The following is a 57,671-nucleotide window of genomic DNA, read 5'->3' on the forward strand; positions in this document are numbered from 1 at the left end:
AAATTAGGACTCCTATGAATGGTATTTCGGGATTAGTTGAAGCGTTGCTCGAAACAACATTAAGTCATTCTCAAAGAGATGATTTAGAGAAAGTATCCTATTCAACTAAAATTTTGATGTATGTGATTAATGACATTTTAGATTTTTCAAAAATTGAAGCTGGTAAACTCGATGTAGAGCAAGTTAATTTTAATATCAATGATATTTTTGATAATATTTTGTCTAATATATCTATTTTAACACGAAATAAACATCTTGAATTTGAGTTTTTTATATCAAAAGGTGTTCCATATTCATTTATTGGCGATCCTATCCGGATCAGCCAAGTTTTAATTAATTTATGTACTAATGCAGTTAAATTTACTTCTGAAGGTAAAATTGAACTGAGTGTAAAAGTAAATAAACTAAAAAATTCACAAAAAACGGAGTTAATTTGTACTGTATCTGATACCGGAATTGGTATGAATTCAGAACAACAGAAGAAAGTATTTGACTCTTTTACTCAAGCTGATGGATCTACAAGTCGAAAATTTGGTGGTACGGGTTTAGGGTTATCAATTGTACAACAGCTTGTTAAACTCATGGGTGGACAAGTTAATGTCTCTTCATCACCTGATAAAGGCAGTAAATTTACAGCGAGTTTTATGTTGGATTCTCAAACACCAAATCATTCAATTTATGACACTCTAGAGCAAAACACTGATAAGTTTTTTTATGTAATTGATACTAAAGTGCCTCTCATTCCTCGTGATTACTTAAAAGCTTTATCAAAATCTGTGACTATAATAAAAGATATCTATGAAGTAGGGCTAATAAATGAAATAGAACAAGGTAGTACGATTCTGATTGATTCTGTTTCATCTGTTATATCGCCATTTTTTACCACAAATAAGGAGATAATAAATAAAAAGAATATCAAAATTGGTTATATTATCGGTAATTTAGATAGTTTTAAAAGTTGTGATACTTTTGTTTATCTTGTAGCACCATTCACACCATTAAAACTTTATAAATTTATTAGGCAGCTAACGCAATCAAATAGCACAAATGAACCTACAAATAAAACTAAAGAAAACCCTAAACAACAATTTAAAGGACATGTCTTACTTGTAGAAGATAACCCGATAAATCGGGTTGTAGCAGGTAAAATACTCACATCTTTTGGTTTAACATTTGATGTTGCTATTGATGGTAAAATAGCAGTTCAAAAAATCATTTCCAGAAAGTCATATGATTTGATTTTCATGGATGTTCAGATGCCAATAATGGATGGTTACACTGCAACACAAAAGATAAGAGAAAATGGATTTATAGATTTACCAATATGTGGATTATCGGCTAATGCAATGAAAGAAGATTCTTCGCTCGCTTTTAAAGCAGGCATGGATCAATACATAACCAAACCAATTAAAATCGAAGAAATGGATACCATTTTAAAAAAATATTTATCGCCAAAATAGACTTAATAAACGAAAAGATTTTAATTTAATGTCCTTGTCCTCTAAATAACAATAACCATAAATACTTCTTTATGTCGTATTTACCATAATTATTCTAATAATTTAGCTAAAATATCAATAAACCCAAGACTATTTGATAGAAAAAGAAGATAATCACCTCAATTATGATCACCCTTATAATTGCTCTATTATTTTATGCCTCCTAAGCTGAAATAAGGTTCAATTTATTGCATGAAAAAGTGGACACCATTCAATGGAAATTAAAGTTAATTTTCTCGACAACCTTAGACTAGAAGCTAAGTTTGACGATTTTACGGTTATTGCCGATCAACCTATACGTTATAAAGGTGATGGTTCAGCTCCTAGCCCATTCGATTATTTTTTAGCATCTTCAGCTTTATGCGCAGCTTATTTTATGAAAGTGTATTGTGCAGCCCGTGATATTCCAACAGATGGCATCAGACTTTCTCAAAATAATATCGTTGATCCTGAAGATAGATATAACCAAATTTTCCAAATACAAGTAGAACTACCAGAAAGTATTTCAGATAAAGACCGCCAAGGGATTTTACGTTCTATTGATCGTTGTACCGTTAAAAAAGTTGTTCAAACAGGTCCTGAGTTTAAAATTGAAACAGTTGAAAGCTTAGATGAAGATGCGCAAGCTATGCTGATGGCAAAGCCTGATGAAGCATCAAATACATTTATCTTAGGTAAAGACTTACCACTTGAGCAAACAATTTCCGATATGACAAGTATCTTAGCAGATCTTGGCATGAAGATAGAAATTTCGTCTTGGCGTAATATTGTACCAAATGTATGGTCGCTACATATTCGTGATGCAGCCTCTCCAATGTGTTTCACTAATGGCAAAGGTGCAACAAAAGAAAGTGCTCTGTGTTCTGCATTAGGCGAATTTATTGAACGCTTAAACTGTAATTTCTTTTACAATGACCAATTTTTAGGTGAAGAAATTGCTAATAGTGATTTTGTTCATTACCCAAATGAAAAATGGTTCAAATTAGAAGAAGATGATTCACTCCCAACTGATATCCTAGATGAATATTGTCGTGAAATATACGATCCTGAGGGGGAACTATGTGGTTCCAATCTGATTGATACTAATTCAGGTAATAGCGAACGCGGTATTTGTTCAATTCCGTATGTGCGTCAATCTGATGGCGAAACAGTATACTTCCCTTCTAATCTCATCGAAAACTTATTTTTAAGTAATGGTATGAGTGCAGGTAATAACTTTGCTGAAGCAAAAGTTCAGTGTTTATCTGAAATTTTTGAACGCGCAGTTAAAAGACAGATCATTGAGCAAGAAATTGTACTTCCAGATGTACCTAAAGATGTAATCGCTAAATTCCCTAGTATTGTTGCAGGTATTGAAGGGTTAGAAGCACAAGGATTTCCTGTAGTTGTCAAAGATGCCTCTCTTGGTGGTCAATTCCCAGTTATGTGTGTCACTTTAATGAACCCTAAAACAGGCGGTGTTTTCGCCTCTTTTGGTGCGCACCCAAGTTTTGAAGTTGCACTTGAGCGTAGCCTTACTGAATTATTACAAGGTCGTAGCTTTGAAGGTTTAAATGATGTACCAAAGCCAACTTTTAATAGTTTAGCAGTTTCAGAGCCTGAAAACTTTGTAGAACATTTCATTGACTCTACTGGTACTATCTCTTGGAAATTCTTTAGTGCGAAACATGATTATGAGTTTATCGAATGGGATTTCTCTGGCACTAACGAAGAAGAAACTGCAAGTTTATTTGGTATTTTAAAAGACTTAGGTAAAGAATGTTATATCGCTGAATTCTCTGATTTAGGCACTGCATGTCGTATCTTAGTTCCTGATTATTCGGAAGTTTACCCAGTTGAAGATCTGATCTGGGATAATACCAATAAATCATTAAATTACCGAGAAGATATCTTAAATCTGCATTCATTAAGTGACGATGCGTTAGCAAACTTAGCTGAGCGATTAGAAGACAGCCAATTAGATAACTACACAGATATTATTACTTTAATTGGTATTGAATTTGATGAAAATACCGTTTGGGGTCAGTTAACTATTCTTGAACTTAAAATCTTAATTTATCTAGCACTAGGTGAGTTAGAAGACGCTATAGAATTAGTCGAGACTTTCTTACAGTTTAACGATAATACTGTTGAGCGTGGTTTATTCTATCAAGCAATCAATGCTGTGCTTGAAGTCACATTAGATGAAGAGCTTGAGCTTGAAGATTATATACCTAACTTCAATCGCATGTTTGGTGAAGAAAATATGACTCACGTTGTCGGTTCAATTACAGGCGATGTGAGATTCTTTGGTTTAACTAAAACAAGTATGAAACTAGAAGGCTTGGACAAACACTTAAGGTTAATCGAAAGCTACAAAAAGCTTCATACAGCACGTGCGCTAAAAGCTGAAAAATAACTTTTAGATAATTTACAAAAACCAACTTCTCATTTTAGAAGTTGGTTTTTACGATATTTAAGCTCATAAATTTATTATATTAATCAGAATAACAACCTACTACCTACAACTGCGTCTTCCTCTATTACAGTTATCGATACTTCTTACTGATAAGCCTACTATGCTACTATTACACAAATTAGAACTTTAATAATTTAAAACAAAGGTTTCATAATGAAAAAGAGTATCATATTTTTAGCAATCGCAAGCTTAAGCACTCCCGTAATAGCTGAAGACTCATGGTTTGATAGCTTAAAAAACTTTATAGGTTTAGGTGATTCAAGCCAAGCTGTCGCTAAATCAACAAGCGAAAACTTACCTAATGCAAATGAAATTGTATCGGTATTAACTGACGCTCTTTCAATTAATTCAGATCAAGCATCTGGTGGTTTAGGTGCGCTTTTTAATTTAGTTAAAAATAATATATCTCAAGAACAATTTTCTCAACTAACCCAATCACTTCCAGGAGTTAATCAACTAATTAATGATATGCCTGATATTAGCGAATTAAAAACAAGTGAAGGCCTTTCTGGTCTACTTGATAAAGCATCACAATACAGTGAATCGCTCAAAGGGGTTAATGATTTAAAAAAACAGTTTGAGTCGCTTGGTTTAAAGCCTGAAATGATCACAGATTTTATTTCAACAGCGCAATCCTATTTAGATAATGAACAAGGACAAGAAGCAAAAGAAATTCTATCTCAAGGATTAAGTAAATTAATAAGTTAGACAACTTTATAAAGGCCTTACAAGTTTGAAAGGCCTTTGTATCTCTTTGAATATAAAACTTAGAAATTTTAATAAAATATATTTACTCTAATCTCATATCTAATTGTATAGGATAGTCAAACTGATAATCACCATATTTCACCTTCAAATACATAAAGTCTATATGATTAAAAATCACGCTACTTGTTTTTAATCGAAAATTAATTTGTTTGCTGGATCTCGTTATTTCAGCTATATCAAATGTATTTGAAGTCAGTGATTGATCAAGAGAAATCGTATCCACTAAACCATGAGGATCAATAAAAGTAACAGTAAATGATTTTTCAATATCATTAAAAATAATAGGGATATCACCAGCGTTAAAGGTAAATGAACTTCTTCAGTTAGATTTAGATAATATTGTTACATTTGCAATTTTCATAACTTCACTATTATCTATTAACGTAGCCCGATAAATAATCTCCATGTTTTGCTGACTATTAACTTCAGGTGCTGTTATTTCAAAGTGGTTTTTACTTTCATTGCGATCTGAACCTACTACGCCTGATACTTCCCATGACCAAGATTTTATTTGATCAAAGTTATCAGTAATAACACTTAGAGTAACATCTTGTCCCTTGACTAAAATTAATTTTGAAACAATAGCATCAGATATAGTGCAGCTGATTCTATTGACATGATCAGTAAACTCTTCAAAGTAGCCTTTATCGACCATTGAGAATCAATTTTACCTTAGCACCAAAAATAAAATATCCATGTAGTGATGTCTGAATTCTATTTCTGTGTTAGATTTTTGTTTAACTCATCAGTACGGTTGTTACAACCCTAGCCCATATGAATAATTCGTAGCTATAATAATCAATCACTAATATGTTATTTACAATATCGACCTATTTTTGGTTATTATTGTGTTTGAAACATTTTTTAATTCACGTGTTATTGTATGTACATTTTCACAGCCAATTCTTACCAGCTGAACCACTGCTAATTTAGCCCTTACGCCTGTAGCACAATAGATATATAGGTTGTTTTGGATCTTACTAAAAGGCACTTGCTTTCATATCTAGAACACCTTGAGGAATATTGATTCCGCCATCAGTTAAGCCTTGAACATATTCCTCTGGCTTTCTTATATCAATCAAAGCACCGTTTCATTTCTGCATTTTAGTATAGCTATTTGAGACTCTCAACAAGATATTGATGTTCTAATACTGAGCATTAAATTTAATATTGGTTTAAGCATATATCCTTTCCTTTAGTATCTATACTAGATATTACATTAAGTAAATATAAGTTAGTAAATGCTAATAAAATTTTTTATTTTAATACTCGAACAAAGACCCTGATGGTTCTAAACTTAACTTGCAGATAAAGCGGGGAGGAAACTATGTTCAATTCCATAAATATAACTAAATATACATGTTTTATATTTTATATTTCATTATCTTTACTGCAAATTAATGTAAATGTTTATGCTAGTGAAGACATCTCTGTGGGTTACTTCAAAAATGGAAAATATATTGTTAGTGAAGGCACTAAAACCGCAAATGGATATATTTTCAATAAAAATGATACTAAAAAAGTAAAATTGGCGACCTTAGACTGGCCACCCTACATAGGTCGAAATTTATGTAATAAAGGCTGGGTTTTTAAATTTACCGCTGCATTATTGATCAGCAAGGGTTATCAAGTTGAAATTAACTTTCTCCCTTGGGCACGCGCAGTTAGATCTGTTGAACTAGGTACCAGTGATATTTTATTCCCTGAATATTATATTGAAGATTCTGCTCCTTCTGATTATGTTAAAGGTAAGCGTCGTCGAGAGGTATTAATGCTCTCAAATGAATTTCCTGGCGGTATGATTGGTTTTTTAAAAAGAAAAGGGGAAGAAGACACATTTAAAGGTAATTTAAATAACCTAAAAGGAGCAGCCATTGGTGTGGTTCGAGGTTATCAAAATACCCCTGAATTTGATGCTATGATGGATAATAATGAATTTAATATCGTTCAAGCTGTTGATGATTTACAGCTCGTTAAACTACTTGTCGCAAAAAGAGTGAATTTAATTATAGGTGATCCTAAAGTGTTACGTTTTACAATCAATTATTCAAACCTACCCGCAGCAGAAAAAGCAAAATTATTAAATAGTATTGAGCAAGTTCAGCCTGAGTTAAAATATAACGCCTTGTACTATGCACTAAGTACAAAAAGTGTGAATGCTAATACTATTTTAAAAGATATTAATACAGCCCTTTATGAATTTAAAAATAGTGGTGAGACGAAAAGAATCATAGATATTGGTAATAGTGAGTGTTTTTAACAATTTAATTTGCGTTATTACGGAATATCTTTTCTAAAGCGGCTATCGCTAATATTTGTTCCTTGCCAACGAATAACAACTTATGCAAATTTAAAATTTGTGTTTCAAAGACTTTGTCATTCAATATTTTGTTAAAATTAGTGATAGCTTTTTCTCCTTGATCAGACTTTGAACATGAGATATAACCAAATGCAAAGTTATCAGTATTATTGATTCTATGAAAATTAAAATCTGTCAATGTTATTGTCTTCCTATTCTCATAACTAAATACCGATTCATATTCTATAATCGCATCAATCTTTTTTTGTAGAAACATCTTCCTCAATCTCTGTGCGCTGTCCTCCCCTGAAATTACAATTAATTTTGATTTAAGGTTTGATATTTGCTTATCTAGTTTGTTTCCATATGAACGACTTTCAATAATGCCAATTTTTAAGCCATGTAAATTCACCATTTCATACAGCGAAATATCACCCTTGATAAATTGATTCTTATAAGTAATTAGACGATTTGACGGATATGCAGTTAAAGGCAGATCTGTAAATATTGAATATTCTAAACGTGGTTTCCGTTTCATTTTATTATATAAACATATATGCGACCGAGACTTTAATAATCTCCATTGTGCGATTCGATCTGCTTCTATCCTAGTGAAATTGATTTTACTAAATTTATGAGTCTCTATTTCATTTAATATAATTGATGCTATATCTATCTTGGTATTGTTATAGAATGCTTCTAAATCTGATACAAGTTTTATTGGCTCTTTTGCATCAACAGAGATAGCTATAAGGAATAACCAAAAAATATGTCTCATGAGTAAAGCACCTTAGCTTGAAAATAATTAAACCAATAGCGAGTTTATAAATTATTAATATATCATTTTGTTTTATTTTAATTGTTATAATGCATAGTAAAAAAGTAACTCTCTCTCACACATAGTAATAAAATGTAATTAAATACCTATTTTTATTACTCTCTCCTCTAACGATTAAATATAATTTAACCTTTGGTTCATTTGATTCGAATCCCCTTCTTTGGTTATTAAAGGTATACTTAATTTAATAAAGGAGCGGTATGTTTAAATCTATTAAAAATGTCACCATACACAAAACCGATATAATTTTTGTAATTATCGGGTTATTTTGCTTAGTCCCTATTATTTCATCACCTGTAGCATTATTAATTGGTTTCTCATTATCTACTTTGGGTTATACACCAAAAAATATTAATTTAAATACGCTCACAAAAACTTTACTAGCTTATTCAATTGTTGGCTTAGGGTTTGGTATAAATTTAAATGAAGCAATTTCAGCGACCAAAGATGGATTCGGTATTATAGTAGTATCAATCTTTAGCACATTAATACTAGGTTACTACCTGACTAAAATACTAAAAATTGATCATAAAACAGGGTATTTAATTTCTACTGGCACTGCAATTTGTGGTGGTAGTGCGATAGCAGCTGTTGCTCCCGCCATCAATGCTAAAAATGATCAAACTTCATTAGCATTGGTTACAATATTTATTCTTAACTCTGTCGCTTTATTTGTTTTTCCATTTATTGGCCATTTACTAGAAATGGAACAGTATACTTTTGGTGTTTGGAGTGCGATAGCCATACATGATACTTCTTCTGTAGTTGGAGCTGCTTCTGCATATGGAGATGAGGCATTATTGACCGCTACAACTTTAAAGCTTGCACGCGCATTATGGATTATTCTTATTGCCTTCATTAGTGCATTGTTGTTTAAAGGCGATAATAAAATTAAAATCCCATTTTTCATTTTATTTTATTGCTTAGCGATCCTGATTGCTTACTTACTGCCTGAATTTCAATATGTATTTGACAGTATATTCAATATCTCTAAACGTGTTTTAGTCGTATGTCTGTTTTTAATAGGTGCAAGTATCAGCATTCAAAAAATAAAAGAGTCAGGTATAAAGCCGCTACTTTTAGGCATAATACTTTGGGGAGTGATAAGTATCAGCTCGCTAAGTTATATATTATGTTTTATGTAAATATTTAATGTTAGAGACTTACTTTTTCTTCTTTAGCTCTAAAATAATATGCCACTAGTAAAATGAATGCAATGAGATCTAGTGCAGCAGAGACGAGCCCTTGTGTAAAAAGTGATATGAAAATGCATATAAATACACTCATTATTATTAAAGTATTTATCAAATCCAAAGCCTTTTTTTAAATATATATAAGGTATTATCAAAGTAACGCCTATGACTTGGGAAATAATAGAATCATATAACTCATAACAAATTAAAACTGCACACCAACCACGCTATTTTTTAAGTATTAACTTATCTAAAGATAAACGGGTAGATCGTGATTTTGGATGCTTACTCCTACCTAGCCTACCCATAAACACAACATTTTTAGGATCCTGAACGAGTTCACTAAATAGTTTATTAGTTTTCATCGCATTTTCTATCACATCATGATCTCGAGTAAACTCAATTTTATTATCTAAGTATCTTGAAAATACTAAAGGCGTATAACTTGGTTGAAAACCAAGTTTTAATGACTCAGACGTTAACCAGAATCTCTGAATCGCCCTACCAGCGTTAATATAATCGCGTGTGTTAGTAACTGACTTATTACATAAAATAGTAAAATGTGAGCAGCATCTTAAGCCTGGGATAAAATCTAATTGTAATCTAGGCAAATAAGTCCCAGCCAAAAATCGGTTAAAAAACTGTACTCTACTCCACCTTTTAAATAACCATTGCATTAAACGTGCAGTTAACCAATCCACTCCTAGGGCTTGCTCTGGAATTTTTGTTTCACTAAATTGTTGATGCCAATCAATCAGTTTTTTGTGCACTTCAAATGCTTCTTTCATCGTCAAACGTGTTTTTGCGTTAATAAAGCTAAGCCATGCGAAGCGGTTTTTTAGTTTGAGTGTTTCATGCCATTTAACACTGAAACCATCTGGTAAACTTTTTTGTAATTGTGCTTTTTCTGTATATGTTAAAACTTTGGTGCCCATAGCTCTGCGCTGCACAGTTCTTGTTTTAATAAATGAGAATAAAGGACTTTGGTCTATCGCTAAATCTTTGATCAGTTTAACTTTGAACTTTAATAACATTTCATCTGATAGGTCTGCAGTTATATTTACTTTATGGCCAAAACCACTTGCCGCTATTTCAATTGTTTCTAACAAAATTCCATGCGCGATATGGCTAGAATGCCCGTCTAAATCATACACAACATTATCACGAGTATCATGTGCATAAATGATAAAACTCTTGTCATCTATTATCTCAAAACGCCAGCATTGACTATTATCTCCACTTGGTGCCCAGCGAGCTATGTTCAACACTTGTTCTGTTAATGTCATCGAACTCAAATTAGCTCCTAACTAGAATTTAATATAACCAGTTTTATCTTTATTTGGTTTTATAATAATAAAATTAATCAAATTCACTTTATTTCCCTATTTGAATTATATACTTTTATTTAATACTGTTAATTATAAAAGGAACTAATAAATGCAATACCTAATGGAAATAGGGTTACCCATAGCCATAATTTTAATCATGATTGGTTTAGGGTTGAGTTTAGCACCTAATGATTTCAAGCGTGTATTTAAACAACCTAAAAGTTTTATACTTGGTGTCATTTGCCAAATGTTGTTTCTACCTTTAATTGCGATTTTAATAATCTCACTTACTGGTTTAACTGGAGAGTTAGCGATTGGCTTGTTTATACTTTCTCTATGCCCTGGTGGTGCAACTTCAAACTTATTTAGTTATTTAGCTAAAGCTGATGTCGGTTTATCTGTCTCATTAACTGCAGTAGTTGGATTTATTACGCCTTTTACAATCCCTTTTCTAACCGCTTGGGCAATCAATTACTATGGTGAAAATCAAGAAGCTATCAAATTTCCAGTTCTAATGACTTGGGTTAAATTAATGGTCATTACTGTAATTCCGATCCTAATAGGGATGTTTATCAGGTCTAAAAAACAATCATTAGCAATAAAAGCTCAACCATTTATTAATTGGTTTTCTATCTCAGTACTTGTGCTAGTTATCATAGCTATTTGCAGTAAAATGGGCAGCAAAATAATGGAGTTCACAATTTTAGCAGGCCCCGCTGTAATTTTGCTGAATATTACCACTATGATTTTTGCCTTTTATATCGGTAAAGTTTTCCTTGATAATCATGCCCAATCTAGAACGCTCACTTTAGAGGTTGGCTTACAAAATGGTACCTTAGCCCTATTGATCACAAGCACAATTCTGCAAAGTAATACGATGTCTATTCCTCCCAGTATCTATGGGTTATTTATGTTTTTAACTGCGGGGATCTTCTCTATCACTATGCTAAAAAAAGATAAACTTATAATTAAAACAAAGCAATAAAATGCAAAGTATGAGTTTATCCCAAGTAAAAAGTAATATTGATGAATCAAAGAGCAGTCATTTTCAATTTATTATAGCGATTTGTAGTTTAATTAATATGGTGATGGACTTTACTGAAGCTTCAGTCAGTACTTGAGGCACCTACAAAAGTCTGAATAGGTGATTTACTCATTTCAGCCATAGCTTTTATGGCGTATGGAGCACTATTTATTACTCCTTTTGCTGATAAAGTAGGTAAAAAATTCATACTTCTTACTTTAACCATTGAGAGTTTTGCTATGATAAGTTATGCCTTTAGCCAAAATGTCTCTCAACTAGGTCTTTTATGTTTTAGCACAGGTTTAGGCATAAATGGGATGATTGCAACACTTAATACATTAGTTTGTGAATACTAAAACAGATACAAAAAATCTTTGCATCAGTATATTACAGTTAAGTTATCCGGTTGGAGCTGTAATTGGAGACCTAATAAGTGTCTATCTAATAAAGTTTATGGTTGGAAAATTGCTTTTATATTTAGAGGCTGTATTTCCTAATTATGATCATTTTGCTTATTTATTATTACCATAACCTCTGTTTTTTTATTTGTTAAACAACCAAAAAGTGTTTTACCCTCAATATAAATCTATTCCTGAATAACATATATTTTTCAGGTGATTGCCTTAAACACTTACTACTGGAATGCATCTACTACAGTTATAATAATTATTAATCAATCTTAATTAAATCTAAATTAGTGGCTTAGAAGTTCAGAGTTTTTGCTTTGAGAGATAAAGTTTTTTAACTCTTGATTGAATTTTTGGTTCTTTTCTATTGTTGCATTAATGAATTGAAATTTATCGATTATGTCTCGATTTTCAAACTCTTTATTAAATTTACTTTTAAACTCAAAATTTTCTATTGCATGTTCATCACTGGATACTGAGTGTACTTCTGATTGAATATTTGACCATAATAAATAAGAAAATAATACACCATTACATGCTACTGAAAATAAAATTGCAGTAGTTGTATTTAACATTAAATTATAGCGGCTTTTCATACTTTTTATCCATTCATTATTTTTACCTTTTTAGTGTAAAAATAAAATATGGATTAAATATGGATTAAATATGGATTAGATTGGATGAGGACCCTCTAAATCAAATAATATTTTTGTGAAATTATATTTAAATATGGCTACGAGCGAAATTTTAATAAAAAATATGTAAGTTTTATCAAATGAGTCAATTAATATTACTAAAAAAACAAACGGTCATATATCGAAATGTTTGTCAGTTTATTTTCTTAAAAGTAATAGTTTAAATTTATGGTTAAAGTTTTAATCGTCGAAGATGAAAGCATGATAGCATGATAGCATGATAGCAGCGCAAGTTGCTAGATAGATTACGCGAGAAGGTTATCAACTAATAATATTGAATTCGGGTGAAAAGGTAATTGAAACTGTAAAAGCTCAGCTACCAGATATTATTATCTTAGATGTGATGCTGCCGGTAAAAGATGGCGTTTCTTGTTGTAAAGATATACGTGAGTTTTCAGATACGCCAATTATTATGCTAACCACCAGTAAGACTGAAAATGACCGTGTTATTGGCTTACAAGCTGGTGTCGATGATTATGTATGTAAACCATTTAGCGCTTAAGAATTAATGCTCAGAATTAAAGTTATATTAAAAAGGTCAGGTATTACAAACACTGTTGAGAACTCAGGTTTTGCATTAGATAAAAATGGATTTTTACTTAAATACCAAAATAATGAGGTAAAGCTAACTAATTTAGAATTTTCCTTATTAAAGCTGTTAATGCATATGCCTAGACGTATTTATTCTACAAATACCTGAATTAGCATACAATAATAATCGAGATATCTCAGATCGGGCAATCGCCAGTCATATTAAAAACATACGTAAAAAAATCCGAAAAATCAATATAGAGCAAAATGTCATTGAGACAATTTATGGTGCAGGTTTTAGGTTTATCGCTTTAAATTAAGCGATATCAATATAATTTGATATCGCTTTTGACCCCTTTAAACTGTTTTATTACTTGCTTGAATGATTAAAAGTACTATCTCTTTATCACTATTATTCAATAAACCATGCTCACCAAAGGGCCTATTTAATATCATATCTCCTTCAACTACTGATTGCTGTTTACCATCAATAGTCATCACTCCTTGTCCTTTTAATATGATATACATTTCTTCTTCATCACCATGCATATGTGATCCCATTGAGGAGTTTGCAGGCATAGTAACTCTTAATGCAAAGTCCCACACACCTTTTAGCTCTTCACGACGAAATACTTTTTGAATTTCTATTTCACCTTGACCATCATGACTATTTTGATCCGTTACTTTATCGCATGTAATATAGTTTTTAATCATAAATAATCCTTTATTTTGCTACTTATTATTCACTTCAAGCTCTTGAGAAAAATCAGCAGTATTTTTAGTTAGATTTATAAATTGACTTGCAAATAATGAAGCAACAGCAATCAATGCTCCGGCATAAAATACCAACGAATTATCAATGAGCCAAATCACACCAAAACTTGCCGGAATAACAACTGCAGCAATATGATTGATACTAAAACTTACAGCAGAATTTGATGCTATATCCTTGGGATCTGCTATTTTTTGAAAGTAAGTTTTTAATGCTATCGCCATAGCAAAAAACAAATGGTCAATAATATACAATACAGCTGCAATATCGGCAGAATCCACAACAGCGTAACCAACAAAAACCATGACTAAACCTGAGTACTCTAAAGTAAGCGCTTTTTTCTCACCGACTCTGCCAATCCAAGCCCCAATTTTAGGTGCCAAAAAGAAATTTATAACATGGTTTATCATATACAGTAGTGTGATTTGCTGCACACTATAGCCAAATTTTTCAACCATAAGAAACCCAGCGAATACCACAAAAATCTGTCTACGTGCCCCCGACAAAAACGTTAACAAGTAATATAAACTATAGCGTTTTCGTAAAACTATTTTTTTGTGCTGTGCGTGTTTCACCTCGAATTTTGGCATAGCCATAAACAACCAAATTGTCAGTAACAACCCTGTTAAACCAAAAAATAAATATAAGAATTGATAACTAGTAGAAAATAAACTGAACCCTAACCAAATAAGGGCATAACACACTAAAGATGCCGCTGATTTAATTGACATTAACTTACCCAATTTCTCAGCAGTTTCATTTTTATTAAACCATTGTAAACTTAATGATGTATTTATAGTTTCATAATAGTGAAAACCTATAGACATTAAAACTGTGGTTGCATATAGGCCGTAAATACTTGGAAATAATCCCGTTATTGCAACGCCTATTGATAAAATACACAAAGAAATAAGTGCGAATATTTGCTCTGTTAAAACTAATAATACAAATACGGCAGTAAAAGCTAAAAAGCCAGGGATTTCTCTAAGAGATTGTAATATACCAATTTCAGCTCCTGTAAATGCAGCCTGCTCTATAGCGAAATTATTTAACATTGCTAGCCAGGCAGCGAAAGTTGCTGACATAACAATGCTTGCAACTACAAGGAAAATAAATGGTGTTTGCCATCCTTTATTTTTCATATTACTCCCTAATGATTTAATACTTTCCTGATCCATACTGCTCCTGTTAAACCATCACTGATTTCTAGTTTGTGTACCGAGTTACAACAGTATATTATTTCCATTCCATGGCTCAAAGATGAAATTATGACAGTTAACTTATCAAAACAGACAAATTTGAAATGGACAAAACAGAGCCCAAGTAGACTCTATCCAGAATTACCTAGACCGATTGTTTCAACGGCTCATGAATTTGAAGCAATGACACATATTGTTAAGCATTCGCATCCATGGTCACAATTGTGCTACGCATGTAAAGGCGTAACTCAAACTCAAACCCAAGAAGGTACGTTCGTATTGCCCCCAGAGCAAGCCTTGTGGATCCCAGCTAACGTCGAACATCAACAACACCTAAAAACTAAGGTTAGTAATCGCAGCTTATACATAGATTCAAAATGGTGTAACCCACTTGGTAATAAGGTTCGTTCTCTCACTGTTGACCCGCTATTGAAATCTTTAATTTTAGAAATAGCCAACTGGCGTGAGCATTATGAAAGAACCGCTCAAACTGATCGTTTAGTACAAGTTTTAATTGATAGATTATCAATAGCACCTAGTAACCAGTTGTTTATGCCAACCATTAATGACAACCGGTTGTTGCCAATAATAGAATCCTTAAACTTTGATCTTGCAAACAAACTAACAATTGAACAATGGGCATCAAAAGTTGGCGCTTCAAGCAGAACTTTAAATAGACTGTTTAATAAAAATTACGGCATGGGTTTTAGTAAATGGAAGCAAAAGATTAAAATTATGAAGTCTTTGGAAATGTTAAATGAAGAAATCCCTTTAAGTGATATTGCCTATGAACTTGGGTATGAATCCTCTTCAGCATTTTTAACTGCTTTTAAAAAACAACTAGGATGTTCACCCAAAAAATACTTATCAATTAATAATGATTAATAGGTCATTTATTTAGGTTTTTTTTGAGATCTGTTATTTACGCTAAAATAGATTATAAAAAAAATTATTGCGTAGCCAGATGCATAAATGATTGCTAAAAATAAGCTATCTTGCCCATCACCAAAAAACAAATTAGCAATATTCATTATGAAAGACCCATTAGGTAAATGGACTGGACCTAGAAATATGCCAAAGAAAAAACCTATTAAAATCGTTTTCAAATATCGATGATTTACTAAGCACGTAATGAGTATACAACTGACTATAAATAATAATAAACCTAATACAGCCAATCCAATTATAAATGGCCAATATAAAGCAGATGGATCAGATGCAAATACAGATGAAGGTAAAGCTAAGCTGATAATCAGTATAAACTTTTTTACAATACAATTTACATTGTACTGTACTTCCTTGCTCTGCATTGTTCTGATCCTTAAATACTTTACCTAACTAAACTAATCTTACCAGAACAATCAGACTCTTGTACTTAATAACATATATTCTTTTGCATACTCCCATAACATTTGCGCTTGTTTTATATTCTCACCATTACGATATAAATCTAATGCATGTACTGCATAATCCTGTGCAGTACTGTTATTATCTAAGTCCAAAAAGTTCATCTGTGAAGCATATTCTTGAATCTTCATTTCTATACCTGTTGCGATTTTAAAATCACCAAAATTTCACTTGATTTCTTAAAGCAAAATTTAAGCCATTAATAGAAATTTTAAAGAATTTATTATCTGAAGATTTGGGTTATTAAAAAAGAAAAACACTTTAAATATCTCTATCCAGATCTATTTAAAGTGTTTTGTAAACTCTAAAATGTCGTTAGTTCTTAAAGTCTAAATTAGTAAGAAGCTTTAAGACTAATACCTGAATAAGTACTATAACCCTTTACTCTAATATACACTGTACCAGCTTGTGTAATATTTAAACTACAACTTTCTGAATTACCATTTTTATAAGGGCGGCAGTCATAATCTGTATCTGTCGGTTGTGCTCCTTGCTTCACATACAAATCACCATCACCGGTACCGCCAGACATTTGCACTGCTAACCTCGAATTTGCTGGAACGGCTATTTCGTAAAAACTTTCAGCTCCAGCGCTGCCAGATAAACCAGTTTTTGGTATTCCATTTTCTAAACAACTACTGCCTGTACAACCACCACCTGGCGTTTCATAGCTCGCTGTAATTGTTGTACTGTATGAAGAATATCCATGAACCATAGCATACATTTTACCTGCAGATGGATTATTAATGACACAGCTTTCATTATTACCATTTTTATAAGGTCTACATGAATAAGCTGTTAAAGTTGCTTTTTGGCCTTGATTTACATATAAATCTGCATCACCTGACCCACCAGCAATATTTAACGTTACGCTTGCAGCACCTGATGGTACATCAATAAAGAAATCAGTGGTGGAACCTGTACCACCTGAAGCTGATTTCGATTGATTATTTGATAATTCAGTTTCATCTACAGGGCAGTTATTGCCACATCCTGTATCATCTGCCAATGCAAAAACCATCTTATTAGGCGAGCCCGTTTTGGCATCAGAAACGACATTACTGGTTGATCTTGAATTCAATAAACTTTCAACTTGTGAACTTGATAAGCCTGTATTTTCATCTAAATACAATGCAGCAACACCCGCTACATGAGGCGCAGCCATCGAAGTACCACTGATCGTATTTGTAGCAGAGTTAGAGTTATACCATGCTGAAGTTATATTTGAACCAGGTGCGTATATATCTAAGCAATTACCATAGTTAGAAAAGCTGGAGCGTGAATCACCATTGGCAGTTGAGCCTACCGTTATTGCGCTTGCTGCCCGTGCAGGTGAGTAATTACATGCATTACTGTTATCATTACCTGCCGCCACAACAAATGTAATACCCGCTGAAACTGCCGCATTTACAGCATCATCAGTCGCTTGAGATGCACCACCACCTAAACTCATATTTGCAACAGAAGGACCTGATGCATTATTTTTAACCCAATTAATACCTTGGATCACGCCCGAATTACTACCTGAACCGTTACAGCCTAATACTCTTACACCCACAACATTAACATTTTTAGCAACACCGTGCTTCGAACCTGCAATCGTGCCAGCTACATGTGTTCCATGACCATTACAATCTGTTGCGTTATTATCATTATCAATGAAGTCGTAACCGCTCGTAGCACGACCACCAAATTCATTATGCGAGTTAAGTACACCAGTATCAACAACATATGCTGTTACACCAGTGCCATCATAATCATAATGATAATTACCATCTAAAGAACCTGAGCGTTGATCTACGCGATCTAGACCCCAAGTAGGACTAGCTTGATCGCCAGAAGCTTGAATTGGTGTTGCATACATCATTTGATCTTGTTCAATATATGCGATATTTGGATCTGAAAGCATTTGCTTTACTTGTTCTTGATTTGCATCAATTAATACACCATTTAATGCACTACCGAAATTAGTTTGAACATTGACGTCATATTTATTATTTAGTGATACACCTTGCTCTGTAGCAAACTGTGCAATTGATTGATCACTGTCTAAATTTAAAACGCTGGGAGTATTAAAAACAACAATATATTTGTCTTTTATTGCTCTTGATTCATCGACTTGTAATAATGTTGCCTTATATTCATTAGCCTGAACAGATGAATATGAAAGTGCAGCTGTCACTGCCAACGTTACTAAATGTTTTGTTTGCATTTTATTCTCCGTAGATTATATTTTTGCCAAGAGGCAATTTAAAAATAGACTACAGTTACCTTTTTCAGGTACTTAAATGTAAACAGATGTAAACAGTTAATCCAACCAATGAATAAATACTGGATTTAAACCCATTAAGGTATTGTTTTATTTTAATTTATTAAATAATGATTTTTTTCTAATAAATAAAATTAGGTAAGCTAATTGTTGCGATAGCACCATCAGAATCTGTTCGGTTTTTTAAGTCCAGCTCACCCTGTTGATTACGAATAAACTCTCGGCTAATAATTAACCCGATACCAGATCCTTGTTCTTTTGTAGAATAAAATGGAACAAATAGATTATCTAAATTGGCAATTCCTGTGCCTGAATCAATAATATCAATCTGTGTAAACTCATTATCTTGGTGCCATTGCATTAAAACTTGCTCATTTTTTTTACTTGCTTCAAATGCATTTTTAATCAAGTTAATAAGTGCTTGCTCTAATTGACCAGGGTCAGATAAAAATGCTTGATTTGATAAGTTAAGTTTAATTTCAAGTTTAGGGAAAATGGCTCGCATACGTTCAGTGATTTCTTTTGGTAATACTTGAGTTATTTGTGCGGGAGCAAGTTTACTAAACGCGGAATAATTCTCTACAAACTCTAATAACTGTAATGAACGCTTTTCAATTACTTGTAAAATGTTTTTTTCTAGCTTCTCTTGCTCTGGATTTAATGGCCCCGATAATTTCATTTCTTGCAATGATTGCGTCATAGAGTAGATAGGCGTTAATGAATTTCTCACTTCATGATTAAGTACCCTAATCAAACGTTGCCAAACTTGTTTTTCATTTGCTCTAAGTTGTTGCTCTATTGAAAATAAAACCAATAGTTGATAATTACGCCCACTTCGTTTTAAAACATGGTGTGTCACTTCAAAACGTTGCCCTAAAGTAGTGTCACTATTTTGTTGCCATTTATTATCTTCAAAAGATAAACCTAAAGTGGATGCGTGTTTACCTAACCATTTATTAGATGAGGTTTTTAGTAGAGATTCTATTGTATGATTTGCTGAATATATTTGTTGATGATGATCGAGTACTATAATCGGTAAACTGAGATCTTTAATGAATTCAGATAAAAATGATTCGTTGTGCATGTATTCAAATCGTTTATCGATGAGTTTATTGCTTAATTTTTCAAAATCATTTCTAAGATTTGTTACCCTACCCGCTTTATACTCTGCTAAATGCCAGCTATTAAACTCTTCGTTGCCAATGGCATCAAGTTGTAGGCCTATGCGCTCTATCGTGTCAGTAACGCTTTTAAAGCATCGTCTTGCAACAAAAATACTTGGGATCATAAAAGCCATTATTAAAGTACTGGCACTGAGGAAATCCATCTCAGTCATGTGAATAATATAGGTACAAGGTAAAAGCGGTAGCATTGTTAAAAAACAAAGTTTGTAAACTAGCTTATTTTCTAGAGATGATTTATCAGTCACTAGCATTCCAAGTTCTTTGGGTCGATAGCGAACTTTTCTAATCGTCGATAAATAGCGGATTTACTCATCCCTAAAAACTCACCGGCTTCAATTACATTACCTTGATAATGTTTAATTGCTGTGACCAAGGTTCTTTTCTCACTTTCTTCTAAAGTCATTAGTGGAAAACTTTGTGTACTTGGATCATTTTGATGATTTAAGCTTAATGACTGAACATCTAGCTGATCATTGTCGCTCATTATCACTGCGCGCTCTATGCTATGGCTAAGCTCTCTGACATTTCCGATCCAAGGGTGTTTTAAAATAGCAATTTGTGCATCTTTTGATAAAGACATTTCCCCTCTTTGATATTTATTTGAATGTTTTTCCAACAAATATTCACTAAGACACGTGATATCTTCTATACGTTCTCTTAATGGTGGGATGTGCAATTCAATTGTATTAAGCCTAAATAATAAATCTCTTCGAAATTGCTCCGATGTAATCAATTTCTCAAGGTCAGCATTAGTTGCAGAAATGATTCTCGCATTCGTAGATTCTGTTTGGCTTGAGCCTACTACTTCGTATTCACCCGTTTCAAGTACTCGAAGTATTTTACTTTGTAAACTTGCACCTAATGTACCTATCTCATCTAAAAATAAAGTGCCATCACTTGCAATATCAAATCGCCCTAAACGATTTTCTTTAGCATCCGTAAATGCGCCTTTTTTATGGCCAAATAGTTCACTTTCAAATAACGACTCTGGTATTGCACCCATATTCACACTTACAAATCTGTTTTCAGTACGTGCAGAATGTTGATGAATATAATTTGCCAATAAGCTTTTACCCGTGCCATTTTCGCCGGTAATTAATATATTGGCATCCGTTAAAGCAGCTCTTTTGGCCTTTTTCAATAACTCAAGCATCACAGGTGATTGTGCATAATAATCTTGGGTAACTGATGAGCGGCTTAATGCGGTATACCGCGCATTTTCTTTATTGAGTTGTACACGTTCTATTTGCTGCTTAACGATTGCGACTAAACGTGTGTTTTTCCATGGTTTTTCAATAAAATCAACGGCATTGAGTTGCATTGCCTGCACAGCAATATCAATACTTGCCCAGGCAGTCATCACAACCACTGGCACTGTAATATTTTTATTCTTCAGTTGTTTTAAAAAACTTAAACCTTCTTGCCCAGAGGTTGTATCAATGCTGTAGTTCATATCAAGTAAAATAAGATCTACTTGGTGTGAGTCTAATATCTCCATGGCTTGTATTGGGCTATCTGCTTCAATTGAAGTTAAACCATGATTACTTAAAGCAATTGCAGCTGACATACGTACATCCAGTTGGTCGTCAACTATCAATATTTTATTCATAAAATTGTGTGCTTCCATAAGGTAGAAAAATCAGAAAACAAACAAGCGACATTAGCATAAAGCGAATGTCACTTAAGTCGTTAAATTAAAATTTACTCGTTTCTAAGTGCTTTCATTGGTTTTTCTTTTATTATTTTTTGCATCGGCCTAATACTGGCAAAAATAGCAATGCTTGTACTTATCACAATTGCGGGAAGTGCAAAGCTAATATCAAAAATTAACCAAGTAGCTAAGCTTTCACTAAATTGCACGTATATAACCATAATTATTAAGTTAGCTAAAACAACACCTAATAATAAAGGTACTATCGCATCTTTAACTAATAATTTATAGAGCTTGGCTTTTTTAGCACCTAATGCCATCCGTATACCAAATTCATAGCGACGAAGCCCTAAGTTATAACTCAGCACGCCATAGATACCTACACTTGCAAGTAACAATGTAAAGCCGGCCAATATATAACTTAAATATAAAGTGATGATATCCATATAAATGATGCGATCATATTCTTCAGATAGCGATCTAAATTCCCAAATATTAAATCTTTCATCTTCATTTCGAAGAACAGTAAGTATTTTTTCTTGCGTTAAGCTAAAGCCAGAGTTTGTTTCAATCACCAAGTTGTAGCCAAAAGGTTGTGCTGGCCACCATATATGCATGCCTTTATCTCGGTCAAAGAAATTTGGATGATTAAAGTCTTCAGTGATACCGACCACTTCATTTTTTGGGTCGTGACCATCATATACTTTGCCTAAAACATCACCATTTGGATCTAATAGAAAAGCGAGACTTTGTGTTACCAGTACTTCATGCTTTTCACCTCTAATAGCTTCATCACTAAATGAGCGCCCTTTTATAATTTTTAAACCTGTATGTTCAAAATAATCAGAGCCAACCCAACCTTGTGGTATAAAGTCCGTTTGATTGCCATCCATATCTGTTAAATTAGAACGTGTCACTCTTGCTGATACCGTGCTTCTGCCACTAGACACTTTTTTGATTTCAGGTAACTTTTCAAAAACTGCTTTTACTTTGTTAATTTTGTCAAAACGTTCAGAGATTGAAAGCGCCTCATTTTCGCCTCTTATGAATGCAGAAACCGAATACATATTTTCAATTTTACTGCCCATAGGTCGCTCAAGTGTCTTATGTGTTTTAGTTAAAGCCAAACATGCAAAGATGATCAGCACACTTGCAAAAGTCATTTGAATTGTAATCAGAATTTTTACCGTTAAAGCTGAAACTTGATTAACACTACCCTTACCACTTGACTGTAATTGATTTTTTAAAGCGTTGTAATTGACTAACCGTGAAGTGACTAAAGCAAATAAATAAGCTAATAGCATACTTAGTACGATCGCAACGATTACTAAATTGATATCTATATTTAGTGACTGTACCAGAGGTAGATTACCTGTCGCTAAATGTTTAAATAATTTAATACCCCAAGCTGATAGAAATAAAGCCACCAGCACAGCGCCTGCCATTAAAATTAAAGTTTGCGTTAAGATAGCACTAAATAATAAACCACGTTTTGCACCTAAAACTGCCTGTAATGCGAGTGTCTTATGTTGCGCTAATGCGCGAGAGAAAAACAAGTTACATACATTTACGACAGCAATTAGTAATAAGCCTAATGTTCCTGCAAACAAAAACAAACTTAGATGCCCCTTATCACCTAATTCAACTATTCTATAAGGTGTCACTAATGGCCTAAAATCAATCGAGGTTTCGTAACCTTCTAACCACTCAGCACGAATATCCTCAATACGATCGTCTAAATCTTGTAAAATACTTGCTTGTGTAGCCCCATGTTTAGCTGTCCCCACTAATTTAAGTGATTTATAGGTATTATCCCATGGGTTTTCCCACTCACCATTATTATAAAAACGGCGATCTGAACCAAAATGCATCCACATATCTGTTTTACCGCTGTAAAACATGTAAGGAGGTTCAAATGATTTTTTTACAACACCGATAATGTTATAAACATTATCACCATTATCGAGGGTTTTACCAATCACATTGAGATCACCATCAAAATATTTATGCCAAAACTCCTCAGAGATAACCACACTATCAGATGGTTGGTCCATCACTAGGTCATTGGCAAAACTCTGTCCTAATAACATAGGTACATTAAATATGTCAAAGTAATCAGGCATCGCATAGGTAGCAACCGCTTTAGGTTCACCTGGCAAGTTAATTAATACAATATTGTTAGGGTTAACCGGTGTTAATTTATCAAAGCTATTTTGTGTTTTATACCAATGGATAATAGATTTATAACTTTGGTAACCACTATGCGTTCCTGATGGTGTATCAACCTCTTGCTCAACAACATAAAGGTTACTTTCATCAAGTACATTTAAAGGTTTTAAGAAATACGTATTAACTAATGAGAAAATAACAAATAATGTAGCCAATGTCAGTGACATAGTCACTATTACTGAGGCAACAAAACCGGGTGCATTTTTAAGTGAATTAAACGCTAAATTAAATTGCGTTTTTGTTTTAATGAATGCACTCATAATTACACCACTGCTTCTTGAGTTTGATTAACAAAAGTTGCCGTTGCATTTGATGTTTTCTCTTGCGCTTGAGAAAACTGCATTATTTTACCATCGAGTAATTGTACTTGTTTAGTCGCATGTCCTGCATAACGTACATCATGAGTCACCATGCAAATTGTTGTCCCTTGTTTATTTAAATTATTGAGTAAATCCATTACAGCATCTCCATTTTTAGAGTCTAGATTACCAGTCGGTTCATCAACTAAAAGTATGCTCGGCTGACCAGCTAATGCTCTAGCTATTGCAACTCTTTGCTGCTGACCACCAGATAACTGGTTAGGTTTATGACTTTTACGGTGTTCCATTTCTACTTGTGTTAATGCATTCATAACACGTTCTTCTATTTCTGACTGTGTTAAAGCGTCTTCCCTATAAGTTAACGGTAGTGCTACGTTATCAAAAATGCTGAGTTCATCAATTAAATTAAAGGACTGAAAAACAAAACCGATATGTATATTTCTTAACTCAGCTTGCTGGTCCATATCAAGCTGCGAGGTATCAACATTTTCAATTAAATATTCACCTTTACTAGGAGAATCTAATAAGCCTAAAAGGGATAATAAAGTTGACTTACCACAGCCTGAAGGACCGCTAATAGATAAATAATCACCAGGCATAATATCTAAATCAATATCCGATAATGCCTTTATTTCGATATTAGATGAGTGATACGTTTTAGATATATTTTTTAACGAGATAATTGGTTTTTTGTGTGTTTTAGCTGTTGTTTTTATTTGATTAGTTGTGCTGTTCATTATCATTCCTTTTTATAGCGTTATTACTAAGTTTTTCTGCGTAGCAGAGTATTGAGACATATCTGATACAATCAGTTTGTCACCAAGCACAGCACCACTTATCACTTCAATTTGATTATCCGAAAGTGTACCAAATTTTATTGTGGTTAACTGTGCGCTTTGAGCATCACGGCTCATTCGATAGATATCTTTTTCTTTAAAGTTGTAAACATTATTAGGTTGTTCAACATAGAGGGCATTATTTATTTCTTTAACATGTACTTTGCCCTCCACTGTTAGTTCTGGTCTTGCATTTGCAGGGAGTGGCCCAGTTAAATCAAGCTCAACCATCACCCGCCCGTCAGTGATCACAGGGTCAATTCTTAAAACTTTTGCTGTGATAGTCTTATCTGAAGTCATAACTGATGCAGCCATACCAATAGCAATTTGGTCTGCTTGATTTTGTTGTACAAGTAATTGTGCTTTGAGTTTTTGATCTGAACCAACCATCGCTAACTGTGTACCTGGCATGACACTTTGACCTATTTCTACAGGTAATGTTTGTAAAATACCGTCAATACCCGCAGTCACTTTTAAACGGTCAAAGCGTGTTTTTATCATATTAAAGTTATGTTGATATTGCGTGATAAGATCTTGGCTTATTTTCATTCGCTCTACTTGCATGGCTTTTAAATGTTGCTGTCTGGTTTTTTCAATTGAAACTCTTTGCTCCAATTGACGTACATTTAATTGACTACGCTTAAAATCTAATACACTGACAATGCCTTTATCTATTAGCTTTTCTTCTGCCTGTGCTTTTAGTTGTGCATTTTCAAGCTCACTGTTAAGTAATGCAATTTGTGCTTTACGCTCAAGCACTTCACTTTTGTGGGCAATCGCTTGCTGATTAAATTCAGCATTTTGACGAGCTAGTTCAAGCTTTGCATTGATCACCGCTTGCTCTAATTGAGGATCAATTAAGGTCATAATAACCGTATCTTTATTAACCTTAGCACCCGGGTAGAGTTGAATACTTTCAACAATGGCTTGTGATTGACTGGTCAGCAACCTTTGATATTTTGCTTTTAATCGACCATAACCAGATACATTGACTTTAAAAGTACCTTGCTTTACTTGCGAAATTCGTACATCTCTTTGGTCAACGGATTGAGCATGATTAAAAGACATATCATTAAAAATTAAAAATAAGGCTAATAAACATATTAAACTGACAATCAGATATTTTTTATTAAAGCTTTTTGGCTTTTTTTTCAGAGTACTTGTTAAGTCCATACTTTAAACATTCCAATAAATTTTTTTATTCATTATTGATACGTAATAGCGATAAGCATGCCAAAAGTTTAACAATTGATTTAAAAGGGATTTTTTATTTTTTGTGTATTTAAGGCTTCCCTCTATAGGGAAGTTGAAATTAAAAGTGGGAATAAAATAAAAACTAAAGTTGAGAATTAAGATAATTGTCAAATTTGATGTGAACTTATTAATCAACTTTAATCCAAGAATGAATATAATGGATGATAAGCTTGTAATTAAGCTAAAGTGAAATTAAACCGTTTTAATACGATCACGCTAACTAATCAAATAAAGCGTAAGGTTTGTTTGAAATTTATGACTTCTAAATTCGGTTTTCTTGTTTTGAAGAAATAGATACTACTTTGTTATTTTCGACCATGATTATAACAAGGTATAAACCACCAATAGAACCTTTGAGTTTATACGTTAATACTTCTCGCTTTATTGGGTTATCTTCTTGTCCATTATCAATCGCTATTTTTTCTATATCTTGATATATAGGTACACCTGCAATTGAAATGATCTCAGACTTGCTACTACCAATGGTTAATAACTTGCCATTTTTTAATCGAAAACTTGCATTTGCTGTTAAAGAAAAAATTAAAATACAAAATAAAAAAATAAGGCTAAAATTTTTCATCGTGATTCTCATACTTTAGAAATTTAAACGTGCGTTAAGGCTACCATAAAAACAACATAGTTAATTTTTTGGATTTAATCGATAATTTATTATTAAAAAGACATGCTACAATTTAATCTTTCCTGAATCATTCGTATATTAACAACTATTACTCAACAGGTTATTACATAGTTAAGTATTTATCGCTATGTCAATAACTGCTATTTTATCGTCTTTGATTTTTAAATACACTTTTATGGTTTAATTATTATTTGAAGTAAGCAAGTAATTTACAAGATATTTACTTTTACATTTTATGCATAAATATTATTTGAATCCAAAAAGGGTCCGTGTAAAAATAAGGAAAGTTAAAATGACGAGTAAAATAAGAAAAACAATAGTATTGGCGAGCAGTGCATTAGCATTATTAGGTACTTCTTACGCTATCGCTTATTCTAATGCGAGAATTGTTGAATATGTATATTATTCTGATGCATCTAAAACAAAAATTGTTGGTGAATCAGTTCAAAATTGTGATGGTAGAGTTTACACAACGGGCACTATAACACCATATAAACAATTAACTGGTGCAGAACCATGCCGTGGATTTGGTTGGTAAGTTAACTCTAATTATATCCTAGTTATTATTTAGCTAGTATATTGGAAAAAGCATAAAATTTATTTTCATATTTTAAGCACAATATCTTCATAAGCATCTTTCGAACTATATATAACTTTATTATAGCTTTTCAACCTAAAAATAATCTTCAGAAATCATCTTAATTCCATGTACTTGGTAATATTGGTAAATAACTTTTTTTCTTTATGGTATGGTCAATATAGAATAATTATTAAATAGGAATTTACATATTATGGAAGCATTTATCCCTTTACTAGCCAATCCGGTTTTATGGATCACTATAGTTTTAATTTACACCTTAAAAAAAGGCATTTATTTTGTGCCTCAAAATAGAGGTTATGTAATTTATACACTAGGTAAATATGATAAAACCTTATCTGCAGGTTTAAATTTTATCATCCCTTTTATTCAATCAGTCGCTGCAGATCGTAACCTCAAAGAACAATCATTAGATATCTCTTCTCAATCGGCTATCACTAAAGATAATATCTCATTAGAACTTGATGGTATTTTATTTATGAAAGTAACTGATGCTGCAGCTGCGACCAATAATGTCACTGATTATAAGATGTCGGTCACACAATTAGCGATGACAACAATGCGTAATGCTATTGGTTCTATGGAACTTGATGAATGTTTTCAATCCAGAGATACCATAAACGCAACAATTTTAGCTGCTATGACAGAAGCGACAGCACCTTGGGGTGTGATGGTTACCCGTTACGAAATCAGAGACATCAGCCCACCACAAAGTATCCGTGAAGATATGGAAAAGCAAATGACAGCAGAACGTGAAAAGCGCTCTGTTATACTGACAGCTGAAGGAGTTAAAACTGCGGCTATTACAGAGGCTGAAGGTTTAAAAGCAGCAAGAGTATTAGATGCAGAAGCGTCAAAAGCAGAACAAGTTCTTAATGCTGAAGCAGAAAAAGAGAAACAAATTTTAGAAGCCACGGGTAAAGCTGAAGCGATTCGTTTAGTCGCTAACGCAGAAGCTGCAGCATTAACAACTGTAGGTAACGCAGCAGATACTCATGAAGGTCAAGCAGCTGTTACTTTAACACTTGCACAAGATACGATTGCAGCCCACAAAGCAATTGCAGCCGACAGCACAGTTGTATTAACTGATGGTAAAACAGGTGAAAATATTGCGAATACAGTTGCACAAGCAATTGCAGTTTCAAGCTCACTAAAATTACCAAATTCAGAACAACAATAATTAAATAGGATACTTATGGATATCATTAATTATTTTACTACCCATCATGCTCAATTATTTTATGTACTAGCAGGTATTAGCTTTATAGTTGAACTATCAGTGTTAGGTATGAGTGGTCCTTTATTATTTTTTGCGATCGCCTGTGTAAAAACCGGCGTTTTAATCCACCTTGGATTAATTTCAGGTTGGGAAACTGAAATTTTAACCGTAGGTATTCTTACTGCTTTGATCACAGTCGTGTTATGGAAACCATTTAAGAACTTTCAAAACCTAGGTGGTGGACGCGATAATAGTAGCGATATGATAGGTAAACAAGTACCAAGTGTGGGTGAAATCACACAAACATCAGGCCATATCCGTTATTCAGGTATTGATTGGAATGCAAGATCAGACAGTGCTGATGACACAATTGCAGATAATACACAATGTGTTATCACGGCAGTTGAAGGTAATATCATGTTAGTAAAACGTATCTAGTACCAGCATTCAATAAACGTTTAAGGGAAAACCATAAGCGTTTATTGTCATTATATTTAGACCTTAAAAATCAACTTTGTCACCTTCATTCATTATGTAAAGCGGTGTTCCTGAGTTTAGTCGTTGTTTCATATGTAATAAGCGAAATAATGCTGAATGTGACGTGCGGTCACCCATTTTCCAACTTGCATTACCATATCCCCAAGGTATCATAACTTTACAGTTCAAATCCTTTGCAGCCTGTAGAGCATCTTCAGGCGTTGTATGCACTTTTCGATACCATTTAGGATCATCTTCACTAAAATAAGAAGCAATTGGAATTAAACAGACATCTATATCACCATACTTTTGTTGAATATCTTTAAAATGCGGTGAATAACCTGTATCTCCTGCAAAAAACAATGTTTTATCATTATGTTCTAATAACCAACCGCCCCATAAAGTTGCATTATGATCTTCATGAATAAATGGAACCCATATTCGGCTACTAAAATGATGAGCAGGAACAAAATGTGCAGCAACCTCCCCTATATATTTACTGGCATACCATGCCATTTCTGTTACTTCATAGCCATTTTCTGGAAACTGTTCAGCAAAACCTAACGGGGTTAAATACTTAGGCCCAGCGCCTATTTTAGCGATATCATCTTTGTTGAAATGATCATAATGAATATGCGAATACATCACTGCATTTGTTTTATTTAGTACATCAGAGGTGATCTGCGCAGGTAAATCACGATTAAAACCTTCACTGATCTTAAATGCCCAATTTACGGGCCAATCGAATTGCTCTGAAACAGGATCAAATAAAAACTGCTGGCCATCAGATGTATTAATGACAAAACTTGCATGACCTAACCATTGCACGTTAAATCCAGTTTCAAGGTTCAATGATGAATTGCTACCGTTATAGGTGCAGCTTTCCATTTCTGACTTACATTCAATCACATCAGTATTTGGATAACAGTCTTCTTTACATGTATAAGGATACTGCTCAAGTTTACCGTACAAATTACTATATCGATCTGTATACCCTGCTATATCAACATGTTTAACAACTGCATGTTTAGGGATCAAAGTTTCTACTTTATTATGTGTGCTGCAACCAATCAATCCCATTAAAGCAATGCTATACAACTGCTTACACATAACAATCTCGTTTCATATTAAAAATGACATGTTAACAAAAACAGAATAAAGATGCTTAATTATTCATGAAATTATTACCTAGACTAAACACAATATCTTTTAACAACCTTTATTTATGCACTAATTTGAAATTAAGTTTTATGATTTTAGGTCTTCTATGCTTACAGATATTTAAATTATAACCTTATATCAAAAGGCCATACCTTTTATGCTTAAAATTATCTCTCAAGCTACGGTGCAATCTCGTTTGTTACTCGGATTTGGTGCAGTGTTAATCATGATGACTTTAATCACAATCTTTGGTGTTAACAGTGTCAATACCATTGATAAGTCGATGACTATCATCACAGATATCAACTCAATGAAGCAAAGATATGCAATTAATTTTAGAGGTAGTGTTCATGATAGGGCTATCGCCATCAGAGATGTTGTTTTATTAGAAGATCAATTCAAATTGCTCAGCACGGTAGATTTAATTTCACAATTAGCCAAGTTCTATGATGACGCTCGTATTCCACTAGATAAACTCATGTCACAAAATTCAACCCATACTGAAAAAATAATTTTAGCTGATATTAAAAGTATAGAAGCCAGTACCTTACCTACTATTAAAAACATCATACAGCTAACGCAACAGAACAAACACACTGAAGCTAAAAGTGTTTTATTAAACTCAGCCAGTCCAGCTTTTGTAAAATGGTTAGCTGCAATTAATCAATTTATTGATTTTCAGGAATTAGAAAACCAAAAAGCGACACATTCGGTCAGATCAACGACAGCTGATTTTCAAGGCGTCATGCTTGCATTAACAATAATCGCATTTTTTATTAGTGGATTAATTGTTTTCTTGATTGCTAAAGGTTTAAAAATATCCTTAGATGGTGAACCAAAAGAAGTTGCTGATTTACTATCTAAAGTAGCTAAAGGTGACTTAACACAAGAAATAAATGCTAAGTTTGAAAATAGTGTTTTATTTTCATTGAAAAAAACCCAAAATCAATTGAGTAATACAGTTTCAAATATTGCCGGCGCTTCTAAAGATATAAACGGGCAAATAGATATTGTATCTAACGGTTCAGCACAAGTTCTATCTTTAGTTCAGCAGCAAAGAACATGCACTTTACAAGCAACAAAAAGCTTAGATCAAATGAGAGATAAAACCTATTGGGTATCTGAAATTCTTGTTCAAACAGAAGCTAACTCTTCACAAACATTACATTCTTGTACTGCAGGGAGTAATTCAGTAAATGAAACAGCTGTCGAAATTGATAAAGTACTGACGACAGTCAGTTTAGCATTAGAAAAATTACAAAAATTAGAGCAACGTACTAAAGATATCAGTGGCATTATTTCGGTCATCAGTGGTATATCTGATCAAACCAATTTACTTGCTTTAAATGCTGCAATTGAGGCAGCAAGAGCTGGAGAGTCAGGTAGAGGATTTGCCGTTGTCGCTGATGAAGTCAGAACACTTGCGCAAAGTACCGGCTCAGCAACTTCTGAAATTGAGGCGCTTTTGACTGAAATCACCACAGAGACTGCCGATTCTGTTATTGCTATGGAGTCAACTCTACCCAAAATCCAAAGAGGACTCTCTTTAGGTGTTGAGTCATCTAAATTATTGGCCGAAATAGAAAATCAAGCCAGTAACTCACTATTAAATGTTAAACAAGTTGTTAAAGCGTCTAAAGAGCAAATTTCTGGTATAGATGCATTATATACAAGCATGAAAAGTGTTGAAAACATGGCAGACTCTTCAACCCAATCGTTAGAAAAAAATCATGATGTTGCTAATACACTTAATGTACTTGCGAATAACCTAAAAACACATATTGAATACTTTAAAGTAAAACACGCCAATTAAATCATCAGTAATGCAAATTAATTGATTTTTTAGATTTATTTGCATTACTATTTCAATTCAATAATTAATGTAAAACTTTAAAAGTAGTGTAATTATTCAACTATTGTAAACCTCTGATTTAAATAACATAAAATTCATATCTTTATTTTTCATTGTCATAAAACCTTCACAATTCCTTTATATTATTCGTACCCATTTTAACTCAAATTTAAAGTTTAAATCATCAAAACAAAACTTTAAAAATAGCTAGGTCGAATATGAAACTCACGCAAATAAATCATTTTTTAGGATCTGTCACAGGTCTTATATTATCAACGAGTGCATTAGCCGCTGTTCCTGCAGATTATTACAACACTGCAGATACTTCTTCAGCTATCGCGCTTAGAAACTCACTCCATGCCATAATAGATGATCATACTCGATTTCCGTATACATCTTCGCAAACCGATACATGGGACATTTTAGAAACTGCTGATCAAGATCCAAATAATGCTGCTAATGTAATTACAATATACAGAAATGCCAGCTATCAAAAAGAAGGCGGTGGTAACTCATTTTATAACAGAGAGCACTCATGGCCTAAATCATATGGTTTTCCAGACGATGGCTCTAGTAACTACGCTTATACCGACGCACACCATTTGTTTATTGCAGATAGTGGTTATAACTCTAGTCGATCGAATAAGCCTTACGCTAACTGTGATTCTGGCTGTAGCGAAAAGACAACTCAAGCGAATAACGATAGAGGTGGTGTAAATTCGAATTGGACTGACGGTTCATATTCAGCTGGTAGCTGGGAAACATGGGATGCTAGAAAAGGCGATGTTGCCAGAGCTATGATGTACATGGCGATCCGTTATGAAGGCGGTACGCACAATGTGACAGGTGTTTCTGAACCAGACTTAGTATTAACTGATGATAGAAACTTAATAGACGCATCTAATACAGGTTCAAATCAATCAGTCGCTTATATGGGCTTAAAATCAACTCTGATCCAATGGCATAAGCAAGACCCAGTAGATGATTTTGAAAAACGTCACACTGAAGCTGTTTTTAGCTTTCAAGGTAATAGAAACCCATTTGTAGATCATCCTGAATATGCTGAATGTATTTTTGAATCAATCTGTAATGGTGAAGCTGATTTAATTGCACCCGATGCGCCAATTAATTTATCAAGTATCGGTAAAGCTGGTAAAGTTTCATTAAACTGGAGCGCAAATACTGAATCTGATTTAAACGGCTATAATATCTACAGAAGTGATAACGCTGAAGGATCATTAACAAAAATCAATGCAAGTGTGATCCGAAGTAACGTTTTTGATGATGAAAGCGTACAGGCTAACATTGAATACTTTTACAAAATAACAGCTGTTGATTTTTCAAATAATGAATCACAGCAAAGTGGCCATACATCAGCAATAGCGAGTGAAGTTATCATAAAAACCAGCGATGCATGGGTAAATGAATTTCATTATGACAATGCCAGCTCTGATGTTGACGAATTTATTGAAATAGCAGGTAAAGCAGAAACTGATTTATCTGGTTGGTCAATAGAATTATACAATGGTAACGGCGGCGCACTGTATAACACACAATCATTAAGCGGCGTAATTACTGATCAGCAAAATGGTTTTGGTGCAATTGCATTTTTAATCTCAGGCATTCAAAATGGTGGTCCAGATGGCTTTGCGTTAATAAACCCTGCAAACGAAGTTGTTCAATTTTTAAGTTACGAAGGTAGTTTTACTGCAGTAGGCGGAACAGCTGATGGCATGGAGTCTACAGATGTCGGAGTAGCAGAAACGAGCTCTACTTCAGCTGGACATTCATTACAGTTATCAGGAGATGGAAGCAAATATAGCGAATTCACTTGGCAAGCACCTGCTCAAAATACAAAAGATGCAGTAAATACCAATCAAACGTTCCCTTTAGAAAATATTTTACCAACAGCAAGTTTCACTTATTCTTGTACTAATTTAACTTGTCAGTTTGATGCATCTCAAAGTATCGATACAGATGGTACTATTTCGCAATATACGTGGGTATTTACAAGTAATGAACAAGCGAATACTGAACTTGTCTCGCATACTTTTTCACAAGAAGGTACGTATTCAGTTTCATTAACGGTGGTTGATAACAATGGTGGTGAACACATTGTTAGCCAAGAAGTTACAGTATCAAATGAAGCACAATCTTATTATGAGAATACACAAGTAAAACCAATTTTAGATAAAAAACGTTCTGTAAGTAAAATTAAAGTAGCAGATCCTGATTATAGCCCAACAGCACAAGTGTATATTGATATTACACATACTTACCGAGGTGATTTAAAAATCAAATTAAAATCCCCCAATGGTGATGTATATCTATTAAAAGCGAAAGACAAAAATGATGATGCTCAAAACCTACAAGAAACATATTTAATTGATTTGCCATTAAATGTAACAGGTAGTTGGAAACTCATCATCAAAGATAAAGTTAAAAAAGATGAAGGCCAATTAAATGCTTGGTCTATTCAATTTTAAATATCAACTTTAACAATTTATAAATCATACTGACGTTGAGGACCCCTTTCTCAGCGTCAGTTTTGTAAGTTACATCTATAAAAACTAAGAATTCCCACAAATAAGTTTGTTCTGCCCCACCATTTTTATTACTGAAATTACAGCGACCAACCACAAATCAATATTGATTGAAAATCTCGATATGTTATATTATAACAATTAAGCAAAATTGGAAGACATCATGAAAATACAACGCATAAGTGACAATACAGCAATAGGACTATCAATGTTGTGTATTGCCCATTGTTTGTTAATACCAATACTTATCGTGCTTGTTCCCTCAATCTCAAGTGTATTATCAGCTAATAATGAGCTATTTCACCAACAATTACTTTACGGTGTTGTCGCTTTTAGTTTAGTTGCATTGTCTATTGGCATTTTGAAGCATAAAAAAATATCCATTTTCTTATTGGGTTGTTTCGGTTTATTTATATTAGTCTCGGCTGTGATCACTAAAATCCAGTTTTTTGGCTCATTCACCGAAATAGTTTTAACAGTTGCAGGCTCTTGTATTGTGGCTTTCACACATGTTAAAAATTACAGGATCAGGCACCAGCAGTGTAATCAAATAGCAAACTAACATTATTAATACATATATAAAAAGGCGAACAACGCCTTCTCAGTACAGAGAAATTGGACAAAAAATACATGAATATAAATTTACCTGACGTTACTTCTGGCCAACGCGCGCTAACACAACTCCCTCTTCGATGGGTTGGTATGGAGGCAATCGCACTTCCAATATCCGTACCGCATTTAGATTCAACCTCACCTGTTACTGCTAAAGCAGATATTTTTGTAAGTTTAGATAAACCTGAAGCGAAAGGCATTCATATGTCTAGGTTGTATTTAAAGTTAAAAGATAAACTCACGTCACATCACTTAACAGGTGAAACACTATCACGTTTACTTCATGAAATTATTCAATCACAAGAAGGCCTTAGTGAATCCGCAAAAATTAATCTTTCGTTTGAATTAACCATCCAAAAGCCTGCTTTATTGAGTAACGAATTTGGTTATCAAAGCTATCCAATTGCTATTTCACGAGCGTATGTTCTGGGTCAAATGCAAACCCAATTATCCTTGACCATTCCTTATTCTAGTACTTGTCCGTGTTCATCAGCATTATCTAGACAAGCTTTAAGCGATAAATTGTCAGAAAATTTCACCTCCCAATCAATAGATAAAGATGCGTTGCTTGAATGGATTATTTCAGAAAAAAATACAGCAGCGACAGCTCATAGCCAACGTTCATATGCTTATTTAAAATTAGCATTGAAAAACGAGCAATTACCAGATTTAAACCAGCTTATACTTGATTTTGAAAAAGTTATTGGCACGCCTGTGCAAACAGCAGTGAAAAGAGAAGATGAACAAGCATTTGCTAAATTAAACGCTGAAAACTTAATGTTTTGTGAAGATGCTGCAAGAAGATTGAAACAATCTCTTGAAAGTAATAGTAATTTTAGTGGATATTGGTTTAAAGTAGAGCATCAAGAAAGTCTACATGCACACAACGCTGTAGTAATTGATCACAATGAGCAACCTTATGAATAAAGTATTAAAAGCCTTTGCTATTCCAGCATTTATGTCTGCGCTATCAGGATGTGAACATCCTCAACATGCGCATCCTCAACATGAGCATGTTGGATCTGCTTCTGAACTTGCCCATCATGCACCTCTGACAGTTGCAACATGGAATATTGAGCACTTAGCTTTTCCAAGCAACACAGGCTGTAAGCCAAGAAGCCAACAAGATATCGAAAAACTTCGCAGCTACGCCAATAGTCTAGATGCAAATATTGTCGCATTACAAGAAGTGGCTTCAAAGGAAGCATTAAAAGCTGTATTTCCTGAAAATAACTGGCAAATAATTATGTCAGAGCGTGAAGATAGTCCAATTTACGATTGCAGAGAAAGTAACTATAAATCAACACAACAAAAAGTCGCCTTCGCAGTGCATAAATCGATTAATGTCGTTGATATAACACATAACAATCAATTTAATTTAGATATGCCAGGCCTTAGAAATGCTCTAGCTATTACTGTTAATACCACTCTGGGTAATACGGAAATTTTAAACGTCCACTTAAAAAGTGGCTGTTTTGTTGATGATTTTTCAAACAGCGATAAAAGAGCGTGTCAGGTATTAGAAAAACAGGCGCCTATTTTAGATTCTTGGCTTGAGCAACGAGAGTCAGCGAGTACACCTTTTATTATGTTAGGAGATTTTAACCACAGGTTAGCAACTGGGCAAAACAAACTGTTTGAAGTATTAAGCAATAATACAAATAACCAAAGTTCAACATTACACCTGAGCACAAAAAATATGATTGGTTGTCACCCAAGATACCCTGCACCTATAGATCATATTATCATTGGTGGTTCTAAAGCCAGTTACACAGATAAAACGGCTGTTGTTCATAATTTTGAAAATATGAAAGAAGATGAGATGCTAAGCGATCATTGCGCGGTTTCAATTACCCTTTAATATATTCGGTCATCCTTAAGTATATAGGATGACCTATCCTCCACATAGTTTCACGATAATAAATTTCTTACTATTTTAAGCCTTAGAGTCTTTTAACAAGCTACCCGATCAAATATCTTTCATATTTTTTAATTACGACTGCAAATGCATCATCAAAAGCACCTCGGTTTATCGCCCCTTTTAAGTCTTCTATTACAGTATAAACTTGATCTCTTTTAACTTTTAGAACAGTTGTACCTGGCCATAAAACATCAAGTGACACCACATTGTCGCCGAGATTAATAGACAAAGATATTTCATCTGAAGTATTACTTTTATCTTTATTTTTTATAACGACATGTTTACGCGCTTGTTCTGGGGTTAATTGAGATAATAACTGATTCATTTTCATCTTAACCTATCCTTTCATAATGGAAGCTTTTATTCCAAGATACAGATGTTTTATGACAATTTAAAAATCATTTTAATAAAAATAAAAGGCACTCATAAGTGCCATTTATTACAACTTTTAATTATAAAATGTCACTTGCAATGTATTATTTATAATATTGAAAGTTGGTTCAACACCACAAATCTCATTACCACAAAATTGTGTTACATTTAGAGAATTTAGTGTTGTAGATTTTAAAATTGTGTATGTCTTATTAAACTCAAAACCACCAGCGTCTTTTTTCCAAAATGAAAATGAAATCACCTTTGAATTTAATTTAAAATTACCATTTATCTTTAATGCAATAACATCATTTCCAAGTTGAGTGCTTATGATCCCTTTATTAACTTCTAAGGAGTGAATAGTGAGATCATTAACATGATCACCTATATTAAGTGTGCCATTTCCGTTTAATTCAATTGATGCATTATCAGCTGTTGCGTTATCATAAAAATTGATTTGTCCACCTTCCCCACCATCAGCCCCACTCAATGCGATTATTTTTGCAGTACCTGCATCAGTATTGTCTGAAAACGTTGTATAGCCAGCACCTGCATTTTTGATATTTGAACCTATATTTAATATCCTCGCATTATCCGCAGTTGGCACCTTATCCGTTATCGTATTTTCACTATTAAGGCTATCACTCTGATAAATAGAAAAAGCAGTATATCCGCCAATTGCACCAGCTATTTTTCCAGCATGATTCCAAATAGTTGCATTACCTGCTGTCGAGAAATAAGACGTAGGTGTAGAAATTGAAAAAATAGTATGTCCTGCGCTAGATTTATTTTTTGTTTGTATTTGTGTGCCGTAATTATGAATTGTCGCTTCTGCTGCTGTAGGTGAACCATATTTTGCACTAAACTCAACATGACCACCACCACATAAACTTGTCTTATTAGCGCCATAGTTTATGTAATGTCCATTACCCGCAGATGCACCCACTCCGATAACTTTAGGTCGGTTATTATTAAAACTGGTGACGCCTCCATTGGCTTTATCTATTGTAGCTGGGTAATTATGAAAATATCCATTTTTACCAGATGATTGGCCATCAAACGCTACATCGCCTCCATTAGCCCCTTTGTCTTTATTATTTACTAAACCGTATGCAGTGCCGCCTAAGTTATAAAATTGTCCGTTTTCAGCACTTGCATTATCATAAAACTGAGTATTACCACCATCGCCTCCAGGTACAGATCCCCCTTTATTGTTAAAAATTGCATTTGAAGCTGTTGAATGATCATGAAAAACAACGTTTCCAAAAGTATCGCCATCAATCCCTAATGAGCCATAAATTGTAAAATGTGCATTATCAGCTGATGAGTTATCACTAAAACTTATTTCACCGCCAACAGTACTAGGCTCTGTAGGGGTACCGGCACCAGTCCAAGCAAAAAATTGTGCAGTTCCAGCAATTGAAGTATCACAAAAACGTATAACACCTCCTCCTTTACCACCCTTACTTTCAGGACCCGCAGTATAAACAACGCCTTTGTCACCAGCAGATGCTGAATTTATAAACATAAGTTGAGGTGCTTCATATCCGGTTGTTTCACAGGCAACAATAAAGTTTTGATTTTTTATTGAATGATTCTTAACGCCTGAGCCTGATATTGTTAATGCTGCACTTGTTGAAGCTGAGAAATTAAAAGTGAATGAAGGTGCATCTTCTAAAAACTCAATCGAATTAACCTTGGCTTCGCTTTGAGAGTTAAAATTGACGTCAGTTATTGCCGAAGAGTTAAAAATAGCACAAGTTTGAGGTTGCTCATTAGGTGCCCAATTCAGATCACAGTTCCATATATTAGAATTAGGATTTTTTTTCCACGTAGAGGCTGTCATATCAATTTCCTTATTAAAGAAGTGAATTTTAAGAAATAATTAATGTAGAGCGACATTACATTAACCAGTAATAAATATTACCACAAACAAATTTGTCACTTAACCAGATAATTTTATCCATAATACCCTGATTGTGATTGGACTTATTATTTCTAAAAACCACAAGATATTAAATACTCAGTTATGTCTGTTCAAGATGGTTTGGGCCCGTTACTTTAAGCTAGTAATGATAAAACCTTAAACCTAATAAGTATCAATACAGGCCTCGCATTAATTTGGGGAATATTATTCTCTTACTTCATTTCTCGTAGTATTACACGACCTATAACTCGAGTTATAGATATTACACATAAACTTGCCCAAGATGATTTAACTAATCAATTTAACAAAGTTCAAAAGATGAAATAGCTCAGTGATTTAACGCGCTAGGAAATATGGTTAGAAACTTAATGTCACAGTCTAGTACTGTACTTGCTTTACAATCAGGCAAACTAAAATCTATGATAAATCACTTTAAGGTGGATGAGCTAAAACAGGTTAATTAATAGATTTTAAATTTTACTTTGCTAGCGCTATTCAAAAAATTTGCTAAAGTACATTTTATAATGACAAAAAAATAGGGCTAGGCATATGGTCAATAAAATTTTTAAACTTGCTTTTTTTAGTGCTCAAAGGTTTGATATATTGGCATTTAATGCACTTTGCCCCAATCATATAGAGATCACATTTTTCGCCGAACAACTCAATAAAAATACCAGTTCATTAGTGGCGGGTTTTGATGGTGTATGCTGTTTTGTAAATGATGACCTCAATAAAGAAACCTTAACCCAACTCAACAAACTTAAAATTCAGTTTATTGCGCTCAGGTGTGCAGGCTTTAATAATGTAGATATTCAAGCTGCAAAAGAATTAAATATCAATATCACTCGGGTACCCGCATATAGCCCCGAAGCTGTGGCTGAACACACATTAGCGCTCATGCTTACTTTAATCAGAAAAACTCATAAAGCCTATAATAGAGTCAAAGAAAATAACTTTGATTTAAATGGATTACTTGGTTTTAACCTCCATGGTAAAACAATTGGTGTGATTGGGGCTGGCAAAATAGGTAAAGCGTTTTTGCGTATCATGTCTGGATTCGGTTGTAAGCTTGTTTACCACGACCCATATGAACAAACGCAATTGGCAATCAATGTCCCTTTAGAGTGCCTTTATAAAGATTGCGATATTATTTCGCTACACTGCCCGCTTACTGATAAAACTCATCACATGATCAATGAATTAAGTCTCAAAAAAATGAAAGATGGTGTTATGTTAATTAATACAAGCCGTGGAGCCTTAATTGATACTAAGGCATGTATTGAAGCTTTAAAACAGCACAAAATTAGTAACCTCGCTCTCGATGTTTACGAGCAAGAATCAAATTTATTTTTCAAAGATTTAAGTAATCAAATAATTGATGATGATATATTTCAACGATTACTTACTTTCCCCAATGTTTTGATCACAGGCCACCAAGGATTTTTTACCGAACAAGCAATGGAAGAAATTGTAAGGACAACTTTAATTAATATTACTCAATTTAATCAAAAGGTTATTTTAACTAATCAAATAGTCATCTAATTAAATCGTTAAGAGTAAAAGAAGTAAAAGAAGTAAAAGAGGTAAAAACTATGGCTTCTATTGTATATTTATAATGATTTTTCTGAATATTAAGATGACACTTTATATTCTGTGGAAACGAAATCAATTCAATTTTTTAAAAGATTTAATTTCAGCATCAGTCAAATATCGCCATTTCCCAACTTCAATGTCTAAAGTGATTTCACCAATTTGTTCTCTATGAAGTGAAATTACGCGATTTCCTACAGCTGAAAACATGCGTTTAACTTGATGATATTTACCTTCCGATAATGTTAAAAGTACTTCTTTTTCACTTACTACTTCTAATAAAGCAGGTAAGGTTAGTTTATCTTCTCCCTGAAGTTTAATTCCTTGCTTAAATTTACAAGCAACATCTTCTCTTATAGCATAGGATAGTCCTACCCGATAAGTTTTATAACAATGGCTTAATGGTGTTGTGATGTTATATGACCAGCGACCATCATCTGTGATCAAGACAAGTCCAGTGGTATCAGCATCTAAACGCCCTGCAATGTGTAGCTCTGAAACTTTTTCAATGTCTAAATACTGAAATAATGATGGATAATATTCATCAACATTTGAACAAATAGTATCAGCGGGCTTATGCATAACAATGTAACGAAAATCGCGTGTTTTCAGTCGTGAACCATTTAAAATTATCGTGTTATTTTCGTGTACTTGTTCTTTTTCATTTAAAATTAAAGCACCATTCACGCTGACATGCCCTTTATTGATAAGTGAAGTTGCTTCTGATTTTGTCAGCTCAGTGCTTTTACAAACAAACTTATCTAAACGCATTATTATTCGTAACCAATTTAAGCGAAAAAAACATTATCCCAGTCGTTCTTAAAATATCAACAAGTAATACATAACCCCCTTCATATAAGCTGAACATAGCCTTAAACAATGATGAATTCTGAGGTTTATAAAATTACGCTAAAGTTGTTTCAACTAAACAGATAAGCTTAACTATGTATCATAAAAGGAAATAACATGACAATTCAAAGCAATGCCTTCATCTATCAAGCAGCACCTAAACAACAAGCTTGTGAGTATTTTGCAAGCAAACTCGCAAGTGAAACTGATTGTTCAGATGTTTATGCAGATATAAAAGAGGGTAATAATAACTACCTTTTACTAGATGTCCGCTCAGAACAAGCATTTGACAAAAGTCATGCTATTACAGCGTTAAATATGCCTCATAGCCAGATCAACCGAGAATCCTTTGTCAAATATCCTAAAGATACTTTATTTGTTGTCTACTGTTGGGGGCCTGGCTGTAATGGTGCAACTAAAGCTGCATTAAAAATTGCTAAATTAGGTTTTGCTGTAAAGGAAATGATTGGCGGTATTCATTACTGGGAAGACTTTGAACGTTATCCAGTGAAGCGAAGAGTAAATGAAGCCCAGTCATAAAAGCTGCAATAATTATTAACAAAGAGGCACTAAAGTAGCCTCCTCTGATATACAAAGAGTTATCATGAAATATCAAATTCGTTTAGCTAACGATAAAGATCATAAATCTTTAATTCAATTACTAGCAGCACATGCTGAATTTGAGGGGAGTCAGTTTAAAGTAACACCTAAGCATAACCATTTAACTGATTTAGACTCTCTTCCAATAACATTTTTTTTAGTTGAATCACATGATACTGTTGTCGGATATATGTCTGTTATTAAACAATTTTCAACTTGGGATGTGGATTGGTATTTATACCTTGATTGTTTATATTTAACAGAAGAAACGAGAGGCATGGGGTTTGGTAGGCAGCTTATGCAACAACTTAAATATTTTGCAAAAAAACATATAATAAAGACGATTCAATGGCAAACCCCAAAAAGTAACTTACCCGCAATTTCATTTTATGAAAAGCTTGGTGCTCAATCCAAAGAAAAACAACGCTTCTTTTGGCATGTACCAAGCTAAGTAATATACAGTAGGCTTTAATTAACTAAATACAAAGTAATCAACACTAAAATCTAAAATCCCTTCACCCACAGCCACTTCAATTGGTGTAACATCACGACCTTTTATCGTTTCTCTATAGCTTTCATAAGCAGCAACATGAATTATGATATCGCCGTTATCATCTATTTGTAGCACTTCTTCGCTAGTAACATCACGTTGAATCTTTTTCTTTTGTGAATTTGAAAGTGCGATTTCTTGGATCTTCATTGTATTCCTGACTATCTAAATAAATATTAGCGCTATTATAACTCAAACAAGCAAGATAAAAATAATTACATCAATTAAACTAGCCAGCCCGACTACCGTTGGGTATTTTATTTTCAGGCATAGCTAAACAGGGATTAATTTTATCTTCATAACCGATATCAAATAGCATACCTTGAGATAATTCCCCTGCCATTTTCCTTTCAGGTAAGTTAACAACGAATAAAGCCTGTTTCCCTTCAATTTCTTTAGGATCTGCTCTTTCTTGTTTAATACCAGAAAGGATCGAACGCGTATGATCTCCAAAATCTACAGTCAATTTCATTAGCTTATTTGATTTGGCAACTTCAGAAACCAGTGTGATTGTACCGACTCTGATGTCTAATTTAGCAAAGTCTTCAAATGTTATTAATTCTTTGATTGGTGCAGGGATCATAAAAAATACCTTACTGAATGTATTGTTGAAAATAAGTCATTTTCATTGAAAGCTTTTTTAGAATCAAGTTAATTACTAATACCTTTAAATAAAAAAATTAAAAAACGATTTAAATCTATCAATATCAATCAGTGATAAGGCTTACATTGAGTATGATAAATAAACAGCTATATAACTAAAAGAAATAAGATATACCTTTGCTTTAATTTGTTATATCATAACATTGAAAATTATTGGAAAAGCTAAATTTTATGAAAACCTTTGAAATTAAAACTATTATAGAAAAACGCCACTGGATTGGATTTTTGGCAATTGTGATTTGCATAGTTGCTTGGACTATGGAATTAATTGGCAGCGTTTATATTTGCCCTTATTGTCGTGTACAAAGAACTGTTATCGGTATATTAGGTGTCATATTACTCTTACCTTTTGCATCTCATTGGTTTGTAAAGTATATGGCAATTATATTTGGTTTTTTTGCTGCAGTTGTTGCTTCAAACCAGCATTTTATGGGTTGGAAAAAAATATCATCAGGGGAATTTCAATTTAATGACAATATATTAATAGACCCATTCCTGTTATCGGGTTTTGCTTTGGGTGCTATCATCGCAATGACTTGCATAATAATAAAATTACCAAATAACAAGCCAGAATCATAACTATTCTGTAACAGTTCAAATTAACCTGATTTTATCAGTCTAAACTAATAGAAGCGCAATTATGCGGGATATAAATACCTGTATAAAATTCACCATTGTTAACTCTACTCCCATTAATACAAAATAGAGTAATTAGTATAAACTTATTACTCTAGATAATATCATTGGGATTATTGTTAAGAATAAGACTTCTAGAATTGATATAAAGCCCTAGTTCAAAGCATAAAACATTATTTTTTAGTAAAAATATTTAGTTAAACTCCCATTTTTTAGACAAATCATATCTAAAGCCTAATGAATATGAGCTAAAATCAGGTTTTACATCGAAGTCTTTATACAAATATTCTAAATGAAACCTTAGTCCATTAGCTGGCAACCACTCAAAAGTAATATTAGCGCCTTGGTAATTTTGGCTAGTAATATCAGATAAACCGTCTTCGAAATCAAAGTAACCTGTTTTAAATTTAAAATATTTATTTATAGGATAAGCTAACCCCATATCAAATGTATGTCCTTGCCTATCGTTAAGATTAAAATATTCGTAATCTATATTTTGATAGCCAGCAGCTAGGTATAAATCATTATCAAATGTGTATGCAATTGAGCCTGCATATATTAAATTACTTCCTGTATTATTGTTTTCAATAAAACGATCTTTTTTAGAATAAGTTAATCCTAAGTGAAACCCCGATGAGTCATAACTGACACCCGCATTAAAAAAGTCACTGTCATCATTTGCATTTTCACCATCAAATTGACTGGCTAACATCAAAGTAAACGCATTAATCTGCTTTTTATAAGTAAGTAAATTATTCACAAAGAAAGGACTTTCTGGGTCATAAGCAAAAGGGCTCAAGCTATGATTAAATATATCAACATATTCAGCAATAAACGAATATTGAACTGGTCTCTGCTTACCGATCCCTACCTGCCCATATGGGCTATCTAAGGCTACATATACTTGTCGAGCTTTACCAAAGTCGCCATTATTTGAAAGATCTATTCCCCATTCTCCATGCAAAATAGCTTTCCAATTAGAGCTAAATTCAAATGTAGATTTAATACCAGCATTTGATAAAGCATCTCTTACATCCCAAAATTCATTATCTCCATCATCAATACGGCCAAATGTGGGCCTTAATGACACATAGAGATCGACATTTTTTGTCGATGAATTATTTGCTTCATTGGCATTCACGCCAATGGCCTTGTTTATTTTGGGATCTGATATTTCTTTTGTGTTATTTGCCTTTTCTAATTCGAGGATGCGTTTTTGAATTTGCATGAGTTGTGTTTTTAGCAGTTCAATTTCACTTCCTAAATTGTTTGCATTAACACTGGACGCCAATAATATACTCGTAATGGCAAAGAAAATTTTAGACTGTTGCACCTTTCACTCCTTAATCAATACAGTGATTTTAATGCCATATTAAAATCACTGTATTGAAATAAATCAGTTTTTAAGTTTCAATCTCACTTTTCATGTTCACTAAACTTTGAATTTTTCTAATATATCATTTTGCTCTCTGACACCTGCTGTTTGCAATTGAATAGCATCAACAGTTTTATGATTTTGATCTGACACAGAAATAGATAAATCTTTAATTCTCACCGTATTTGTATTAATTTCTTCTGCAACTGTACTTTGCTCATTAGCTGCTGAAGCAATTTGTAGATTCATATCATTAATCAGTTTTATCGCAGCATAAATACTGTTTAATGCTTCATCTGTTTGACTTGCTTGCTCAACTGTATTGCTCGCTGCAACTTGGCTTGATTTCATTGCTTGTGATACTGTAGTCGTTCCAGCTTGCAATTTATCAATCATATTTCTGATTTCAGTCGTAGACTCTTGCGTTCGTGAAGCTAGGGTTCTTACTTCATCTGCTACCACCGCAAAACCACGACCTTGCTCTCCTGCTCTTGCAGCCTCTATTGCAGCATTAAGTGCTAATAAATTTGTTTGCTCTGCAATATCATTTATCACTTGAAGTACAGTTTCGATACTATGTGCCGCTTCTTCTAAAATTACAACATCACTCACCGCTTGTTCAATTTGGTGGGACAAGGCTTCAATTGATGAAGTTGTAGATTTAACAATATCAGACCCTTTTTGTGTAGAGTCTTCAGCTTCTTGAGCCGCAGAAGCTGCATTTCGAGCATTAGTAGCGACATCAGAAGCTGTTGTTGCCATTTGATGCATTGCAGTTGCAAGTAGCTCAATTTCTTGAAGTTGAGTAGACATAGCCTCGTCAGAGGATAGCGCGCCTTGCTCCATCACTTCAGTTCCGTTAAGAATATCTTTCCCGGTCGCTTTTAACCTGGTCACCTGTGCTTGTAAATTACTGGTAAAGGTATTAAATCCACCTGCGAGTTCAGCAAATTCTTTATCTGTATCTGTTTGTAACCTTTTAGTTAAATCGCCATTACCCGATGCAACATCTTTAATTGCTTCATTTAAACAGTCTAACGGTTTTAGTAATTTTTTCATTAACAATGGCAATAGTAAAACACTTACAATCAATGCTATAAAACCATACACTATGGCATTATTTCTCATGCTATATACTGACTGGTAAGCAATTTTGTCATTTAATACGACACCAACATACCAATCTTGCTCAGGAATTTTTACAAATTTTAAATCATATTCTATATCGTCAATCATGACATGTTGAATTTGGTTACTATTGATATTACCACTTGGTAAAAAATTGGACATATTTTTACCGTTATATTGTCCTTCAGGATGAGCAATAACAGTGCCTTTTTCAGTCACAATAAAAACATAACCCGCATCAAATAACTTCACGCTGTTTACTAAATCAGATAGACTTGAAAGACTTAAATCAAAGAAAATGGCTCCCATAAAATTTCTTGCTTGCATTATAGGAGTTGCAACAGAAATGAGGATTTCTCCAGTCGCAGAGTCTGCATAAGGATCAGTAATAATTAATTCTTGTTCATTTTTAGCATCTATATACCAAGGCCTTTTTCTTGGGTCCCATCCATTGCCAGGATCCCAACTCGGATCACTTTTAAAATGAGAACCATCCGATTCATACCCACCACCAATCAGTAAGAAAGCTTCTTTAATGTGAGGTTGACTAATCACATTAGTAATATGAGCATGGGTTGGATTTTCTTCCACCATGTTAGTTGCATATTTAGCTAAAGATTTTTTACCAGAAAGCTCTGACGCCACTGTATTTTTTACACCATTGACGATATCAGTAATGCTTTCTTCAATAGTGGTTTCTAATTGTGCTTTCACATTCAGATATTGTGTCGTATTCAATAACAAAATCGTGATAAATAATAAAGCTGAAGAAGCGCCAGCAATCTTATGTACAAACTTCATATACACCCCATAAAAAATAAAAAATAGCCAAAATTAAAATTGATATATATATGATGTATTCGAAATCCATTTGAATTTATTCATATTTTCTTTTAAGTATAGTCTAGCTTATTTTTGTTGAATGTTAATATTTACTTGAAAAATATAAAACCATAAAATGAATTTATTAGGTTTAAGTGTGTTGGTTAAAAAAGGCAATAGCTTATATATTTCAAATGACATCTTTTCTGATGAAATTTTCAGTTATTAAACTTATCCACTAGTCATGATGTTATATAGTTTCTTCTTCGCCTAATATTCAGGTTAAAACGAGATTTTCCTACTTTGCTAGTCACTCAAAAGTATAATGTTAGTATTAATTACAAATTTATGGCTCTGACGATTTGTTTTTCTTGAGCCTCTAAGTCTGCTGTTTGCGATGAGCTGACAGTTACGACTTAATTTGAAAGGATAAATTTTTTTAGCAAATGTTGATAAAATACGATTAACACTCAATGTGCCATTGCACGGCACACCTAGCATAATTGAAAATAACAATATCCTTAATAACATAATAGATGAGCAATTAAAGTTCAGGTGATTGTTTGATGTTTTTAAATTGGTAATTTAGCATTCAATTAAACAGACTTTGCTTACCAATCGTCGTTATTAAAAGTTAATACTGTGAAAGATGGGTTACTCCATCTAACTAGAAATTGTATTTAACTTAAAGGTAACTTGCTCTCGTAATTCGTTTAGGTTTTCCTGATGTTGCTTTAGTAATAATTTGAATTCAGGTTCTTCAAACAAAGGCCGTAAAAGGTGGTTATTCTCTAATGACCACCACTCCCTATCGTAAGTCTCGAGCCAACCCATTTTCAGTGCAGCTGCTAAATGCACTATCGCTTCAGAAAGATCACCTAATTGCGCGTTAACTTCAGCTAAAGTAAATTCAGCCTGAATTTTATCAAACACCTTATTTTGTTTGATGAATATCTGTAGGCTGCGTAGCAAAATCTCAGCTGACTGTTTCTCTTCTAAATTTAACAAAGTCACAGCATACAAAACCATTGCTGTATAATTATCTGGGTTGATCTGACTTAAAGTAATAGACTCTGGTTTATCCCACTCTGGATAGACTTTTAGCAATGTGGATTTAGCTTGGTTAAATTTTCTAGTACGAAATTGCGCAACGGCAAGCCCTAACAAAGCGCTGCTTCCGTTGGGTCTATAAAGTGCGATGCGTTCTTTAATCGATAATATTTTTTGCTCCTCCCCTTTTGAACCGAAATTAATCAAATTCAAAGAATTTACAAAGTGGCCGTGCCTAGAGCTCATGTTAGCCAAAATATTATTAGCGACATCTGTTGCACCAATACTTAAATAAGCTAGCACCAACTGTTCGCAATACTCAACACTTGAGCAATTTGTAAAAATGTCTGCATTTGCCAAGTGCCATTGGGCCATAGCAATGATAGATTGTCGTGTATTTCTAAAAATATGGGTTGAGTCAACCACATGCGATAAATGATTTGGTTCTAGAATTAAAGTACGTTGGTACATTCGTTGCGCTGAATCTGGTTTTCCTATGGAGTGCAGATACTTGCTGAGTGATCGTTTTAAAGACGCTGACAATGGATTAAGTTTAATTGCTTTATTGAGGTGTTGAATGACTTGTGATTCATTACCTAGTTTCTTTAACAATAGGCTATACCACCGGTGAGTAGTGGCATTATCATCTAAGGCAAGTGAACTTAAGAAAGCGTGATGTGCTTGTTGAATCAAGGCTGAGTCAGCATCAGAAAAGCCTGTTTCATAGCCCGCTTTGAGGGTCAAGAGCAAACCTTGAGTCGCGAGTGCTGTTGGTGAATTCGGCTTTAAAGCCAACCCTTTCTCTATATGGGGCAATGATTTATCGTATGATTTTTTCTCACTCCAATTTGCAGAGTGATGAAGACCTACATAAGTAATCGCTAAACCGATATGTGCATCGGCATATTCAGGTTCTAACTCCAGACTATGTTTAAAATAAGTCACGGCCTTTGAAAGGGATATTGGATTACTTTGTCGCCAGTGATATTGACCCATCAAATACCATTCGTACGCCTGCGCGCTAATTTTTTTAGTCTGTGTTTGGCTACTAATGCTATTTTTTGGTACAAAATCCGGTTGGATTGTTTCTTGAATGGCGGCACTGATATTGTCTTGTAAGGTGAATATATCCTCATTTTCACTGTCAAAGGTTTTAGACCAAAGTTGTTGACTATCACTTGTACTAAATATTCTGACATTAATACGAACCTGGTCGCCCATGGTTTGCACACTGCCATCCAATAAAGCATCTACCTTCAATGATTGACCTATTTCTTTTGCGTTGTATTCTCCACGAAAAGTAAAAGAAGAATAGCGAGAGATCACTTTCAATTGTTTAATTTGGGAAAGTTGATTAATAATCGCATCGGACAATCCATCGGTAAAATGCTGATTATCCTGCGTTGAACTAAGATCATCAAAAGGCAATACTGCAATGGAGTTGATATTAATTCGATTAGCAAGAGAGTCTTTATCTGTGTTGATGAAATACATTGCCAGAGATAGGGTTAGTAACAATAAGGTGATAATACCCATAGCGATACTTGGCTTATATATGCGATAGAAATCTATTTTCTTACTATGGCCCTGTTCAGGCTCGTCTCGTTTTTTAACTTTGGCAATTAAGGTATAGCCCACTCCTGGCAGCGTTTTGATAAACGTCGGGCTGCGAGCATTATCGCCCAATGCTTTTCTTATTTTGCTTACCGCGACAGATAATATGTCATCTGCCACAAAACTATCTTTCCAGACATGTTCAAAAATCTGGTCTTTAGTAACCTGCTCTCCACTGTGGAGTATTAAAAACAACAGCACTTGCATGCTTTTATTGTCGATAGAATGTGAATCAGCTTGATTTTTTATGGTATTGGTTTGAGGACAAATTATCCACGAACCCAGTTGATATTGCTGAGTATATTCCAAGAACGTATCCAAAGAGTAAAGATTATTTTTATTATTGGAGCAGTATACCGCCATCTTTAAATAGAAGCTTTGTTTTTAACCTGTTTGATCTGTCATTAATCGCATTTTATTAACTTTAACACCTTTGTTCGAAATAGACCGACATTTACGTCCAAAGTATGAGTCCTAATGATACTAGATGAAGCTTGTACTTCTCTAAACTTCTACCAGGAAACAAAACACAACGCCAAAACTAAGCTATTGAAATTAAATTACTTTTAAGTTACTAACTATTATTTAGGGTGTAATTTAAGAAGATTTAAGAAGTTTTAAGTTGCTTAAAACCCCACGGCACTTTAGATTTTTTCACAACATAGGTTTATCAAGCCTGTGTTGATTTATAGCAAGAACCTGTCAAGCAATTTTACAATTTACGAGTGAGTGATTTTATATGAAAAAGATTTTAATTTTTTTGTTTTTGTTACCTTTCTTCAATGTTGGAGCAAGTGAGCACAAATTATATTCTATCCCTGGAACACAAGTTATTCCGATTAAAGATACTATATCGAATAAACAATACGAGCTACTCATCAAACTACCTAATAATTACGAGAAAAATAAGGACAAGAACTACCCGGTTGTTTACTTTACAGATGCCGTAGAGCATATCGAATTATTATCATCTGCCTCATATATGATTTGGAAAGATGTAATTTTAGTAGGCATCTCTTGGCAGAAAGACATCTCAGAGGATTTAAGGCAACAATATGGTGTTCATGTCAGTCGTTATATGGATTACACATTTAAGAAGACCGTGAGTAAAAAACATCCTAAAATAAAATTTGGATTAGCTGATAAGCACTTAGCTTTTATTCGCAAAGATGTTTTTAAGTTTGTAGAAAGTAATTACAGAACCGAGCCGAACAATCGAACCTATTTCGGTTTTTCCGCTGGTGGAGTATTTGGTGTTTACGCACTAATGACACAACCCGACTCATTTAAAAATTACATTCTGGGGAGTCCATTAGACGAGAAAGTACCGACACTATTTGCTCAAGAACATGCCGCTTTAAAAAATACCCGATCTGCGATTAATGTCTTAACTTCTTATGGAGAATTAGAGGAAGAGGTAGCGCCATTTGTCGAAGATTTTGTTAGCCAACTTAACAATAAAAAATATAAAGGAATTGCTTCAATAAATAACATTATTGCTGAGTCTTATGGACATAGCGATTCGTCTCCTTTGGTGGCGGCATACGGTATGAGATGGTTAAAAAGCTTGCAAGCAAAATCAAAAGAATAAATAGCATCAGATTCACATTTATTGAATTAGGTGTTATTGATAAAAAGTCTAATCCAAATTAGCTTTAAGTACTAGCGACTTAATGTCTCGCATGTGGTAAAAATTGTCATTGCTTCTATGGCGTAATGGCGCACAAAGTTGGTTAGTGTTTATGCTCACTTTGTGCGCGTGTTTCTGTTAGCTTTTAAATTTTTTCCACTTATTTTTAGTGGGTTACTCGAGTCATGTTACTGAGACGTCACCATAAAAGTTGTTATATACATTTAATAAGTTGATTATCACCGTCAGAAAAAATCAGCGAAAATTCATAAAAACTTCAGGTATTTAATAAGTGACTTGATTAAACTTATGCCTTCTCAATCACATTTAGTGAAGTTTAATAAATCATTTGTTTCAAAATAAAGGTAAATTATGAACAACATTTGTATTTCAATTATTCTAGTGTTTTCTATTCTTGCTTTCAGTAGCAATAGTTATGGTCAAGATACGTTTCCAGTATTGGAAGACCCATATTTTGGGCTAAAGCCTCCCAGCTTAATGCCTAAACTTTTTGATCCTAAAATATTATCTCCAGAAGGAAGGTTTGATGCTGGTTGGTTTTCACCAGATATGAAGGAATTCTATTTTACTAGGAGAGGTGGGAAAGATAATAAACGCACTTTTTTTGTTATTAGATATGAAAACAATAATTGGGGGAAAGAATCTGAGACAGATATTAAGTGGCCACATTTCTCCGCTGATGGAAATATATTGTATTCTGGCAAGGAATATAGAGAGCGAACCGACAAAGGCTGGTCGGAACCTAAAAGCCTAGGAGAGATCTTAAAAAAAACTGCTCATGGTTTATCAGTTTCAGCTAACGGTACTTATTACTTTCCGCTTTTTGAAAATGAAAAAGAATTTTATTCAGGACACGGAAAACTTAGTTATTCTCGCCTGATTAATGGCCAATATGCATCCCCTGTGACACTGAGTAAAGATATGAATGCAGGTAAATGGATTGCTCATCCATATATTGCACCAGATGAATCCTATTTAATATGGGATGTCGTACGAGAAGGTGGCTACGGACAATCTGATCTCTACATTAGTTTTAAACAAGAAGGTGAATCTTGGGCATCACCAATAAATATGGGCCCGAAAATAAACACAAACTTCCAGGAAAGTGCCCCACAGGTGACACATGACGGCAAATACCTCTTTTTTAGTAGAGGAGATTGGAAAGTCGAAGAAGATGGAAGTCGTCACTATGTAAGTAAAAAATATTGGGTGGATACTAAAGTGATTGATAATCTCAAGCCTAAAAATAATACATAACGCTGATAGTATGAAGTGCAAAGGTAATAGTTGACTCGTTTTCGCTTCAATACATATTAAAGTACGCTATCAACCAATGAGAGCGACATCAACATAGAAGTGAATAATTTTGTTAGTTTCAAATAAAGGTGAAAGCACTCCTGATATCTATATTAGTTTTCGACTAAAAGATGGTGCATGAGGCACTGTAATTAACAAGGGCTATAAAATCAACACAACAGCTTATGGACATCGCCCGAGGATGACATCTGATGGAAAATATTTGTTTTTGTACAAGGGGAAAAGTTAGAGAAGATGGGAGTACTTATTTTGTAGGCAACCCTTATTGGGTAGATGCGCTGATAATTGAAGGTCTTAGACCGACAAACCAATAAATATCGCTAAATGTTTAAGGCTGATACCTAACCGTTGGCTCCTTTTCGCATCATTACACATTTAAACGTATGTCTCGGTCTAGTTGTATTATTCTAGCATAGGTGACACATTTTTATTAAAACGCCTGATTTACTTCATTAGGCGTTTTGAATTTTAGTGCCGTATGTGGCCTCCTTTTTTATATGTCATCAAGGATCCTGTAACTTTTTTTGGCTTCTCCAAGTCTTTTGGTTTTACCAATAGGTGTTTTCTTTTTAGAATGCCATTAATACGCTCAGCTAAAGCATTTTGGACTGACCAAGTTTCACTAGACAGATTTATATTCAAAAAGTAAACTTCCTCAATTTAGCTGATGAAACCCTTCCTATCTGTTAATGCTGGTATTTAAGGTTATAGAATATTTCTATAAAACTTAGAACTTATCACGTTGCTGTTATAAATCTAATCCCCAATATTTATCCAGTTGGCTTCAAATTAGTAAATCCCTCACTTATTTTCAAAAAAACCCTAAAGAACAAGAATCTCGTTTTGAAAGAATATTCCCAATTTCACTAAAAAAAGCTTGATCTAAATCAATAAGAGTTTAAACTTTCAGAAAATACTGAAACTTCAGAAATTAAAATACAATGATAATGACAGCTAAAATTGAATCGTTTGTAATGCATTGTGGCGAAATGGGCAGTCGCTGGGGATTTAACCGAACGGTTGGACAAATGTATGGGTTATTAATAATTCATGAAGAAGCGCTTAGTGCGGTGCAAATATCTGAAGCACTAAATATTTCTCGCGGTAATGTCAGTATGGGCATTAAAGAGTTACAGTCGTGGCGTTTAGTGCAAGTGCATCATAAACCAAAAGATCGTAAAGAGTACTACTCACCTGCAGGTTCAATATGGGAAATGGCGACACGTGTATTTGAAGAGCGTCGAAAACGTGAAGTCGACCCTACTCTATCATTGCTTCGTGATAATTTATTAGATGAACCAGGCAATCAACAAGAACAATACGCGCAAGATCGCATGCACGAAATTCATGATTTACTTGAAACTATCACCCATTGGGCTGGTGAGTTACAAAGTATGAGTCCAGATAAATTGAACACTTTAATGAAACTTGGTGCTGGCGTAAGTAAAGTCATCGATATGAAAGACAAGTTTATGAAAAATGGTTAAGCCCAGTGCTTAGCCATTTTTATTTAGATTATTTAAATATTATAGAAATCGTCACCTTTAAAACTTAGAACCAATTAACACAGTGTCGTGCTTAATATGGTTTATGGAGTAAGTTATGTTAGAAACCTTAATGCTCTCACGCATACAGTTTGCAGCGAATATTAGTTTTCATATCCTGTTCCCTACAATTACCATCGCATTAAGTTGGTTTTTGTTTTATTTCAAATTACGTTTTGATCAAACTGCCGATCCAGTTTGGATGCGTGCTTATCGTTTTTGGGTCAAAATTTTTGCCCTAACTTTTGCAATCGGTGTAGTTAGTGGTATTACCATGTCTTTTCAATTTGGTACTAATTGGCCTAAATTTATGGAAACCGTTGGTAATATTGCAGGGCCTTTACTCGGTTATGAAGTGCTAACAGCTTTCTTTTTAGAGGCTGGATTCTTAGGCATTATGCTATTTGGTATAAATAAAGTATCAGCGAGAGTTCATACTCTTTCCACTTTAATTGTAGCAATAGGTACAAGTTTATCTGCATTTTGGATTTTAGCACTCAACTCTTGGATGCAAACGCCGCAAGGTCATGAAATGCGTGATGGTGTTGCTTTTCCTGTAGATTGGCTAGCAATTATTTTTAATCCTTCTTTCCCTTATAGGCTCATGCATATGCTTATTGCATCGGGTTTAACAGCTGCGTTTTTAGTTGCAGGGATCAGTGCTTATCGTTTATTGAAAGGCGATGATAAACAAGCTCCTAAGTTAACTTTAAAAATTGCTTTAACCGTTGCTGCATTGCTCACTCCCCTACAAGTTTTTGTAGGAGATATGCACGGATTAAATACACTAGAGCATCAACCACAAAAAATTGCAGCAATGGAAGGTGTATGGCATACCGAAAAAGGCGCACCATTATTGTTGTTTGCTGTGCCAGATGAAGAACAAAAAACCAACCATTTTGAAGTTGCAATCCCTAATATGGCAAGCTTTATTTTAACGCACGATTTAAATGGTGAAATCAAAGGGTTGAACGAATTTGAAGGTAATCACCCTCCAGTGGCGCCTGTATTTTTTGCTTTTAGACTTATGGTAGGTCTTGGTATGTTAATGCTGGCAATTGCTTGGTTTAGCCGAATTCAACTATGGCGTAAGAATCAATTACCTCCTTGGTTACTAAAAGCCTTAGTTGTTATGAGCTTCTCTGGCTGGGTTGCAACACTCGCTGGTTGGTATGTCACAGAAATTGGCCGTCAACCTTGGTTAGTGACAGGTGTGCTAACAATAAAAGATGCTGCAACCGATATCGCAGCAGAAAACGTGGGCTTTACTTTAATTATGTATCTTACTTTATACGTTGTTATTTTGGTTGCATATCTACATACGGTTTTCACTATGGCAGGTCGTGCAGTTGAAATAGAAGAAATAAGCGATGATGAAAAAGTAAAACCTGTTGTTTATTCTCATAAAGTAGTTAAGGGGTAAATTATGTTTGAAGAAAATACATTAGCCGTTGTTTTTGTTTCTTTAATGGGTTTATCCGTTTTACTTTATGCCATTTTAGATGGATTTGATTTAGGCGTGGGCGTATTGCTACCGCTAGAACAAAAAGATGATGCAGATACCATGATAGCTTCAATTGGTCCTTTTTGGGATGCCAATGAAACTTGGTTAGTTTTGGCTGTCGGGTTATTACTTATTGCTTTTCCAGCGGCACATAGCTTTGTATTTAAAGAGCTGTATTTACCTACTGCAATTTTATTAATTAGTTTAGTGTTGCGTGGCGTTGCTTTTGATTTTAGAGCGAAAGCTGCATTTAGTCACAAACCAACATGGAATAAAGTGTTTAAAGCTGGCTCTTTATTAGCCGCTTTAAGCCAAGGTTATATGTTAGGCATGTATGTGATGGGTTTTGAAAGTACATTGGCTGCATATAGCTTTAGTGTACTGAGTGCCTTTGGTGTCGCAGCAGCTTATAGCTACATAGGTGCATGTTGGTTAATCATGAAAACTGAAGGCGACTTACAAATCCAAGCGGTTAATTGGGCTAAAAAGTCTGGCTTAGTTTGTTTTATAGGTGTGGTAGCTGTATCGCTTGTGAACCCTTTAATTAACCCAGAAGTTTACGCTAAGTGGTTCTCTTGGCCTAATACTTTATACATTTTACCTTTACCACTTATATGTTTTGGGCTATTTATATTTAGCTTCATACAATTAAAGCAGTTACCTAAAGTTAATGATAAAGGATGCTGGCGTCCATTTGTGGCTGCTGTAGTAATATTCGCTTTATGTTTCTTTGGCTTAGCTTTTAGTTTCTTCCCTTATATCGTGCCAAACAAATTAACAATATGGGAAACTGCTGCAGCACCTGAGTCTTTAAGCTTTTTATTATGGGGCACCATAATAGTTGTACCGGTTATTTTCAGCTACACAGCGTTTTCTTACCGCGTATTCTGGGGGAAAGTGCAAGAGCTAAGATATCATTAATTAAACAATCCAGAAAAAACAACCCAACCATCAAAAGCCAGTTGACGACTGGCTTTTTTATTACGGTGAAGTTACATATTATTTTTAGTAATTAAAATATTAAAGCTTTGTGTAAACAAAAAGTTGCCATCGATATTTATTCAATACTTTTAATAAATAATGAATTCTTGGCAGCGTGATTCTTTGCTAACTATTAATCAAAATCATCGCTTGATGCACTTGTATTTTTTGGTAATTTAATAAAAAGATTGCATGTGTCACATTTATGTCCTGATAAAAGAAAATCCCTCCACTATTTTCCTATAAAGTTTTTATTAATAACAAGTTTAGCCGAACCGCGACTCCCAACTTGATCACAAAAAAGTTATAGCAAT

Annotated in this window: 51 protein-coding genes and 1 pseudogene (1 of these 52 only partly in view); 26 read left to right on the forward strand and 26 right to left on the reverse strand. The window is 33.8% G+C overall.

Features of this window, described 5'->3' with window-relative positions; genetic code table 11:
- The 3 genes from KO527_RS16205 to KO527_RS16215 form a co-directional block, all read left to right on the forward strand.
- Positions 1-1,460: the 3' portion of an ATP-binding protein gene (locus KO527_RS16205; RefSeq protein WP_216041325.1), read on the forward strand. The gene continues 1,213 nt to the left of window position 1, outside the view; the window shows 1,460 of its 2,673 coding nt (coding positions 1,214-2,673); its start codon lies beyond the left edge, outside the window; its stop codon occupies positions 1,458-1,460.
- 253 nt (positions 1,461-1,713) lie between these two features.
- Positions 1,714-3,897 carry an OsmC domain/YcaO domain-containing protein gene (locus KO527_RS16210; protein WP_216041326.1) on the forward strand — a complete coding sequence of 728 codons (2,184 nt, stop codon included), beginning with the start codon at positions 1,714-1,716 and terminating at the stop codon, positions 3,895-3,897.
- Positions 3,898-4,110: 213 nt separating this feature from the next.
- A complete protein-coding gene (locus tag KO527_RS16215; RefSeq protein WP_216041327.1) occupies positions 4,111-4,665 on the forward strand; it encodes a DUF2780 domain-containing protein in 555 nt (184 codons plus the stop codon).
- 379 nt (positions 4,666-5,044) lie between these two features.
- Here KO527_RS16215 and KO527_RS16220 read toward each other — a convergent pair whose 3' ends face one another.
- Positions 5,045-5,380: a hypothetical protein gene (locus tag KO527_RS16220; RefSeq protein ID WP_216041328.1), complete on the reverse strand. Its 336-nt coding sequence runs from the start codon at positions 5,378-5,380 to the stop codon at positions 5,045-5,047.
- Positions 5,381-6,052: 672 nt separating this feature from the next.
- Here KO527_RS16220 and KO527_RS16225 point away from each other — a divergent pair.
- Positions 6,053-6,985: an ABC transporter substrate-binding protein gene (locus tag KO527_RS16225; protein ID WP_216041329.1), complete on the forward strand. Its 933-nt coding sequence runs from the start codon at positions 6,053-6,055 to the stop codon at positions 6,983-6,985.
- Positions 6,986-6,989: 4 nt separating this feature from the next.
- Here the strand turns inward: KO527_RS16225 and KO527_RS16230 are convergent, their stop codons facing one another.
- Positions 6,990-7,802, reverse strand: a complete 813-nt coding sequence (locus tag KO527_RS16230) for a hypothetical protein (RefSeq protein ID WP_216041330.1) — start codon at positions 7,800-7,802, stop codon at positions 6,990-6,992.
- A gap of 260 nt (positions 7,803-8,062) precedes the next feature.
- Between KO527_RS16230 and KO527_RS16235 the strand changes: the two genes are divergently transcribed.
- Positions 8,063-9,007 carry a putative sulfate exporter family transporter gene (locus tag KO527_RS16235; protein ID WP_216041331.1) on the forward strand — a complete coding sequence of 315 codons (945 nt, stop codon included), beginning with the start codon at positions 8,063-8,065 and terminating at the stop codon, positions 9,005-9,007.
- Positions 9,008-9,282: 275 nt separating this feature from the next.
- On the opposite strand, the gene KO527_RS16240 is transcribed toward KO527_RS16235, so the two are convergent.
- Complete coding sequence (locus KO527_RS16240; RefSeq protein ID WP_216041332.1) at positions 9,283-10,350, reverse strand: hypothetical protein; 1,068 nt, start codon at positions 10,348-10,350, stop codon at positions 9,283-9,285.
- A 142-nt stretch (positions 10,351-10,492) separates the two neighbouring features.
- On the opposite strand from KO527_RS16240, the gene KO527_RS16245 reads away from it, so the two are divergent.
- Positions 10,493-11,368: a bile acid:sodium symporter family protein gene (locus KO527_RS16245; RefSeq protein ID WP_216041333.1), complete on the forward strand. Its 876-nt coding sequence runs from the start codon at positions 10,493-10,495 to the stop codon at positions 11,366-11,368.
- A gap of 121 nt (positions 11,369-11,489) precedes the next feature.
- Here KO527_RS16245 and KO527_RS26315 read toward each other — a convergent pair whose 3' ends face one another.
- Entirely contained in the window at positions 11,490-11,615 is a 126-nt protein-coding gene (locus KO527_RS26315) for a hypothetical protein (RefSeq protein ID WP_289847713.1), read from the reverse strand.
- Between the two features lie 486 nt (positions 11,616-12,101).
- Positions 12,102-12,410, reverse strand: coding sequence for a hypothetical protein (locus KO527_RS16250; protein ID WP_216041334.1), 309 nt, complete (start codon positions 12,408-12,410; stop codon positions 12,102-12,104).
- Positions 12,411-12,753: 343 nt separating this feature from the next.
- Here KO527_RS16250 and KO527_RS16255 point away from each other — a divergent pair, with 343 nt between their 5' ends.
- Positions 12,754-13,011: a response regulator gene (locus KO527_RS16255; protein WP_354668629.1), complete on the forward strand. Its 258-nt coding sequence runs from the start codon at positions 12,754-12,756 to the stop codon at positions 13,009-13,011.
- Positions 13,012-13,201: 190 nt separating this feature from the next.
- Entirely contained in the window at positions 13,202-13,360 is a 159-nt protein-coding gene (locus KO527_RS26440) for a winged helix-turn-helix domain-containing protein (protein WP_354668630.1), read from the forward strand.
- Positions 13,361-13,397: 37 nt separating this feature from the next.
- Here the strand turns inward: KO527_RS26440 and KO527_RS16265 are convergent, their stop codons facing one another.
- Positions 13,398-13,754: a cupin domain-containing protein gene (locus KO527_RS16265; RefSeq protein WP_216041336.1), complete on the reverse strand. Its 357-nt coding sequence runs from the start codon at positions 13,752-13,754 to the stop codon at positions 13,398-13,400.
- 18 nt (positions 13,755-13,772) lie between these two features.
- Positions 13,773-14,954 carry an MFS transporter gene (locus KO527_RS16270; protein ID WP_216041337.1) on the reverse strand — a complete coding sequence of 394 codons (1,182 nt, stop codon included), beginning with the start codon at positions 14,952-14,954 and terminating at the stop codon, positions 13,773-13,775.
- Between the two features lie 126 nt (positions 14,955-15,080).
- Here KO527_RS16270 and KO527_RS16275 point away from each other — a divergent pair, with 126 nt between their 5' ends.
- Positions 15,081-15,896: a helix-turn-helix transcriptional regulator gene (locus tag KO527_RS16275; protein WP_216041338.1), complete on the forward strand. Its 816-nt coding sequence runs from the start codon at positions 15,081-15,083 to the stop codon at positions 15,894-15,896.
- 8 nt (positions 15,897-15,904) lie between these two features.
- On the opposite strand, the gene KO527_RS16280 is transcribed toward KO527_RS16275, so the two are convergent.
- From KO527_RS16280 to KO527_RS16320, 9 genes are all read right to left on the reverse strand, one after another.
- Complete coding sequence (locus KO527_RS16280) at positions 15,905-16,321, reverse strand: hypothetical protein (RefSeq protein WP_216041339.1); 417 nt, start codon at positions 16,319-16,321, stop codon at positions 15,905-15,907.
- Between the two features lie 51 nt (positions 16,322-16,372).
- Positions 16,373-16,549, reverse strand: a complete 177-nt coding sequence (locus KO527_RS16285) for a hypothetical protein (RefSeq protein WP_216041340.1) — start codon at positions 16,547-16,549, stop codon at positions 16,373-16,375.
- A gap of 203 nt (positions 16,550-16,752) precedes the next feature.
- Positions 16,753-18,630, reverse strand: a complete 1,878-nt coding sequence (locus KO527_RS16290) for a S8 family serine peptidase (protein ID WP_216041341.1) — start codon at positions 18,628-18,630, stop codon at positions 16,753-16,755.
- A 178-nt stretch (positions 18,631-18,808) separates the two neighbouring features.
- Positions 18,809-20,116, reverse strand: coding sequence for an ATP-binding protein (locus KO527_RS26445; protein WP_216041342.1), 1,308 nt, complete (start codon positions 20,114-20,116; stop codon positions 18,809-18,811).
- Positions 20,116-21,480, reverse strand: coding sequence for a sigma-54 dependent transcriptional regulator (locus KO527_RS16300; protein WP_216041343.1), 1,365 nt, complete (start codon positions 21,478-21,480; stop codon positions 20,116-20,118). The genes KO527_RS26445 and KO527_RS16300 overlap by 1 nt, the downstream gene beginning before the upstream one ends.
- 92 nt (positions 21,481-21,572) lie before the next feature.
- A complete protein-coding gene (locus tag KO527_RS16305; protein WP_216041344.1) occupies positions 21,573-24,011 on the reverse strand; it encodes an ABC transporter permease in 2,439 nt (812 codons plus the stop codon).
- Between the two features lie 2 nt (positions 24,012-24,013).
- The gene (locus KO527_RS16310) at positions 24,014-24,808 is read right to left on the reverse strand and encodes an ABC transporter ATP-binding protein (RefSeq protein WP_216041345.1); all 795 of its coding nucleotides are present in this window, start codon (positions 24,806-24,808) and stop codon (positions 24,014-24,016) included.
- Positions 24,809-24,820: 12 nt separating this feature from the next.
- Positions 24,821-26,080, reverse strand: coding sequence for an HlyD family efflux transporter periplasmic adaptor subunit (locus KO527_RS16315; RefSeq protein ID WP_216041346.1), 1,260 nt, complete (start codon positions 26,078-26,080; stop codon positions 24,821-24,823).
- 343 nt (positions 26,081-26,423) lie between these two features.
- Positions 26,424-26,741: a DUF2845 domain-containing protein gene (locus KO527_RS16320; protein ID WP_216041347.1), complete on the reverse strand. Its 318-nt coding sequence runs from the start codon at positions 26,739-26,741 to the stop codon at positions 26,424-26,426.
- A 352-nt stretch (positions 26,742-27,093) separates the two neighbouring features.
- Here KO527_RS16320 and KO527_RS16325 point away from each other — a divergent pair, with 352 nt between their 5' ends.
- From KO527_RS16325 to KO527_RS16335, 3 genes are all read left to right on the forward strand, one after another.
- On the forward strand, positions 27,094-27,339 hold the full coding sequence (locus KO527_RS16325; RefSeq protein WP_216041348.1) for a DUF6289 family protein: 246 nt from the start codon (positions 27,094-27,096) through the stop codon (positions 27,337-27,339).
- A 253-nt stretch (positions 27,340-27,592) separates the two neighbouring features.
- Positions 27,593-28,579 carry a stomatin-like protein gene (locus KO527_RS16330; RefSeq protein ID WP_216041349.1) on the forward strand — a complete coding sequence of 329 codons (987 nt, stop codon included), beginning with the start codon at positions 27,593-27,595 and terminating at the stop codon, positions 28,577-28,579.
- A gap of 15 nt (positions 28,580-28,594) precedes the next feature.
- A complete protein-coding gene (locus tag KO527_RS16335) occupies positions 28,595-29,056 on the forward strand; it encodes an NfeD family protein (RefSeq protein ID WP_216041350.1) in 462 nt (153 codons plus the stop codon).
- Between the two features lie 63 nt (positions 29,057-29,119).
- On the opposite strand, the gene KO527_RS16340 is transcribed toward KO527_RS16335, so the two are convergent.
- A complete protein-coding gene (locus KO527_RS16340) occupies positions 29,120-30,205 on the reverse strand; it encodes an MBL fold metallo-hydrolase (RefSeq protein WP_216041351.1) in 1,086 nt (361 codons plus the stop codon).
- Between the two features lie 208 nt (positions 30,206-30,413).
- Here KO527_RS16340 and KO527_RS16345 point away from each other — a divergent pair, with 208 nt between their 5' ends.
- The 5 genes from KO527_RS16345 to KO527_RS16365 all read left to right on the forward strand — a co-directional run bounded on the left by KO527_RS16345 (position 30,414) and on the right by KO527_RS16365 (position 37,124).
- Entirely contained in the window at positions 30,414-32,069 is a 1,656-nt protein-coding gene (locus tag KO527_RS16345; RefSeq protein WP_216041352.1) for a methyl-accepting chemotaxis protein, read from the forward strand.
- Between the two features lie 257 nt (positions 32,070-32,326).
- On the forward strand, positions 32,327-34,594 hold the full coding sequence (locus KO527_RS16350) for an endonuclease (RefSeq protein WP_216041353.1): 2,268 nt from the start codon (positions 32,327-32,329) through the stop codon (positions 34,592-34,594).
- A gap of 220 nt (positions 34,595-34,814) precedes the next feature.
- The gene (locus KO527_RS16355) at positions 34,815-35,213 is read left to right on the forward strand and encodes a MerC domain-containing protein (protein ID WP_216041354.1); all 399 of its coding nucleotides are present in this window, start codon (positions 34,815-34,817) and stop codon (positions 35,211-35,213) included.
- A 68-nt stretch (positions 35,214-35,281) separates the two neighbouring features.
- A complete protein-coding gene (gene folE2, locus KO527_RS16360) occupies positions 35,282-36,190 on the forward strand; it encodes a GTP cyclohydrolase FolE2 (protein ID WP_216041355.1) in 909 nt (302 codons plus the stop codon).
- On the forward strand, positions 36,183-37,124 hold the full coding sequence (locus KO527_RS16365) for an endonuclease/exonuclease/phosphatase family protein (RefSeq protein WP_216041356.1): 942 nt from the start codon (positions 36,183-36,185) through the stop codon (positions 37,122-37,124). The genes folE2 and KO527_RS16365 overlap by 8 nt, the downstream gene beginning before the upstream one ends.
- Before the next feature lie 100 nt (positions 37,125-37,224).
- Here KO527_RS16365 and KO527_RS16370 read toward each other — a convergent pair whose 3' ends face one another.
- Positions 37,225-37,515: a hypothetical protein gene (locus tag KO527_RS16370; protein ID WP_216041357.1), complete on the reverse strand. Its 291-nt coding sequence runs from the start codon at positions 37,513-37,515 to the stop codon at positions 37,225-37,227.
- 117 nt (positions 37,516-37,632) lie between these two features.
- Entirely contained in the window at positions 37,633-39,402 is a 1,770-nt protein-coding gene (locus tag KO527_RS16375) for a hypothetical protein (RefSeq protein ID WP_216041358.1), read from the reverse strand.
- 630 nt (positions 39,403-40,032) lie between these two features.
- Here KO527_RS16375 and KO527_RS16380 point away from each other — a divergent pair.
- The gene (locus tag KO527_RS16380) at positions 40,033-41,025 is read left to right on the forward strand and encodes a 2-hydroxyacid dehydrogenase (protein WP_216041359.1); all 993 of its coding nucleotides are present in this window, start codon (positions 40,033-40,035) and stop codon (positions 41,023-41,025) included.
- A gap of 123 nt (positions 41,026-41,148) precedes the next feature.
- Here the strand turns inward: KO527_RS16380 and KO527_RS16385 are convergent, their stop codons facing one another.
- Positions 41,149-41,844: a pseudouridine synthase gene (locus KO527_RS16385; protein ID WP_216041360.1), complete on the reverse strand. Its 696-nt coding sequence runs from the start codon at positions 41,842-41,844 to the stop codon at positions 41,149-41,151.
- A gap of 195 nt (positions 41,845-42,039) precedes the next feature.
- On the opposite strand from KO527_RS16385, the gene KO527_RS16390 reads away from it, so the two are divergent.
- A complete protein-coding gene (locus tag KO527_RS16390; RefSeq protein WP_216041361.1) occupies positions 42,040-42,462 on the forward strand; it encodes a rhodanese-like domain-containing protein in 423 nt (140 codons plus the stop codon).
- 64 nt (positions 42,463-42,526) lie between these two features.
- A complete protein-coding gene (locus KO527_RS16395) occupies positions 42,527-42,973 on the forward strand; it encodes a GNAT family N-acetyltransferase (RefSeq protein ID WP_216041362.1) in 447 nt (148 codons plus the stop codon).
- Between the two features lie 21 nt (positions 42,974-42,994).
- Here the strand turns inward: KO527_RS16395 and KO527_RS16400 are convergent, their stop codons facing one another.
- Both KO527_RS16400 and KO527_RS16405 read right to left on the reverse strand, forming a co-directional pair.
- A complete protein-coding gene (locus KO527_RS16400; RefSeq protein ID WP_216041363.1) occupies positions 42,995-43,222 on the reverse strand; it encodes a hypothetical protein in 228 nt (75 codons plus the stop codon).
- Between the two features lie 79 nt (positions 43,223-43,301).
- Positions 43,302-43,655: a tRNA-binding protein gene (locus KO527_RS16405; protein WP_216041364.1), complete on the reverse strand. Its 354-nt coding sequence runs from the start codon at positions 43,653-43,655 to the stop codon at positions 43,302-43,304.
- A 251-nt stretch (positions 43,656-43,906) separates the two neighbouring features.
- Here KO527_RS16405 and KO527_RS16410 point away from each other — a divergent pair, with 251 nt between their 5' ends.
- Complete coding sequence (locus KO527_RS16410; protein ID WP_216041365.1) at positions 43,907-44,314, forward strand: hypothetical protein; 408 nt, start codon at positions 43,907-43,909, stop codon at positions 44,312-44,314.
- Positions 44,315-44,564: 250 nt separating this feature from the next.
- Here the strand turns inward: KO527_RS16410 and KO527_RS16415 are convergent, their stop codons facing one another.
- The 3 genes from KO527_RS16415 to KO527_RS16425 form a co-directional block, all read right to left on the reverse strand.
- Positions 44,565-45,704, reverse strand: coding sequence for a porin (locus tag KO527_RS16415; RefSeq protein ID WP_216041366.1), 1,140 nt, complete (start codon positions 45,702-45,704; stop codon positions 44,565-44,567).
- Between the two features lie 99 nt (positions 45,705-45,803).
- Complete coding sequence (locus KO527_RS16420) at positions 45,804-47,675, reverse strand: methyl-accepting chemotaxis protein (RefSeq protein ID WP_216041367.1); 1,872 nt, start codon at positions 47,673-47,675, stop codon at positions 45,804-45,806.
- A 684-nt stretch (positions 47,676-48,359) separates the two neighbouring features.
- The gene (locus KO527_RS16425; RefSeq protein ID WP_354668627.1) at positions 48,360-50,723 is read right to left on the reverse strand and encodes a winged helix-turn-helix domain-containing protein; all 2,364 of its coding nucleotides are present in this window, start codon (positions 50,721-50,723) and stop codon (positions 48,360-48,362) included.
- A 376-nt stretch (positions 50,724-51,099) separates the two neighbouring features.
- Between KO527_RS16425 and KO527_RS16430 the strand changes: the two genes are divergently transcribed.
- Both KO527_RS16430 and KO527_RS16435 read left to right on the forward strand, forming a co-directional pair.
- Positions 51,100-51,951: an alpha/beta hydrolase-fold protein gene (locus KO527_RS16430; RefSeq protein WP_216041369.1), complete on the forward strand. Its 852-nt coding sequence runs from the start codon at positions 51,100-51,102 to the stop codon at positions 51,949-51,951.
- A 411-nt stretch (positions 51,952-52,362) separates the two neighbouring features.
- Positions 52,363-53,268: a hypothetical protein gene (locus KO527_RS16435; RefSeq protein ID WP_216041370.1), complete on the forward strand. Its 906-nt coding sequence runs from the start codon at positions 52,363-52,365 to the stop codon at positions 53,266-53,268.
- Between the two features lie 490 nt (positions 53,269-53,758).
- Here KO527_RS16435 and KO527_RS26015 read toward each other — a convergent pair.
- A pseudogene (locus KO527_RS26015) lies at positions 53,759-53,934 on the reverse strand (integrase core domain-containing protein); the annotation flags it as partial.
- A gap of 335 nt (positions 53,935-54,269) precedes the next feature.
- Between KO527_RS26015 and KO527_RS16440 the strand changes: the two are divergent.
- The 3 genes from KO527_RS16440 to cydB all read left to right on the forward strand — a co-directional run bounded on the left by KO527_RS16440 (position 54,270) and on the right by cydB (position 57,297).
- Positions 54,270-54,815 carry a MarR family transcriptional regulator gene (locus KO527_RS16440; RefSeq protein WP_216041371.1) on the forward strand — a complete coding sequence of 182 codons (546 nt, stop codon included), beginning with the start codon at positions 54,270-54,272 and terminating at the stop codon, positions 54,813-54,815.
- A gap of 115 nt (positions 54,816-54,930) precedes the next feature.
- Positions 54,931-56,295: a cytochrome ubiquinol oxidase subunit I gene (locus KO527_RS16445; RefSeq protein ID WP_216041372.1), complete on the forward strand. Its 1,365-nt coding sequence runs from the start codon at positions 54,931-54,933 to the stop codon at positions 56,293-56,295.
- 3 nt (positions 56,296-56,298) lie between these two features.
- On the forward strand, positions 56,299-57,297 hold the full coding sequence (gene cydB / locus KO527_RS16450) for a cytochrome d ubiquinol oxidase subunit II (protein ID WP_216041373.1): 999 nt from the start codon (positions 56,299-56,301) through the stop codon (positions 57,295-57,297).
- The last annotated feature ends 374 nt before the right edge of the window (positions 57,298-57,671 follow it).

The sequence above is a fragment of the Pseudoalteromonas sp. C2R02 genome (genome assembly GCF_018860845.1).
Taxonomy (GTDB): Bacteria; Pseudomonadota; Gammaproteobacteria; order Enterobacterales; family Alteromonadaceae; genus Pseudoalteromonas.

Excerpts from the sequence above, each read along its gene's own strand:
- KO527_RS16210 (WP_216041326.1), top strand. The coding sequence starts at position 1,714 with ATGGAAATTAAAGTTAATTTTCTCGACAACCTTAGACTAGAAGCTAAG.
- KO527_RS16215 (WP_216041327.1), top strand. The coding sequence starts at position 4,111 with ATGAAAAAGAGTATCATATTTTTAGCAATCGCAAGCTTAAGCACTCCC.
- KO527_RS16220 (WP_216041328.1), bottom strand. The coding sequence starts at position 5,380 with ATGGTCGATAAAGGCTACTTTGAAGAGTTTACTGATCATGTCAATAGA.
- KO527_RS16225 (WP_216041329.1), top strand. The coding sequence starts at position 6,053 with ATGTTCAATTCCATAAATATAACTAAATATACATGTTTTATATTTTAT.
- KO527_RS16230 (WP_216041330.1), bottom strand. The coding sequence starts at position 7,802 with ATGAGACATATTTTTTGGTTATTCCTTATAGCTATCTCTGTTGATGCA.
- KO527_RS16235 (WP_216041331.1), top strand. The coding sequence starts at position 8,063 with ATGTTTAAATCTATTAAAAATGTCACCATACACAAAACCGATATAATT.
- KO527_RS16245 (WP_216041333.1), top strand. The coding sequence starts at position 10,493 with ATGCAATACCTAATGGAAATAGGGTTACCCATAGCCATAATTTTAATC.
- KO527_RS26315 (WP_289847713.1), bottom strand. The coding sequence starts at position 11,615 with ATGAATTTTTTACCTACTTTATCAGCAAAAGGAGTAATAAATAGTGCT.
- KO527_RS16250 (WP_216041334.1), bottom strand. The coding sequence starts at position 12,410 with ATGAAAAGCCGCTATAATTTAATGTTAAATACAACTACTGCAATTTTA.
- KO527_RS16265 (WP_216041336.1), bottom strand. The coding sequence starts at position 13,754 with ATGATTAAAAACTATATTACATGCGATAAAGTAACGGATCAAAATAGT.
- KO527_RS16270 (WP_216041337.1), bottom strand. The coding sequence starts at position 14,954 with ATGAAAAATAAAGGATGGCAAACACCATTTATTTTCCTTGTAGTTGCA.
- KO527_RS16275 (WP_216041338.1), top strand. The coding sequence starts at position 15,081 with ATGACAGTTAACTTATCAAAACAGACAAATTTGAAATGGACAAAACAG.
- KO527_RS16280 (WP_216041339.1), bottom strand. The coding sequence starts at position 16,321 with ATGCAGAGCAAGGAAGTACAGTACAATGTAAATTGTATTGTAAAAAAG.
- KO527_RS16285 (WP_216041340.1), bottom strand. The coding sequence starts at position 16,549 with ATGAAGATTCAAGAATATGCTTCACAGATGAACTTTTTGGACTTAGAT.
- KO527_RS16290 (WP_216041341.1), bottom strand. The coding sequence starts at position 18,630 with ATGCAAACAAAACATTTAGTAACGTTGGCAGTGACAGCTGCACTTTCA.
- KO527_RS16300 (WP_216041343.1), bottom strand. The coding sequence starts at position 21,480 with ATGAATAAAATATTGATAGTTGACGACCAACTGGATGTACGTATGTCA.
- KO527_RS16305 (WP_216041344.1), bottom strand. The coding sequence starts at position 24,011 with ATGAGTGCATTCATTAAAACAAAAACGCAATTTAATTTAGCGTTTAAT.
- KO527_RS16310 (WP_216041345.1), bottom strand. The coding sequence starts at position 24,808 with ATGAACAGCACAACTAATCAAATAAAAACAACAGCTAAAACACACAAA.
- KO527_RS16315 (WP_216041346.1), bottom strand. The coding sequence starts at position 26,080 with ATGGACTTAACAAGTACTCTGAAAAAAAAGCCAAAAAGCTTTAATAAA.
- KO527_RS16320 (WP_216041347.1), bottom strand. The coding sequence starts at position 26,741 with ATGAAAAATTTTAGCCTTATTTTTTTATTTTGTATTTTAATTTTTTCT.
- KO527_RS16325 (WP_216041348.1), top strand. The coding sequence starts at position 27,094 with ATGACGAGTAAAATAAGAAAAACAATAGTATTGGCGAGCAGTGCATTA.
- KO527_RS16330 (WP_216041349.1), top strand. The coding sequence starts at position 27,593 with ATGGAAGCATTTATCCCTTTACTAGCCAATCCGGTTTTATGGATCACT.
- KO527_RS16335 (WP_216041350.1), top strand. The coding sequence starts at position 28,595 with ATGGATATCATTAATTATTTTACTACCCATCATGCTCAATTATTTTAT.
- KO527_RS16340 (WP_216041351.1), bottom strand. The coding sequence starts at position 30,205 with ATGTGTAAGCAGTTGTATAGCATTGCTTTAATGGGATTGATTGGTTGC.
- KO527_RS16345 (WP_216041352.1), top strand. The coding sequence starts at position 30,414 with ATGCTTAAAATTATCTCTCAAGCTACGGTGCAATCTCGTTTGTTACTC.
- KO527_RS16350 (WP_216041353.1), top strand. The coding sequence starts at position 32,327 with ATGAAACTCACGCAAATAAATCATTTTTTAGGATCTGTCACAGGTCTT.
- KO527_RS16355 (WP_216041354.1), top strand. The coding sequence starts at position 34,815 with ATGAAAATACAACGCATAAGTGACAATACAGCAATAGGACTATCAATG.
- folE2 (WP_216041355.1), top strand. The coding sequence starts at position 35,282 with ATGAATATAAATTTACCTGACGTTACTTCTGGCCAACGCGCGCTAACA.
- KO527_RS16365 (WP_216041356.1), top strand. The coding sequence starts at position 36,183 with ATGAATAAAGTATTAAAAGCCTTTGCTATTCCAGCATTTATGTCTGCG.
- KO527_RS16370 (WP_216041357.1), bottom strand. The coding sequence starts at position 37,515 with ATGAAAATGAATCAGTTATTATCTCAATTAACCCCAGAACAAGCGCGT.
- KO527_RS16375 (WP_216041358.1), bottom strand. The coding sequence starts at position 39,402 with ATGACAGCCTCTACGTGGAAAAAAAATCCTAATTCTAATATATGGAAC.
- KO527_RS16380 (WP_216041359.1), top strand. The coding sequence starts at position 40,033 with ATGGTCAATAAAATTTTTAAACTTGCTTTTTTTAGTGCTCAAAGGTTT.
- KO527_RS16385 (WP_216041360.1), bottom strand. The coding sequence starts at position 41,844 with ATGCGTTTAGATAAGTTTGTTTGTAAAAGCACTGAGCTGACAAAATCA.
- KO527_RS16390 (WP_216041361.1), top strand. The coding sequence starts at position 42,040 with ATGACAATTCAAAGCAATGCCTTCATCTATCAAGCAGCACCTAAACAA.
- KO527_RS16395 (WP_216041362.1), top strand. The coding sequence starts at position 42,527 with ATGAAATATCAAATTCGTTTAGCTAACGATAAAGATCATAAATCTTTA.
- KO527_RS16400 (WP_216041363.1), bottom strand. The coding sequence starts at position 43,222 with ATGAAGATCCAAGAAATCGCACTTTCAAATTCACAAAAGAAAAAGATT.
- KO527_RS16405 (WP_216041364.1), bottom strand. The coding sequence starts at position 43,655 with ATGATCCCTGCACCAATCAAAGAATTAATAACATTTGAAGACTTTGCT.
- KO527_RS16410 (WP_216041365.1), top strand. The coding sequence starts at position 43,907 with ATGAAAACCTTTGAAATTAAAACTATTATAGAAAAACGCCACTGGATT.
- KO527_RS16420 (WP_216041367.1), bottom strand. The coding sequence starts at position 47,675 with ATGAAGTTTGTACATAAGATTGCTGGCGCTTCTTCAGCTTTATTATTT.
- KO527_RS16425 (WP_354668627.1), bottom strand. The coding sequence starts at position 50,723 with ATGGCGGTATACTGCTCCAATAATAAAAATAATCTTTACTCTTTGGAT.
- KO527_RS16430 (WP_216041369.1), top strand. The coding sequence starts at position 51,100 with ATGAAAAAGATTTTAATTTTTTTGTTTTTGTTACCTTTCTTCAATGTT.
- KO527_RS16435 (WP_216041370.1), top strand. The coding sequence starts at position 52,363 with ATGAACAACATTTGTATTTCAATTATTCTAGTGTTTTCTATTCTTGCT.
- KO527_RS16440 (WP_216041371.1), top strand. The coding sequence starts at position 54,270 with ATGATAATGACAGCTAAAATTGAATCGTTTGTAATGCATTGTGGCGAA.
- KO527_RS16445 (WP_216041372.1), top strand. The coding sequence starts at position 54,931 with ATGTTAGAAACCTTAATGCTCTCACGCATACAGTTTGCAGCGAATATT.
- cydB (WP_216041373.1), top strand. The coding sequence starts at position 56,299 with ATGTTTGAAGAAAATACATTAGCCGTTGTTTTTGTTTCTTTAATGGGT.